Raw genomic sequence first — 57671 nt, forward strand, 5'->3', positions numbered from 1 at the left:
TGAGCAACAGAATCGTGAAAGCCTGCTTGACGAGTATGCAAAGGCTGCACTCGCTAGAGGCGAGGTGCTCGCGACACTTGAGAAATCCAAGCTTGAAGTTGCCATGATCGATTTGTATCGCAAGGCGCGTAGCGATCTGGATGAGGGTGGCGCGAATACCTTGTTCCTCGCTTTGGGCTTCCTGAAATGGAAAAAATCGGCAGATGATCAGAAGACCTATTCAGCACCGTTGATTTTGCTGCCGGTAAAGCTTGACCGCAAAAGTGCTTTGTCGGGCGTGACAATGACGTTGTTGGAAGATGAGCCGCGTTTCAACTTAACGTTACTAGAGTTGCTTCGGCATGATTTCGAGTTGGTCATTCCTGGGTTGGACGGCGAGCTTCCAACAGATGACAGCGGCATCGATGTGGCTGGCATCTGGAACATCGTGAGACGCGCTGTTAGAGATGTGCCCGGGTTCGAGGTAACTACAGAACTGGTGCTCGGGACGTTTTCATTTGCCAAGTACCTTATGTGGCAAGATTTGGCTGCTCGTTCAGACCAGTTGCTGAAAAGTGCGATGGTCAAGCATTTGCTGGAGCGAAGCATTGGTGGTGAAGGCTACGGAATCTCCGGTGAGTTTCCGCAACCTCACGAGTTGGACCGCAAGGTCAATCAAGCCAATCTGTTCACGCCGTTGCCAGCGGACTCGTCTCAACTGGCTGCTGTGGTCGCGTCGTCCAGTGGTTGCGACTTTGTGCTTGACGGTCCGCCGGGCACCGGTAAATCCCAAACCATTGCCAACATGATTGCGCACAATCTCGCGCTTGGGCGCAGAGTGTTGTTCGTTGCTGAAAAGATGGCCGCGCTGGACGTTGTGTATCGACGGCTTGAAGAGAAGGGGTTGGGCGAGTTTTGTCTCGAGCTTCATTCCAGCAAAACGTCCAAGGTTGAAGTGCTCAAGCAGCTTGAACGTGCATGGGACGTTCGTGACGCACTGAGCGCGGAAGAATGGAACGCTGAGGCGGCGAAACTACATAAACTACGAAATCGGTTAAACCAAGTTGTCGAGTTACTTCATCAGCGCTCACCCAGCGGTTTGTCGGTACACCAAGCTATTGGACGAGTAGTGCGGGATTGGAGCGAATCGTTGCCGCGTCTGGTTTGGCCGGTCGGAACAGTTCACGACGCCCAAACGTACCTGGTGATGAAAGACCTTGCGCGACGTCTTGATTTGAACAGTCAGGCCGCACGTGAGCTTTCAAACGATTTTGCATTGATGGCGCCCACCGACTGGTCGAACGGATGGCAAGAGGCGATTGTCGCTGCAGCAAGGGAGCTGCCAGGAAAAATTGAGCGATTAAAGGACGCCGGTGCCAATCTTCTCAAATCAACGAGCCTGCCGCTTGCTGTAGAGAGTAGTGAGGATTTCGAGCAGCTTGCACAGTTCGTCACCTTATTGGCTGATGCCCATGGTATTGACCTCTCATTTGTCTTTACGCTGAATGTCAGCGCCAAGATCAATTCGGCTAAAAAAGCGGCACAAGTTCTGGCTGATTATCGAACGATCGAAAGTTCGCTTTCTGTTCGTTATACGGAAGGCGCGTGCCGCACACTCGACCTTGTTGCGCTCAAGGACGAATGGCGTCTGGCCAAGGAAAAGTTCTGGTTCCTCGCTACTCTAGGCAAGAAGAGGGTAGCCAAACATCTAGCCAGTGCAGGTGGTGCGGTTGGGGTGCCTGATGTTGAGTCAGACTTGCTCAAACTCAGCGAAATGCAGACCTTGCTCACCACATTGGATGGAGCGTCTTCAGATTTGACGGCAGTTCCTGGGTGGAGTGGTTTAGCCAGTGATGGTGCGGCCATGATCGTCGCCTGCGAGCTGGGTGAACGCCTAAGGGCAACCATTAGTGCGAACGCACAATCGCCAGAACATCTGATTTCCCTGCGCGAGGCTACTGAGAAACTAGTTGTAAAAGCTAATGAGCTGTTGGGGGCGGGTGGTTTCATTTCCGCGGCGCTGCATGCGCTGAAAGATGCTCTTGCGGACTATAGTCAGGCTACCCAGCGGTTCTATGAGCTTTGTAATCGACCCTACGAGGCAGGGCTGTCAATTGAAGCATTGTTTGACGCTTCTAATGCGATCACTCGCCAATCCTCGAAGCTCAAGGCTTGGTGTGACTGGTGTCGCGTCAGAGATGAAGCGCTGGCCATGGGATTACAACCCCTGAGCGATGCGCTGGCTGAAAATGCCTTACCTGAAGGTGGCACCTTGGCTGCGTTCGAAACTGCCTATGCGCGCTGGTTTGCAACTGGGGCCATCGACGCAGAGCCGGTGTTGCGCAACTTCGTACCGGCGGAGCATGCCAGCGATATCGAGGCGTTTGTTCGCTTGGATGAAGATTTATCCAAGCTCACTGTGCGTTACATTCGCGCGAAACTCTGTGGCCTGATTCCATCGAAAAATGAAATCGGCAAACAAGGTGGTTTTGGCGTTTTGAAGCATGAGCTACAGAAGTCTCGGCGCCACAAACCAGTGCGTCAACTGGCTGTTGAGATGGGTGATGCATTACCTAAACTTGCGCCTTGCATGTTGATGAGTCCGTTGTCGATTGCTCAGTACCTGCCAGCGGACCTCCAGCTTTTTGATCTCGTGATCTTCGATGAAGCGTCACAGATAGCACCGTGGGATGCTATTGGCTCGATTGCCAGAGGCAAGCAGGTGGTGATTGCGGGCGACCCTCGGCAAATGCCGCCGACCAATTTCTTCAATCGTGCAGCATCTGCTTCTGAAGATGACACGGCGGAAGATATGGAAAGCATTCTCGACGAATGTCTGGGGGCCGGTATTCCAAGTCACAGTCTCAGTTGGCACTACCGTAGCCGTCACGAGAGTTTGATCGCGTTTTCCAATCATCGTTATTACGACAGCAACTTGATCACCTTTCCTGCTGCGCAAACACGTACGAGCACCGTTGAGTGGCGGCGTGTTGACGGGATTTATGCGAAGGGCAAGGGCCGTCATAATCAAGTAGAGGCGGAGGCAATAGTCACCGAAACGGTCAAGCGCTTGATGGACCCGGCCTTTATCGCAGTGGGTCATACGATTGGAATCATCACACTGAACACTGACCAGCAAAGGTTGATCACCGATCTGCTGGATAAAGCGCGACAACAGTTCCCGCAAATCGAGCCGTTTTTCCAAGATAATCTGCCTGAGCCGGTGGTTGTTAAAAACCTGGAAACCGTACAGGGTGACGAGCGTGATTTGATCATTCTAGGTATTGGATACGGGCCGACGGAGCCAGGCGCCCAAGTTATGTCGATGAATTTTGGTCCGCTGAACAAAGAGGGGGGCTGGCGTCGATTGAACGTCGCGATCACGCGTGCCCGCCGGGAAATGCTGGTGTTTTCGTCTTTCGACGCGTCGATGATCGACTTGAATCGTACCAATGCAAGAGCCGTGCGTGATCTCAAGCACTTCATTGAGTTTGCTCAGCGAGGGCCGAGAGCCTTGGCCGAGGCTATTCAGGGCTCGGTAGGCGGATACGATTCACCATTTGAAGAGGCCGTTGCTCAGGGTTTGAGGCGCAAGGGCTGGCAAGTGGTTCCGCAGATTGGTGTATCCCGTTTCCGGCTAGATCTAGGTATCGTGCATCCGGACCGGCCCGGTGACTACTTGGCTGGTGTCGAATGTGATGGTGCGACTTACCATAGTGCAGCGACGGCACGAGATCGAGACAAGGTCCGAGGCGCAATTTTGAAAGGTTTGGGCTGGAATCTAGTTCGTTTGTGGTCCACGGACTGGTGGATAGATAAGTCTGGAGCGCTGGACCGGCTACATGCTGCTCTCGAAGCGTTGTTGACTGAGTCTCGAGCTAAACCCGAGCCTGTTGCCTCTGATGAGCAGCAGTCACTTGTTCGCCCAGTTGTGGTGGTTGCGGACGACCAATCGCCGCGCGCCCAAGATCAAGAGGAGGGTGTTGTGGAAGTCGTTGAAAATGAAGTAACGGCTGCTGAGTTGCCGGAACTAAAATTCGCGAGAGCAACTTCGGCTCCATCCACTCCTGTGGTAAAGGGTGAATATCGTGTCACGGACTTCACTAGCGTAAACGACAAAATTCGTGCGGACGCTTTTTACACCGAAGAGTACGACCCGATTTTAATTGAACTGATCTCCCATGTATTGTCGCATGAGGCACCGATACTGGATTCGTTGCTTGTGCAACGGATCGCTAGGGCACACGGATTCCAACGGTCAGGTCGTTTGATTCGAGAGCGCGTTCTTGAGTTGACCGAACGATATCACCATCTGAAAAGTGATCCGGTGGATGGGCAATTCGTCTGGCACTCTGCAAACGATGTTTTGAATTGGAACCTCTACCGTACGCCGGGCGGGCTCGACGATGCTCGTTCTGTCGAAGAAATCGCAGCTGAGGAGTTGTTGCTCGTGGCCTCGTTGATTTCAGGGGGCGACCAACCGTTGGAGATTGCCAAGACCTTTGGTGTGAAGCGTTTGACGAGTGCAGGGCGTGAGCGAATCGAATCGGTAGTCAAGTCTGCATCGAGTTTCTAGGACTGTCATGTCGGCGGCCAAAAGCTGCCGACGTTGACCATCCCCCGCGCACTGCGTAGCCTTGCACCTTCGAGGTTCTTCGGCCCAGGCCGGAGCTAAGAAGGGAACGCGGTTCAAGCCGCGGCTGCCCCCGCAACTGTGAAGGGTTCAACTGACTGCCACGCCACTGCCGATAACGCGGGAAGGCGCAGCCGGCGCCGGTCGCAAGACCCGCAAGCCCCAAGCCAGGAGACCTGCCTCGCAACCGATTTTCCAATTCAACCGGGCGGGGTGATCCGGTGACGAAATCCGCTGCTGCGCGCCGCCGCAGGGCCTGTCGTCCCGTCTGCCCGCCCCAAAAGGGCATCCGATGAAAACACTGGCCAAACTCCCCGTCACCATCGTTACCGGCTTTCTCGGCTCGGGCAAAACCACCTTGCTGCGGCATATGCTCGACAACGCCCAGGGCCGTCGTATCGCGGTGATCGTCAACGAGTTCGGTGAACTGGGGATCGACGGTGAAATCCTCAAGCAGTGCTCCATCGGTTGCACCGAGGAAGAAGCCAATGGCCGCGTCTACGAGCTGGCCAACGGCTGTCTGTGCTGCACGGTGCAGGAAGAGTTCTTCCCGGTGATGCGCGAATTGGTGGCGCGGCGCGGCGACCTAGACCATATCCTGATCGAAACCTCCGGCCTGGCCCTGCCCAAGCCGTTGGTGCAAGCCTTCCAGTGGCCGGAAATCCGCAGTGCCTGCACGGTTGACGCGGTGATCACCGTGGTCGACAGCCCTGCCGTGGCCGCCGGCACCTTCGCCGCCTTCCCGGACCAAGTGGACGCTCAGCGCAAACTGGACCCGAACCTGGACCACGAATCGCCGCTGCACGAGCTGTTCGCCGATCAACTGGCCAGCGCCGACCTGGTGATCCTCAACAAGACCGACCTGATCAACCCCGAAGACCTGGCCCGTGTGCGTCTGGAAGTGGCCGAGGAGTTGCCGCCGGCGGTGAAGATCATCGAAGCCAGCAGCGGCCGCTTGCCGCTGGACGTGCTGATCGGCCTGGGTGCCGGCTCCGAAGAACACATTGACGGTCGGCATAGCCATCACGATCACCACCACGACGGCGAAGAGGATCACGACCATGATCACGACGCCTTCGACTCCATCTCCATCGACCTGCCGCAAACCGACGAAGCGCTGTTGCTCGACGCCCTGACTCAGTTGGTAGTGCAACACGGCATCCTGCGCGTCAAAGGCTTCGCCGCGATTGCGAACAAACCGATGCGCCTGCTGATCCAGGGGGTGGGCACGCGCTTTGACAAACACTTCGACCGTGCCTGGGGCGCCGATGAAGCGCGGACCACGCGCCTGGTACTGATCGGCCAGGAGCTGGATGCGGCGGGTCTCGAAGCGCAACTGCGCGCCGCCCTCAGCGTCTGACCCATGCACCTGCTCAGGACCCAGCCCGGTGGTTTCGTCTCGGACGACAATATCGCCGACCTTGGACAAACCCCCGCCGAACTGGTGATCCTGTGCAGCGGCGATTCCAGCCTGGCGCTGTTGGCCGAAGCGGCGCAGCAGTTACCCGACGATTACCCCAGCTTGCGCCTGGCCAACCCGATGCAGGTGCAGAATCACGCTTCGGTCGACCTGTATGTCGATGAGGTGCTGCGCCACGCCAAAGTCATCCTGATTTCGTTGCACGGCGGCATCGGTTATTGGCGCTATGGCATTGAGCGGTTAGTGGAGTTGGCCGAGCGTGGTGTGCAACTGATCCTGGTACCCGGCGATGATCGCCCGGACCCGGAACTCAGTGGGTTGAGCACCGTCGGCATGGAAGAGCGCGACCGCCTCTGGCACTTCCTGCGCCAAGGCGGTTTGAGCAATGCCCTGGATTTCTATCGCTGCCTGGCCAGTACGTACGTGGGCCGCGATTACGCCTGGGCCGAGCCGCAGCTGTTGCCGCGCACGGCGATTTATCATCCCCAGCACGCCAACGCCTGCCTCAATGACTGGCAGCAGCAGTGGAGCCCTGAGTTGCCGGTGGCGGCGGTGCTGTTTTACCGCTCCCATTTGCAGGCGGCCAATACTGGTTTTATCGACGTGTTCTGCCAGCGCCTGCAGGCGGCGGGGCTTAATCCGTTGCCGATGGCGGTGGCCAGCCTGAAAGAGCCCGGCTGCCTGGCGGCGGTCGAAGACTGGCTGGACGAAGTCAGCGCAGCGGTGATCCTGAACACCACCGGCTTTGCCCAGTCCAGCCCCGAAGCCCCGCATTTATACCCGTTTCGCCGCAATATCCCGGTGATCCAGGCGATCTGCGCGCAAGACAACCAGCCGGGCTGGGAGGCCAGCGAACAGGGGCTCGGCCCACGCGACCTGGCGATGCACATTGCCTTGCCGGAGCTGGACGGGCGCATCATCAGCCGGCCGATCAGTTTCAAGGACCTGGCGTGGCGCAGCGAGCGTAGCCAGTCGGACGTGGTGTGCTACCGCGCAGCCCCTGAGCGCATGGACTTTGTCGCCGAACTGGCACGCCGTTGGGTTGAGCTGGCGCAGGTGCCGAATGCACAGAAACGTATTGCACTGGTGCTCGCCAACTACCCGACCCGTGACGGGCGCATTGGCAACGGTGTGGGCCTGGACACCCCAGCAGCGGCGCTGAATATCCTGCGTGCGCTGCAAGCGCAAGGCTACCCGCTGCCGCACGCGTTGCCGGACAGCGGCACCGCGCTGATCCACCAATTGCTGGGCGGCGTCACCAACGATCTGGACAGCCTCGACCTGCGCCCTTGCCACCAGAGCCTGGGCCTGGACGATTACCAGGCGATGTTCGACCGCTTGCCCGAAGCCAACCGCCAGGCCGTGCAGGAGCGTTGGGGACCACCTCATAACGACCCGATGTGCCGTGATGGCCGCATGATGATCGCCGGCCTGCGCCTGGGCCTGACCTTTGTCGGGATCCAGCCTGCGCGGGGCTATCAGGTAGACCCCAGCGCGGTGTACCACGACCCTGACCTGGTGCCGCCTCACGGCTATCTCGCGTTCTATTTCTGGCTGCGCCATACCTATGGCGCCCACGGCGTGATCCATGTGGGCAAGCACGGCAACCTCGAATGGCTGCCGGGCAAGGGCGTGGGCCTGTCGCAAACCTGCTGGCCTGATGCATTGTTGGGACCGCTGCCGAATATCTATCCGTTTATTGTCAATGACCCGGGCGAGGGCGCCCAAGCCAAGCGGCGCACCCAGGCGGTGATCATCGATCACTTGATGCCGCCGCTGACCCGCGCCGAAACCTATGGCCCGTTGCGTGACCTTGAGTTGTTGGCGGATGAGTATTACGAGGCGCAGTTGCTTGACCCGCGCCGCGCACTGGAACTGCAGAAAGACATCCTCAAGTTGGTGCGCGAAACCCGTATCGACCAGGAACTGGCGTTGGGCAGCGACGTGGACGCGGCCGTCTGGCTGCCGCGCCTGGACACCTATCTGTGCGACTTGAAGGAGTCGCAGATCCGTGACGGCCTGCATGTCTTCGGCGAATCTCCTGCAGGTCGCCTGCGTATCGACACCTTGCTGGCGTTGTTGCGTATCCCGCGTGGCGACGGCCGTGGTCCGCAATCGAGCCTGTTGCGCGTATTGGCCAAGGCTTTCGAATTGGGCTTTGACCCCCTCGACTGTGCCTTGGCCGAGCCCTGGACCGGGCGTCGGCCCGAGGTCTTGCAGGCGCTCGACGCGCAGCTGTGGCGCACCGCCGGCGATACGCGTGAACGCCTGGAATTGTATGCGGCGCGGTTGATCGAGCAGGCGCTGGAAGGTCCGCTGGAACAGTTGGAAGAACCGGGCTGGGAGGACGTGAAGGCGGTTATCGAGAGCCTGCGCTGGGTGGTGGCGCCGCGCTTGGATAGCTGCGGCCCGGCCGAGATGCGGGGCTTGCTCGATGCCCTGGGCGGTCGCTTCGTACCGGCCGGCCCCAGCGGTGCGCCGAGTCACGGGCGCCTGGATGTGCTGCCCACTGGGCGCAATTTCTTCGCGGTGGATGTGCGCAACCTGCCGACCACCACGGCCTGGCGCATTGGCTTTCAGTCGGCCAACCTGATTCTGGAGCGACACCTGCAAGATCACGGCGACCATCTGCGTCAGCTCGGCCTGTCGGTATGGGGCACGGCGACCATGCGCACCGGCGGCGACGATATCGCCCAGGCCATGGCGCTGATGGGTGTGCGCCCGGTGTGGGCCACCGGTAGCCAACGGGTGGATGACTTTGAAATCCTGCCGATCAGCCTGTTGGATCGCCCACGGGTCGACGTGACGTTGCGGGTGTCCGGGTTCTTCCGTGATGCCTTCGCCAACCTGATCCGCCTGTTCGACGCGGCGGTGCAGGCGGTGGCCGCCCTGGATGAACCGGACGATATGAACCCGCTGGCGGCCAAGGTGCGCAGCGAGCGCGAGGCGCTGCTCAGCTCCGGCCTGGACGCAGAGGCCGCAGCCAAACAGGCCGGCTGGCGTATCTTCGGCGCCAAGCCTGGCGCTTATGGCGCAGGCGTGCAGGGCGCCATTGACGGTCGCCTCTGGCAAAGCCGCGAGGACTTGGCCGAGGTTTACCTCAATTGGGGGGCGTACGCCTATGGTGGCTCGGATGAAGGCAGCGCCGCCCGCGAACAGTTCGCTCGGCGCTTGAGCCAGGTGCAGGCGGTGTTGCAGAACCAGGACAACCGCGAGCATGACCTGCTCGACTCGAACGATTACTACCAGTTCCAGGGCGGCATGCTCGCCGCCGTGGAAACACTCAGTGGCGCCAAAGCCGCGAGTTACCATGGCGACCACAGCCAGCCGGACTTGCCGAAGATCCGTACCTTGAAGGAAGAGTTGAACCGGGTGATCCGTTCCCGTGCCGCCAACCCGAAGTGGATCGACGGGGTCAAACGCCACGGTTATAAAGGTGCCTTCGAAATGGCGGCGACGGTGGACAATCTGTTCGCCTTCGACGCCACGACGGCGCTGATCGATGATCATCAATACGCCTTGCTCGCCGACGCCTACCTGCTCGACCCCGACACCCGGGCCTTTGTGCAACAGCACAACCCGGCCGCGCTGCGCGACATGACCGAACGCATGCTTGAAGCCCAGCAGCGCGGCCTGTGGCAGGAGCCGGGTGCGTATCGCGAGGCGTTGGAAAACCTGTTGCTGGATATAGAAGAAGACAGCTGATGACTGATACGCCACATTTCCCACTGGCCGCCGTGGTCGGCGCCGATGCATTGAAACTGGCGCTGTGCCTGGCGGCCATCGACCCGAAGATCGGCGGCGTGCTGATCGAAGGCCCGCGCGGCATGGCCAAGTCCACCTTGGCCCGTGGCCTGGCGGATTTGCTGGCCAGCGGTCAGTTCGTCACCTTGCCGTTGGGCGCCACTGAAGAGCGGCTGGTCGGCACCCTGGACCTGGACGCCGCGCTGGGCGAAGGTCGTGCGCAGTTTTCCCCCGGCGTGTTGGCCAAGGCCGATGGCGGCGTGTTGTATGTCGATGAAGTCAACTTGCTGCCGGATCATCTGGTGGACGTGCTGCTGGATGTGGCTGCCAGCGGCACCAACCTGATCGAGCGAGACGGCATCTCCCATCGGCATTCGGCGCGCTTTGTGCTGATCGGCACGATGAACCCGGAGGAAGGTGAGCTGCGCCCGCAGTTGCTCGATCGATTCGGCTTCAATGTGGCGTTGAGCGGCCAAACCTTGCCCGCCGAACGCGGGCAGATCATTCGGCGTCGGCTGGACTTTGACCGCGATCCTCACGCTTTCTGTGCGCAATGGGCCGGGCAACAGGCCGAGTTGCGTGAACGTTGCACCCAGGCCCGGGCGCGTCTAGACGGTATCGCGCTGGATGACCAGGCCCTGGCAACGATTACCGAGCGCTGTTTTACGGCGGGTGTCGATGGCTTGCGTGCCGACCTTGTCTGGCTGCGCGGCGCCAGGGCGCATGCCGCTTGGCGAGGGGCTGATGCCATCGCCGACGAAGATATCGACGCCGTGGCCGAATTTGCCTTGCGCCATCGCCGTCAGGAGCAATCACCGCCTGCCGGTCCTCCCCATCAGGGCCAGTCGCCCAAGCAGTCCGATCCTTCTCCTGGCCAAGGCCAGTGGGGCGATATGCCTGCACCAGCACTGCCCACGGGTGCGCGCCGTGATGTGGCGGCCTGGCCAAAAAAGCCCTAGGCATTCGCCCTCGACTGGACGCGGGGGTGGATGCCCGGCCCAAAGCGGGGCGAGTGGACAAAGGCGCGCAGGGCAGGGCGCGCAGCGCTCAGCAGGGCTCGGTCAATTGGCCGGGCACCTTGCTCGGTGGTCGCCCGCACGCGCGCGAGGACTTGCTGTTTCATCTGCGTAGCCGGTCGGCGCATGAGTTGTGGTTGGTGATTGTCGATGCCTCGGCGTCCACGCGGCGTCATCGCGCATTAAGCGACGCCAAGGGCTTGCTGGCCCAACTGTTCGAAGACGCCTACCGACAGCGCGCGCGCATGGCGTTGCTGACGGCCAGCGGGCAGTCGCCGAAGTGGCAGGTGCAGGGGCTGAAAGCGGCCAAGAGCCTCGCAGGTTGGCTGGAGCAGCTGGGCGCCGGTGGCGGTACGCCGTTGCTGGCGGCACTGATCGAGGCCGGGAATTGGTTGGCGCAGCGGCGCAAGCGCTATCCTGCCGAGCAGCAGCGCTTGTTGGTGATTACCGATGGGCGACTCAAGAAGGTTGCCGGTTTGCCGTCGCTTGAGTGTCCGGGGTGGCTGGTGGATATCGAGCGTGGGCCGATCAGGTTGGGTCGGGCCCAGGAGCTGGCGACGGGCTTGCAGTTGGAGTATCGCCACATCGATCACTTGTAGTGAGCGGGGCAAGCCCTAATGCCAGTCAGTTAAGGCTTAACGCGGTCACTGTGGGAGGGGGCTTGCTCCCGATGGACTGCGTAGCAGGCCCATTTTTGAGGCCGCTGCGCGGCCTATCGGGAGCAAGTCGAATCGTCGCACCGCCCCTCCCACAATTTATTCATCGCCCGCTTTATCGCTTAACTGACTGGCATTAGGGCAAGCCCGCTCACTACAGACTCCCTGGCACGTTGGGCCAGAGATCCGCTACCAGGAACAGGCGCTCGGCTTCCTCCCAGTCTTCGCCGGTTTGCACCAGCCGCACCAACAACTGTGCCGGCGCCATCGGGTCCAGGTCGGCCAGCCAGTGGTGCATCTGTTCCACGCTCCACACTTCACTCGCGGGGTAATGTGCCGGCGCCAGCCATGCGTGGCGTGGCAGGGGTTGCCAGCGACCGGCTGGGCTTGCGCTGGAAAAATCCCGCCAGTCACGCTGATGCAGCCAGCGCCCGCGCAGATGCTGCGGATGGGCGCCGTGGGGCGGCGCGGCCTGGGCGGGCCAGGGGTACAGCAAGTAACCCCCCAGCCACAGATGCGCCTCCAGGCATTGGATGTCCAGCGTGGCGAGGGCTTCGCGGCTCTCGGCTTTGGCCGATATCGGCAATTGATGTTGAGCCAGGTGCGCCAGTTTGCGGTCCAGCCGGTCGTGGCACCCTGGGCCCAGCCATTGCGCGGTGTCCTGGCCATTGCCGTGCTGGGGGCCGAGGTAAAGTTTGATCGCCAGTTCCAGGTGGTGCACGCCATCGCGGTCGCGCAGCAGCATATCCAGCTCGCCCAGGGTGTGCCCGGCGCGGCGGATCGGCAGGTTGGCCGCCAACAGCTCCACGCCCGGCGCGTGTTGCACAGCGAATTGCCACAAACGTTCGTAGTAGAGGCCCAGGCGCCGGGTGCGTGACAGGCTCAACCAGTGCTGCAAGGCGCTGCTGTCTTGATCGAGAGTGCGCAACCAGTGTTCCAGCCGATCGGGTGCCTGCACCCAGTCGCTGCCGGCCAATGGGTGACGCTGCGACCAAGGCGTTTGCGCAAGCATCGGCGGGGCCAGGATCACCCACGCCAGGTCGCGCACCTCGGGGTGGCGCAGTTGGCGGGGTAAATGATGCAAGTCAGGGAATACCGTCATGGTCCGAGCATAGCCTTTTACGCACCGGGCAGGTGGCTGAGAACCGTTGTCATCATGGTCGGGCAGCGACAAAGGGTTTTGCCTGGCGCGGCCTTTCGCCCATAATCGTTGTTTTTCGCCATACCCTACATCCCGCAGGAGCCCCATGGAGCAATTTCGCAATATCGGCATTATCGGTCGTCTGGGCAGTACCCAGGTGCTGGACACCGTCCGCCGGCTGAAAAAGTTCCTGCTGGAACGCCACCTGCATGTGATCCTCGAAGACACTATCGCTGAAATCCTGCCGGGCCATGGCCTGCAAACCTCGTCGCGCAAGATGCTCGGCGAAGTGTGCGACATGGTGATCGTGGTCGGCGGCGACGGCAGCCTGCTCGGCGCGGCCCGGGCGCTGGCGCGGCATAACGTGCCGGTGCTGGGGATCAACCGGGGCAGCCTGGGCTTCCTGACCGATATCCGCCCGGATGAGCTGGAAGTCGAAGTGGCCAAGGTGCTCGACGGCCATTACCTGGTGGAAAACCGCTTCCTGCTGCAAGCCGAAGTGCGCCGCCACGGCGAAGCCATCGGCCAGGGCGATGCCCTGAACGACGTGGTGCTGCACCCGGGCAAATCCACGCGCATGATCGAGTTCGAGTTGTATATCGACGGCCAGTTCGTGTGCAGCCAGAAGGCCGACGGACTGATCGTCGCCACGCCCACCGGCTCCACGGCATATGCGCTTTCGGCCGGTGGCCCGATCATGCACCCCAAGCTCGATGCCATTGTGATCGTGCCGATGTACCCCCATATGTTGTCCAGTCGGCCGATTGTGGTCGATGGCAACAGTGAGCTGAAGATCGTGGTATCCAAAGACATGCAGATCTACCCGCAAGTCTCCTGCGACGGGCAGAACCATTTTACCTGCGCTCCCGGTGACACCATCACGGTGAGCAAGAAGGCACAGAAGTTGCGCTTGATCCACCCGCTGGATCACAACTACTACGAAGTGTGCCGTACCAAGTTGGGCTGGGGCAGCCGCTTGGGGGGTGGAGGCGACTGATGCTCGATCCCGCGCGTAGCTACGACCTGATTGGTGACGTGCACGGTTGCGCCCATACCCTCGAGCACTTGCTCGACCGGCTGGGTTACCACAAGCAGGGCGGCACCTGGCGCCATCCCACGCGTATGGCGGTGTTCCTCGGCGATATCATCGACCGCGGCCCCCGCATTCGCGAGGCGTTGCATATCGTCCACGACATGGCCGAAGCCGGCCAGGCGTTGTGCGTCATGGGCAACCACGAGTTCAACGCACTGGGTTGGACCACCCCGGCACCGCCAGGCAGTGGCAAGCAGTTCGTGCGTGAGCACAACCCACGGCATGCACGCTTGATCCATGAGACCCTGACCCAGTTCGAGCATCACCCGGCCGACTGGCATGACTTCCTTGGCTGGTTCTATGACATGCCGCTGTTTGTCGATGCCGGGCGTTTTCGCGTGGTGCATGCGTGCTGGGACGACAGTTTTATCCAACCGCTGCGGGCGACCTTCCCGGACGGCTGCATCGACCAGCACTTCCTGCAGGCCGCCGCCGTGCCCGGCAGTTTTGCCTGCAACGCCTTCGACCGCCTGCTGCGTGGCACCGATATGCGCCTGCCCGATGGGCTGACGCTGACCGGTGGCGACGGCCTGACGCGCTCGTTCTTTCGCACCAAGTTCTGGGAGGACGACCCCAAGACCTACGGCGACATTGTGTTCCAGCCCGACGCCTTGCCGGAGCCGGTGGCACGCACGCCGTTGTCGTCCACTGAAAAAAACTCCCTGCTGCGCTATGGCGTCGACGAGCCGTTGTTGTTCGTCGGCCATTACTGGCGCAGCGGCAAACCGGCGCCGATCCGCCCGAACCTGGCCTGCCTGGACTACAGTGCGGTGCTGTACGGCAAGCTGGTGGCGTATCGACTGGACCAGGAAACCCGGCTGGACCCCCGTAAATTTGTATGGGTCGACGTTGAGCGGCCTGAGGTTATTGCATGAGCACCGTTGCTGTATTGCGCTTGCCCTTGAGCGCCGACCTGGGTGGTTTCGTCAAACTGCTGCAACGCATGCAGGTGCCTCATCGCGTCAGCGAGGAGGGCGGTGAGCAGGTGTTGTGGGTGCCCGAGAGCATCAGCGACGACGTGCGCGTGTTGTATCAGCGCTTTCCCGCCGGTGATCCGGACCAGCAACTGGACATTCCCGAGCAGGCGCCCGTCACCCGCCCAGGCTTTGTCCAGCAACTGCGCATGAGCCCGGTGACCGCGCTGGTGCTGTTGGCTAGCATGATCGTGGGCGCGGTGACCCTGCTCGGTGAAAACCTGCAAGCCATGGCCTGGCTGACCTTCCTGCCGTTCCGGGTCATGGGCGAATACATCCAGTTCACGCCGCTGGCCGACAGCCTGGCCGCAGGGCAGTGGTGGCGGCTGGTCACGCCGATGCTGATCCACTTCGGCATCCTGCATCTGGCCATGAATGGCATGTGGTATTGGGAGCTGGGGCGCCGTATCGAGGTGCGCCAGGGCAGTATCAACCTGCTGGGCCTGACCCTGTTGTTCAGCCTGGTCTCCAATTACGCGCAATATGCCTATGGCGGCCCGGGCCTGTTCGGCGGGCTGTCCGGTGTGTTGTATGGCCTGCTCGGGCACTGCTGGATCTTCCAGTTATTGTCGCCCAACCCGGCCTATCGCCTGCCCCGTGGGGTGCTGGCAATGATGCTGATATGGCTGGTGCTCTGCATGTCGGGGCTGGTCTCGATGATCGGCTTCGGCGAAATCGCCAACGCGGCCCACGTGGGCGGCTTGGCCATCGGTTGCCTGACAGGTTTGCTGGGCGGGCTGTACAGCCGTCGCAAAGCGTCTATTTGATAAGGAAGAGCCTTATGTCCTCTTTTGCTGAAATGATCGAAAACATCACCCCGGATATCTACGAGAGCCTCAAGCTCGCCGTGGAAATCGGCAAATGGTCCGATGGCCGCAAGCTCACCGACGAGCAGCGCGAACTGTCCCTGCAGGCGGTGATCGCCTGGGAAATCCAGAACCTGCCGGAAGACCAGCGCACCGGCTATATGGGCCCGCAGGAATGCGCGTCCAAATCGGCGCCGGTGCCGAACATCCTGTTCAAGTCGGATGCGATCCATTGATTGAAATTGGTCGCGGTGCAGTCAGCAAAATGTCGGCGCAACTTGGTGAGCCGACTGTTCAGTATGCGTTTCGCCTGGGTGATACCGAGGTGCCGGTCAACCCGTTGATCGGTACTCACGTGCGCCTGGAGTACCTCGGCGCCATCCATTGCAGCCATTGCGGCCGCAAGACCAAGACCAGTTTCAGCCAGGGTTACTGCTACCCGTGCATGACCAAACTGGCCCAGTGCGACCTGTGCATCATGAGCCCCGAGCGTTGCCATTACGACGCCGGCACCTGCCGTGATCCAGGCTGGGGCGAAAAATTCTGCATGACCGACCATGTGGTCTACCTGGCCAATTCGTCGGGGATCAAGGTCGGCATCACCCGTGCCACTCAACTGCCAACCCGTTGGCTTGACCAGGGCGCTAGCCAGGCGCTGCCGATCATGCGCGTCGCCACCCGCCAGCAATCGGGTTTCGTCGAGGACCTGTTTCGCAGCCAAGTGGCCGACAAGACCAACTGGCGCGCGCTGCTCAAGGGTGACGCCCAGTCGGTCGACCTCAAGCAGGTGCGCGAAGAACTGTTCAGCGCCTGCGCCGACGGCTTGCTCGGTTTGCAGGAACGCTTCGGCCTGCAGGCCATCCAACCGGTGACCGACATCGAGCCCATCGAAATCCGCTACCCGGTGGAGCAATATCCCGCCAAGATCGTCAGTTTCAACCTGGACAAGAACCCGATTGCCGAAGGCACGCTGCTGGGGATCAAGGGCCAATACCTGATCTTCGATACCGGCGTTATCAATATTCGCAAATACACGGCCTACCAGCTCGCCGTGCATCAGTAGAAGGATGCCACCCATGCGCACCGAACAACCGAAGATGATTTACCTGAAGGATTATCAGGCGCCGGATTACCTGATCGACGAAACACACCTGACCTTCGAGTTGTTCGAGGACCACAGCCTGGTCCACGCGCAACTGGTGATGCGCCGCAACCCTGAGCGCGGCGCCGGCTTGCCGCCGTTGGTATTGGATGGCCAGCAGCTGGAGCTGCTGAGCGTGAACCTGGCCGACCAGGAATTGACTGACGCCGACTACCAGTTGACCGACAGCCACCTGACCGTGCACCCCAAGAGCGCCACCTTTACCCTGGACACCACGGTCAAGATCCACCCGGAAAGCAACACCGCGCTGGAAGGCCTGTACAAATCCAGCGGTATGTTCTGCACCCAGTGCGAGGCCGAGGGCTTTCGCAAGATCACCTATTACCTCGACCGCCCGGACGTGATGAGCACCTTCACCACCACGGTGATCGCCGAGCAACACCGCTACCCCGTGCTGTTGAGCAACGGTAACCCGATCGCCAGCGGCCCCGGTGAAGACGGCCGTCATTGGGCAACCTGGGAAGACCCGTTCAAGAAACCGGCCTACCTGTTCGCGCTGGTGGCCGGTGATCTGTGGTGCGTGGAAGACAGCTTCACCACCATGACCCAGCGTGAAGTGGCGCTGCGCATCTACGTCGAGCCGGAAAATATCGACAAGTGCCAGCACGCCATGACCAGCCTGAAAAAATCCATGCGCTGGGATGAAGAAACCTACGGGCGCGAGTACGACCTCGATATTTTCATGATCGTGGCCGTGAACGACTTCAACATGGGCGCCATGGAAAACAAGGGCCTGAACATCTTCAACTCCAGTGCCGTGCTGGCCCGTGCCGAAACCGCCACCGACGCCGCGCACCAGCGTGTGGAGGCGATTGTCGCCCACGAATACTTCCACAACTGGTCGGGTAACCGCGTGACCTGCCGCGACTGGTTCCAGCTGTCGCTCAAGGAAGGCTTCACCGTATTCCGTGATTCGGGCTTCTCCGCCGACATGAACTCGGCCACGGTCAAGCGCATTCAGGATGTGGCGTACCTGCGCACTCACCAGTTCGCCGAAGACGCAGGCCCGATGGCTCACGCCGTGCGCCCGGAAAGCTTTATCGAGATCTCCAACTTCTACACCCTGACCGTGTACGAAAAAGGTTCGGAAGTGGTCGGCATGATCCACACCCTGCTGGGGGCCGAAGGCTTCCGCAAAGGCAGCGACCTGTACTTCGAACGCCACGATGGCCAGGCGGTGACGTGCGACGACTTCGTCAAGGCCATGGAAGATGCCAATGGCGCCGACCTGAGCCAGTTCAAGCGCTGGTACAGCCAGGCCGGTACGCCGCGCCTGGCGGTCAGCGAGTCCTATGACGCCGCGGCCAAGACCTACAGCCTGACGTTCCGCCAAAGCTGCCCGCAGACGCCGGACAAGGTGGAAAAACTGCCGTTCGTGATCCCGGTCGAGTTGGGCCTGTTGGACGGCAAGGGCGCCGGCATTGCCTTGCGCCTGGCCGGAGAGTCGAGCGCTGCCGGCACCTCGCGGGTGATTTCGGTGACTGAAGCCGAGCAGACCTTTACCTTCGTCGATATCGCCGAACAGCCGTTGCCTTCGCTGCTGCGCGGTTTCTCGGCCCCGGTGAAACTGAGCTTCCCGTATAGCCGCGATCAGCTGATGTTCCTGATGCAGCACGACAGCGACGGCTTCAACCGTTGGGATGCCGGCCAGCAACTGGCGGTGCAGGTGTTGCAGGAACTGATCAGCCAGCATCAGGCGGGTCAGCCGCTGAAGCTGGATCAACGCCTGATCGAGGCCTTGCGCACCGTGCTGAGCGATGAGCGCCTGGATCAGGCGATGGTCGCCGAGATGCTGTCATTGCCGAGTGAAGCCTACCTGACGGAAATCAGCGAAGTGGCGGATGTCGATGCCATCCACGCGGCGCGTGAGTTTGCCCGCCAGCAGCTCGCCGAGCACCTGTTCGAAGCGCTTTGGCTGCGCTATCAGGCCAACCGTGCGCTGTCCCGACAGACCCCGTATGTGGCGGCCGCCGAGCACTTTGCACGGCGTGCCTTGCAGAACATCGCGCTGTCGTACCTGATGCTCAGCGGCAAGCCCGAAGTGCTGGCGGCCACCCTGGAACAGTTCGACGCCTGCGACAACATGACCGAACGCCTGACGGCGTTGGCGGTACTGGTCAATTCGCCGTTCGAAGCGCAGAAGGCCCAGGCACTGGCGGTTTTCGCGGAAAACTTCAAGGACAACCCGCTGGTCATGGACCAATGGTTCAGCGTGCAGGCCGGCAGCACCTTGCCGGGCGGTCTGGATCGGGTCAAGGCGTTGATGGAGCACCCTGCGTTCAACATCAAGAACCCGAACAAGGTGCGGGCGCTGATTGGCGCGTTCGCCGGGCAGAACCTGATCAACTTCCATGCGGCCGACGGTTCGGGTTATCGCTTCCTGGCGGACTTGGTGATCCAGCTGAACAGTCTCAACCCGCAGATCGCTTCGCGCCAACTGGCGCCGCTGACACGCTGGCGCAAATATGACGACACCCGCCAGGCGCTGATGAAGGCGCAGCTGGAGCGCATTCTTGCGTCCGGCGAGTTGTCGAGTGACGTATTCGAGGTGGTCAGCAAGAGCCTCGCATAACGCAGCTAACCCTTGTAGTGAGCGGGCTTGCCCCGCGCTGGGCGGCGCAGCCGCCCCAACAAGGACGCCGCAGTGTTTCAGAAAAACCGAGGTGTCTGGTTATAGGGCGGCTGCGCCACCCAGCGCGGGACAAGCCCTAATGGCTGTCAGTTTAGGCTTAACGCGGTCATTGTGGGAGGGGCGGTGCGACGATTCGACTTGCTCCCGATGGACTGCGTAGCAGGCCCATTTTTGAGGCCGCTGCGCGGCCTATCGGGAGCAAGCCCCCTCCCACAGGTTATCCATCGTCCGCTCTATCTCTTAACTGACAGGCATTAGGGCAAGCCCGCTCACTACAGGCGGGGTGGGGGTGGATGAAGTAAGCCATCGGCTGCTGCCATTTTCTGACAGGGGCCTCTGCTAAGCTGCTGCACTTTTCGCTTTGCCGGGGTCGATATGTCGCGTACCACTCGTCTACTGACGCTGCTCCAAGCCCTGCGGGGCAAGAAACGGCCGGTGACTGCTGCTGTGCTGGCTGCGCAATTGGAGGTTTCGGAGCGCACGCTGTACCGCGATATCGCCGAATTGACGGCATTGGGCGCGCCGATTTTTGGCGAGGCGGGGGTAGGGTATGTACTGCGCGCCGGTCTGTTTCTACCGCCCTTGATGCTCAATGCCGAGGAAACCGAAGCCATCGTGCTGGGCCTGCGTTATGTCGACCAGCGCGGCGATGACGTGCTGAGCCGCGCTGCCGCCAACGCCCTGGCGAAAATTGCGGATGTGCTCGACCCCGCCGCCCAGGAAGCGTTGCGCAACCCGACGCTCTTGCCCGGGCCGCCGGGTTTCGGCTACCCGGAAAACCGCGTGCCGCTCAACGTGTTTCGCGAAGCCATCAACCATCAAGCCAAGTTGCACATCGACTACGCCGATGCCAGCCAGACCCAGAGCCAGCGCCTGATCTGGCCGCTGGCGCTGGGTTTTCTCAATGAGGTGCGGGTCATTGTGGCGTGGTGCGAGTTGCGCGGGGCCTATCGGACCTTTCGTACCGACCGTGTGGCTGCTGCGGCGAACCAGGGCGAGCGCTACCCAGGGCGACGCAGTGACCTGCTGCGAGGTTGGCGCAAGCTGATGGAACAACAGGCATCCGCGCCCTTTACTCCTGACAAAAGCTGACACAAACCTGGCTTAGCATGGCGCCATAAATCACCAAAAAAGGAGCTGTGCCATGTCCCTTCCTGAGTTGGCCCCGGCCATCGCGGCCTATATCGAGGCGGCCAATACCTACGACACTTCGGCGGTTGCCCAGTGCTTTGCCGACGACGCCAACGTATTCGATGAAGGCGAGCATCAGGTCGGCACCGCCGCCATTGCACGATGGATGGAGGACACCGGGCGTCGCTACCAGCCTCGGGTCGAGGTACTCAAGGTTCAACACCGCACCGGCAAGGTGCTGGTCAGCAATGTGGTGCATGGCAATTTCCCCGGTAGCCCGCTGGAGCTGCGCTACACCTTTCGCCTCAACGAGCAGGGCAAGATTTCACGGTTGGATATCTCGCTGTAAGTCATACTGGCGGCCATGACATTCGACTCGCCGCTCGCCGCTTACCAACACGCCATCAACCAGCAAGGTTTCGTGCCCGACGACGCCCAGTGTCGGGCGGTGGACGCCTTGCAGGCTTGCCACGCAGCCTTGCACCAAGGCCGCTCGCCCATCACCGGGTTTTACCTGTGGGGCCCGGTGGGGCGTGGCAAGACCTGGTTGATGGACCAGTTCTACCAGAGCCTGAAAGTACCTGCCCGGCGCCAGCATTTTCATCACTTCATGGGGTGGGTGCATCAACGCCTGTTCCAGCTCACCGGTATTCAAGATCCCTTGCAGGCATTGGCTCGCGAGTTGAGCCGCGAAGTGCGTGTGCTGTGTTTTGATGAACTGTTCGTCAATGACATCGGTGACGCGATCATCCTCGGTCGTCTGTTCCAGGTGATGTTCGAGGAAGGGGTAGTGATGGTCTGCACGTCCAACCAGCCGCCGGAGCAACTGTACGCCGATGGTTTCAATCGCGAACGCTTCCTGCCGGGTATCGAGGCCATCAAGCGGCATATGCAGGTGGTGGCAGTGGACGGCGCTGAAGACCACCGTTTGCATCCGGGAGCCGGCCTGCAGCGTTATTGGGTTAATCAGCCGGAGGCGCTTGCCACGCTGTTCAAGCAATTGAGCGAAGGGCAGGTGGTATCCGACGGGCCGCTCAGCGTGGGCCACCGAAGTCTTGCGGCCGTGCGCTTCAGCGACAGCGTAGTGTGGTGCCGCTATGCCGATCTGTGCGAGCAACCACTGTCGGCAATGGACTTCATGCTGTTGTGCGATCGGTTCAAGGCCATTCTGCTCGGTGAGGTTCCCTGCCTGAGTGCGCAGACCCGGCCGGGCCGCATCGCCCGTGGCACCGAAGATGGTGCGCAGCGTGTCGAAGCCGGAGATCGCGAATTACCGGCCCTGTCGGTGCACGATGACAGCGTGCGGCGCTTCATCGCGCTGGTGGATGAGTGCTACGACCGCAAGGTGCCGCTGTTTATCGAGGCGCAGGTGCCGCTGCAGCAGCTCTACACCGAGGGCTACCTGGAATTTGCGTTCCGGCGCACCTTGAGCCGCTTGCAAGAGATGCAGTTGCAGCGTTTCGGCGCCGGGGAAAAATCCACTTAAAACGTAGTTGGTGCTTTTTGGAAACGCACAACCTTCGTGCTTTCTGTCGGGCATTTGTAGTTAATCTCCTTCATCTGCGTCCGGCTCCACGCTTACAATCCTCGTTCTCAAAGGGAACCGGTTCCCTTGTTGTCGCGATCGAGGAAGGCAATGGACACCCCAGATATCCTGGTGCTGCAAGCCAGCTACACAAACCCTGTGCACGCCGAGGCCATTGGCCAAGTGCTTAATCACTACGCGCAGGACCCGATGGGCGGAGGCCATGCCTTGCCGGCCGACCTGTTGGAGCAACTGCCTGCCGAATTGGCCAAGCGCCCCCACGCATTCAGCGTACTGGCGTTTGTCGGTGGCGAGCCGGCGGGGTTGGTCAATTGCTTTGAAGGTTTCTCGACCTTCGCCTGTCGCCCGTTGGTCAATGTCCACGACGTCGTGGTGATGCAGGCGTTCCGTGGCTTGGGGCTGAGCCAGAAAATGCTGCAGAAGGTTGAAGAGATCGCGCGTCAACGCGGTTGCTGCAAGATCACTCTGGAAGTGCTGGAGGGTAACGCCGTCGCGCAATCGGCGTATCGCAAGTTTGGCTTTGAAGATTCGGTCTTTGATCCGGCCCACGGTCGCATGTTGTTCTGGAAGAAGTCGCTTTAATAAACGCAGGCATAAAAAAGGCGCCATCAAGTGGCGCCAAGTTAACCTTTGCCACAGGAGCGAAGTGGCACAGGGGTATACGGATTAAGTCAGCGTTAAATCAACTTTTCGGAAGCGACTCTGAACTATTCTGTTCAACGCTGGAGGCTTTTACCGACTTGCCATCGGCGGACGCAGTCTGTTCATTCGTGCCGTGGGTTTGCTGCTGGACCAGGTTGAAGTTGTTGTAGAACTCTTTCGAACGCTCTGAACCGCCTTCGGCAAAGGCAGCGGCGGAAGTCAGGGTCATCAGGCTGGCAAGCATTAAAGTCGAAAGTTTCATGGCAGTATTCCCGTTAAGAGTGAAAGGTATCCAGTCGTTCCGTGATTAGATTCATGGAGCGACTATGGACCTATCTTATTAACTGGGGGTTAACGCGGTGATGACCCGAAGTTAACGTTTTTGTTAACTTCGGGAGTATCGGAATAATCAGTCGATGATTACTTGAGAACGACGTCTGAAGCGTCCGCGGCTTTTGGCTTGAGCAAGCTGAAATCAATCAAGCTCTTCTGCTGGCGTGCATAGGGGTCGCCAATCAAGCGGGGGCGTGGCTTGAAGCTGTCGTTGACCAGGCTCTTGCTGCGGTCCCACTCATCGAAACTCAGCCCGGCCAGGTCGGCCCAGGTGTGGATCAGCTGTGCGCTGCTGTACGGGCGCTGCAAGTCTGCGGCGAAGCTCCAGTCGTGGGTTTCACGCCACTTGGGCGAGGCGTAGGCCATGAATGGAATCGTGTACATCGGCGCTGTCGGTTTGCCCTCGTTACGGCCCAGCGTGCTGTGTCCGGCCGAGTCGTAGACATCTTCACCGTGGTCCGACAGGTACAGCAGGAAACCGTTCGGATCGGTCTTGGCGTAGTCCTTGATCAGGCTCGAGACCACGAAGTCGTTGTACAGCACAGCGTTGTCGTAGCTGTTGTAGATCGGCAACTGTTCATCGCTGATGCCCTCGGGCACGCCCTGGCGATCGGTGAATTTCTCGAAGGTTTCCGGGTAGCGGTACTGGTAGCTCATGTGCGTGCCCAGCAGGTGCACCACGATGAACTTGCGCTCGGCGGTATCGGCCAGGGCCTTGGAGAAGGGTGCCAGCACGTCACCGTCGTATTGGCGAGCATTCTGGTTGCGGTTGTTGTTCAGGTACACCTGCTCGTCGGCCTGCTCGGAGAAGGTCGTGAGCATGGTGTTGCGCTTGGTCATGGTCTGCTGGTTGGTGATCCAGAAGGTCTTGTAGCCGGCCTGTTTCATCACGCTGACGATCGACGGCGTCTTGAGGTAAAGATCCGGGTTCTCTTCGTCGGCGAAGGTCAGCACCTGTTGCAGCGCTTCGATGGTGTAGGGGCGCGGGGTGATGACGTTATCGAACACGGCCAGTTGGTCGCGCAGCTTGTCCAGCTCCGGCGTAGTGTTGCGCGGGTAACCGTAGAGGCTCATGCGCTGGCGGTTGGTGGACTCACCGATGACCAGTACCAGGGTCGACGGTTGGCCGGCCATGGTGTCCTTGAGGTTTTTCAACGGGGGAATCTGGCTGGCACTGGTCAGCATGCCTTGCATGTTGTTCAGTTGCTCGGTGTAGCGGCGATAGGCAACGATCATCTGCCACGGCACCGCCGGCTCGATGCGGCTTTCGAAGCGCTCAATCGCTTGTTCCCGGGTGTCGCTGGTGGCGAACTGCTTGACCAGTGGGTAACCGACCACGGCTACGACGATCGCGACGGCGGCCAGTATCGACTGGCCACGAGGCAGGTAGACCGGGCGCAGGCGCGTCCACAGGAAAACCGCCATGGCGGTATGGGCGATGAACGCCAATATGATCCACCAGGCAAAGTATTGGGTGGCATATTCGCCGGCTTCAGAGATGTTCGACTCGAACATGATGAAGATGACGCTCTGGGAAAATTCCTGCTGGTAGATGAAGAAATAACCCAGGCTGGCCATGGAACATGCCCACAGCACGACACCGATCAAGGCGGCGAGCAGGCGCGTGCGGCGCGGGAACAGCAACATGGGTGCCAGCCACAGCGCGCTCAGGAAGAAGGCTTGCCGGAACCCACTGAAGCCGGACGTGCCGGTCAGTTGGATGAGTAGTTGGGTAATACCCGAGAAATACCAGAAAAACAGAAACAGCCAGCCCAGGCCGGCCCAATCAAAGCCTTTCGCAGTCGTCGTGCTGCGTTTGAACATCGCCATCCAGCGCCCCATCAGTCAATGATTGCCGCGCACACGCGCACGGCATCAGGCCGCTCGGTAAGTGAGCGGCATCGCGGGTCGGAAGTATCGGGACAGGTATGTGAAAACTTTGTGAGTTTTCTGTAGGCATTGCCTTGCAACGCTCTGGCGTGCGGCGCTTAGCAGAGTGCAGGCTTGGTGCCCGACGGCTGTTCCAGCTGGGCTTGCAGTTGCGAGCGTAGGCGCAGAACCTCTTGCTGCAACTGATCGCGTTCGTCTTTGAGCTGGCGCAGTTCATCTCGACGAACGGTGACGTAGAGGGTTTGCGGCGGTTTGGTCATTTGTACTGCGCTCATTGCTTACCTCGCAAATAGCCGGTAGATCGCGGTGCCGGAGTGCTCGGTTCGAGGTTCTCGGCATCAGTCGAGAGCAAGTCTGAATTCTTTTTTGGATCAAGGGAACTTTTTTATTTTTGGTGGTCGTGTGACTTTTGGTGGGGTGATGTTGAAACGATGGCGACTTTTTTGTCATGAAACTACACGGATCTGCTCTGGACTAATCCTCATTAGCCTCATTGCGCTATAAACTATGTCACACATTTTTTAGTAGTTAGGAGCATCAGCACATGCAACTGGGGATTATCGGACTAGGCCGCATGGGCGGTAACATTGCGCGGCGCCTGATGCTCAATGGGCATACCACCGTTGTATACGACCGTAACGAAGCATTCGTCAAAGGCTTGAGCGAGGAGGGCGCCACCGGCGTTGCCGACCTCAAGGCCCTGGTTGCCGGGCTGCAGAAGCCGCGTACCGTCTGGGTCATGTTGCCGGCAGGCGCGCCCACCGAAGACACCATCAACGAATTGAGCACACTGCTTGAAGACGGTGATGCCATCATCGATGGCGGCAACACCAACTATAAAGACGATGTGCGTCGCGCCAAGGCCTTGGCCGAAAAGGGCCTGCACTACGTCGACGTGGGCACTTCCGGCGGCGTCTGGGGCCTGGAGCGCGGTTATTGCATGATGATCGGTGGCGACGCGCAGACCGTGCAGCGCCTGGACCCGATCTTCAAGAGCCTGGCGCCGGGTCTGGGCAGCATCCCTCGCACCAAGGACCGCGCCGCCGATGCCGACCCACGTGCCGAACAGGGCTACATCCACGCCGGCCCTGCGGGCTCCGGCCACTTCGTCAAGATGATTCACAACGGCATCGAGTACGGGATGATGCAGGCGTTCGCCGAAGGTTTTGACATTCTCAAGACCAAGAACTCGGAAAACCTGCCGGAAGACCAACGCTTTGATCTCAACGTCGCCGACATCGCCGAAGTGTGGCGCCGTGGCAGCGTGGTCTCGTCGTGGTTGCTGGACCTGACCGCCGACGCCCTGGCCACCGACCCGAAACTCGACGGTTACTCCGGTTCCGTCGCCGACAGTGGCGAAGGTCGCTGGACCATCGAGGCCGCCATGGAGCAAGCGGTGCCGGTGCCGGTGCTGTCCACTTCGTTGTTTGCACGTTTCCGTTCGCGCCAGCAGAGCACCTACGGTGACAAAATGCTGTCTGCCATGCGCTTCGGCTTTGGCGGTCACGTGGAGACTTCCAAAAAATGACCGCCAACGGCAAGAAACCCAAGGCCGAACCCGCCCCGCCCACCACACTGTTTCTGTTTGGTGCCCATGGTGATCTGGTCAAGCGCCTGCTCATGCCGGCGCTGTATAACCTCAATCGGGATGGGTTGCTGGGCGATGGCCTGCGTATTGTTGGCGTTGATCACAATGCTATCAGTGACGCCGACTTCGCCAAGAAGCTTGAAGATTTCATTCGCACCGAGGCGGCAAGCAAGGTCAGGGGCAGTGCTGGAAACGCATTGGACCCTGAGCTGTGGGCGCAGCTGGCCAAAGGTATCAGCTACGTCGAGGGCGACTTCCTCGACGACGCGACCTACGCCGATATCGGCAAGAAGATCGCCGAAAGCGGCACCGGTAACGCGGTGTTTTACCTGGCCACCGCACCGCGTTTCTTCAGTGACGTGGTGCAGCGCCTGGGCAGCGCCGGGCTGCTCAACGAAACGGACGAGGCCTTTCGCCGTGTGGTCATCGAAAAACCTTTCGGTTCCGACCTGGCCACTGCCGAAGCGCTCAACGCGTGCCTGCTCAAGGTGATGAGCGAGAAGCAGATTTATCGCATCGACCATTACCTGGGCAAGGAAACGGTGCAGAACATCCTGATCAGCCGTTTCTCCAACGTGCTGTTCGAGGCTTTCTGGAACAACCATTACATCGACCACGTACAGATCACCGCCGCCGAAACCGTCGGCGTGGAAACCCGGGGTAATTTCTTCGAGAAAACCGGTACCCTGCGCGACATGGTGCCCAACCACCTGTTCCAGTTGCTGGCGATGGTGGCGATGGAACCTCCGGCAGCGTTCGGTGCCGATGCGGTGCGCGGCGAGAAGGCCAAGGTCGTCGGTGCCATCCGACCGTGGTCCCTGGAGGAAGCCCGGGCCAACTCGGTACGTGGCCAGTACACCGCCGGTGAGATCGGCGGCAAGTCGCTGCCCGGTTACCGCGAAGAGGCGAATGTCGCGCCCGACAGCAGTACTGAGACCTTCGTTGCCCTCAAGGTGATGATCGACAACTGGCGTTGGGTCGGCGTGCCGTTCTACCTGCGTACCGGCAAACGCATGAGCATCCGTGACACCGAGATCGTGATCTGCTTCAAGCATGCGCCCTATGCGCAGTTCCGCGACACCGAGGTGGATGAACTCAAGCCGACTTACCTGAAAATCCAGATCCAGCCCAACGAAGGCATGTGGTTCGACCTGTTGGCCAAACAGCCTGGGCCGACCCTGGAAATGGCCAATATCGAATTGGGCTTCGACTACAAGGACTTCTTCGAGATGCAACCGTCGACGGGTTATGAAACCCTGATCTACGACTGCATGACCGGTGATCAGACCTTGTTCCAGCGTGCCGACAACATCGAGAACGGCTGGCGCGCCGTGCAACCGTTCCTCGATGCCTGGAAAGAGGATGACGGCATCCAGGCCTACAAGGCCGGTGAAGACGGCCCGGCAGCCGCCGACGCCTTGCTGGCCCGCGATGGTCGTAGCTGGCACGCTCTGGGATGAATGACGCAGCGATTCATCCCATCCGATTCGTCTTGAGTGATATGGACGGGACGCTCTTGCGTCCCGATCATCAGCCCAGCCAACGCACCCTGGATACGGTACACGCGCTGCGCGATGCCGGCGTGCTCTTCAGCCTGGCCAGCGGGCGGCCGCCCAAGGCCATGTTGCATATGATCGAGGCCTTCGGGATCGATGTGCCGGTTGCGGGCTTCAATGGCGGCACGCTGATCAACCCGGACGGCAGCATCCTGGTCGCCCACCACTTGCCGGCGGAGGCGGCGTTGGTGACGTTGGCGCTGTTCTCCGGCGAGCCGGACGTAGAGGTCTGGGTATTTGCCGATGGCGACTGGTTGCGTCGCGACCCCCCAGGTCCGATGGTACAGCGTGAAGCCGATGGTCTTGGCTACGGTCCGAAAGTGGTCGAGAGCTTCGAGCCGTACCTGGATCGGGTCGACAAGATTGTCGCGGCCAGTCAAAACACCCAGTTGCTGGTGGAGCTGGAAGCACGCTTGCAGCCCAAGGTGCAGGGTTTGGCCCAGGTCTCGCGTTCGCAACCGGTTTATCTGGATGTGACGGCCATGCTGGCCAATAAAGGCGAAGCCTTGAAGACGTTGGCGGCGCACCTTGGCATACCGCTTGAGCAGACAGCCGCCATCGGTGATGGCGGCAATGACCCGGCGATGTTTCATGTGGCGGGTTTTTCGATTGCCATGGGCCAGGCGGAAGAAACCGTCAAGCGCCAAGCCAGTGTCGTCACCGGCAGCAATCTCGAGGATGGCGCGGCGCAAGCGTTTGAGCGCTTTATTCTCGCGGCGCGATAAACCCTTAAGTTCCAATGCCGAACTTGCGCTCGCTGTTCTACAGTGAGCGCAAGTTAGCGCAGCGGCTTACTTGGGCATTGCCCAGGACTGCAACTGGTAGCCATCTTTGTCGAGTTCAGCGCGGGCCTGCAACAACAAGTCTTCCAATTGTGCCGGGTCGGTGTAGGCGCTCGACGAAAGTTGTTTGCTGCCAATACGGGTATTAGTGCGGTCGATGACGCTCAGGCTGAGGGCACCATTGCCATCGTGCCAGGCTACGCACTGAAAGGGCTGGAAAGCACGGTCTGCGATCAAAAGAGCTTCGTTGATGCGGAGCGGGGCGTTCATGTGGGTCGTCTCTCTCAATGCCCATTCAAGTGAAATGCCGTCGGTTGGGCTGACCGTGCGGCGGGTTACTTGTACTGATGCACGATGGCGGGGTACGGGTCACATGTTAAAACAAGAAATTTCGACTTTTCCTGATTAGAGTCATGTAAGCGGCTGTTTTGAAAGCTGAATGAAAGTTTGCGCGCGCCGCAACTTTTTTGTAGATGCGCTGAGAAAGTGGCTTTTTGCCGCCTCCTTATAGCGAATTAGTACAAAGCCTGCGTCAAGATCTTGCTAGGGTTATCAGCAGCTGCCACAAACTATTGTTTCTAAATAACTTTAGTCATTTTGACGTCAGGGAATAGTCATGGTTGTTACACCTGTCCAGCGCCGCCTGCTCGTGGTTGACCCCTGTGACGATTGCCATGGGCTGTTACCCGGTTTACGCAGCGCCGGCTGGGAGGTGGACAGTTGCGACCTGGAAGCCGTGGGCGAGCGATCCTGCGATGTCGGCCTGCTGCGTTTGCACCCCTCGCACCTGGAACGCCCGGAGGCGGTCAAGGAGTTGATCAGCCGCAGCGGTACCGAATGGATCGCCGTACTCAGCCAGGATGTGCTGCGCCTGCAAAACGTCGGCGATTTTGTCTGTGAATGGTTTTTCGACTTTCATACCTTGCCGTTCGACGTCTCCAGGGTGCAGGTCACCCTCGGCCGTGCCTTTGGCATGGCGCGCCTGCGTGGCAAATGCCACGCGCGGGTCGACGAGCCCGAGCATGAGCTGCTCGGCGACAGCCGCCCGATCCGCGAGCTGCGCAAACTGCTGGCAAAACTGGCGCCCACCGAGTCACCGGTGTTGATTCGTGGTGACAGTGGTACCGGCAAGGAACTGGCGGCCAAGACCCTGCATCGCCAGTCACAGCGCCATGGCAAACCCTTTGTCGCCATCAATTGCGGCGCGATTCCCGAACATTTGATCCAGTCCGAGCTGTTTGGCCACGAAAAAGGTGCGTTTACCGGTGCCCATCAACGCAAGGTCGGGCGGATCGAAGCGGCCCACGGCGGCACGCTGTTCCTGGATGAGATCGGTGACTTGCCCCTGGAGTTGCAGGCCAACCTGTTGCGCTTCCTGCAAGAAAAACAGATCGAACGGGTGGGGGGCAGCCGGCCCATCCCGGTGGATGTACGGGTACTGGCCGCGACTCACGTCGACCTCGAAGCCGCCGTGGCAAAGGGCTCGTTTCGTGAAGATCTGTATTACCGGCTCAATGTGCTGCAGGTGGTGACTGCGCCGTTACGCGAGCGTCATGGTGATGTAGGGATGCTGGCCAACCATTTTTCGCATTTTTACAGTCAGGAAACCGGTCGTCGTCCGCGCAGTTTCAGTGAGGATGCGTTGGTTGCCATGGGCGAGCACCTGTGGCCGGGCAATGTGCGCGAGTTGGCCAACCGCGTACGGCGCGGCCTGGTGCTGGCGGAGGGGCGGCAAATCGAAGCCGCCGATCTGGGTTTGCAAAGCCGGCAGGCAATCGCGCCAGTGATGGCTACACTGGAAGATTACAAGCACCGCGCCGAACGCCAGGCGCTGTGCGATGTGCTCAACCGGTACAGCGACAACCTGAGTGTCGCAGCCCGTGTACTGGGCGTATCACGGCCAACGTTCTACCGGTTGCTGCACAAACACCAGATCCGCTAGGGCGGGTAAACCAAAAAGCCCCGCAACGACCCTTATCGTTGCGGGGCTTTTTCCTGTCGGGACTTTCCTTTTGAGTGTTCCAGGCTGCAAAGCAGCCCTTTGCGTCAGAAGTAGTACGGGAACTTCAGGCTGAAACTGAACGAAGGCGCATCCGGCGTGATGCCGATGGCCAGGTTCGGCACGATGGTCAGGTTGTCGGAGGCCGCAATGGTCATGCCCACGTTGAAGTAGCCGGCATTGGCATCGCTGGAGACTACCGACTGCCAGTCGCGGCCGTCCGGCTTGAGCTTGCTCTGGCGCTGCACGAGGTCGGACACCGAGAACGACATGCTCATCTTCTCGTTGAGCGCGAAGGCGACGCCGGCGCCGATCTGGAAGCTGTCGCCCAGGCGCACCTTGCCGCCCACTTTCTGGTTGACGTCGCTGCTGATATCGTCAAACGACTCCTCGAAATTGTGGGTGTAGGACAGCGAGCCAAACAACACCGCCGGGTCGAAGGTCTTGACCAGGGAAATACCAGGGGTGATCGACCAGACACCGTTACCCGTAGGCAGGCTTTCGGGCAGGAAAAGGTTGTCGTTGTCGGGTTGCTTGATCAGCTTGATGCCAAACGGGTCTTTACCCGTAGGTGCCTTGACCCGCAGAGAGACCACTGCATCCGGCAGGCTGGGAGTTTCGTCGAGGAATTTGTACGCCACGCCGAAGTTCACGTCACCCAGGGTTGGATTGCGGGTGACTGAAGCTTCCGATGTCGCGGTGGCATCGTTGCCGGCGCCGCTCGACTGGTAGGTCGACTCGCGGTACACCACCGGCGCGTTCACGTCGAACTGCCAACGGTTATCGACGTTGTAGCGCGCGGTCAGGTCAAGGGTCCAGCTATCGGACTTGATCCGGTCCAGGTTGAGATTGCCCAGGAAGATCGAATCCAGCGCCAGGAAACCGTTGAGGGTCAATTGGCGCGCATCGTAGCGGGCATAGGTAATGCCGGTTTCAACGCTGAACTTGCCATTGCCGAAAAAGCCGCTGGCTTCGTTATAAAGGTTGCTCACACTTTGCGCGGGGGCCGAATCATCCTTGAGAGACTGCCCGTAGGAACTGCCGCCGCCTGCCGCGCCTCCGGACGCCGCTGCGGCACCTGTGCCGGCGACAGCCGTGCCGCCTTTCTTGAAGTCGGCGGGCGACTTGACCAGGCGGCGCGGCGCGGGTGTTGCCGGTTGGTCTTCGACCTGGCGTACGCGCTGTTCCAGCACCGCGAGGGCTTTTTGCTGCACTTCGTAACGCTGTTTGAGCTCGAGGAGCTCCTGTTTGAGGGTTTCGACATCGGTATCTGACGCTGCATACAACATGGATGCGGGCAGGAGTGTACTCAAACAGACCACCGCACGTAGCGATAACGATCGTTGCATGAAATAAGCCGTCCTTTTAATGCTTAAGTGTCGAGGGTCAGCGTAGTTCAATAACCGAGATTGCGTAGGCCTTTGAGTTGATCCAAGTTGCAGTTCAACGCGCGATTGTTCAGACCATTGTTCATCACGACATTGAGCTGGGTCATGTTGTTGACGAAGTTGGAGTTGCCGGTCAATACCGTACCTTGCAACACATTCCCGCCGCCGATCTGCTGCAGGCTGTTGCCTTGGTTATGATTGGCCTGGATCGCCATCTGCAGGCCGCCGTTGTTGGCTGACACGCTCACGCGGCCTGCCGCGCTGTCGCCGGTGACGGTACCGCCGGCGACCAGCACTTGCCCCGATTGCACGGCATTGGAGGGGGCGAAGCCGTTCTGGCTGATGTTGATGCCCACATCGTTGTAGGCGGTGTTGCCATCGCCGGCTGTGCGTACGCTCTGGGTCACGCCCTGGCCGCTGCCTAGGCCCGCGCCGCCTACCACGTTGCCGGTACCGGTGTGCTGGTTAGTCCCGCTACCGGTGGCGCCGGTGGTCTGTACGTAGAACTGTGGGGTGATCGTGGTTTTATCGATTTGCATGCTGGCCTTGCCGGTAATGGTGTCGCCCACGGCGTTGGTCCAGGTGCTGCTCATCACAATGCCGAAGCTGATGATTCGCCCCGGCATTACGTAACGGCCACGCAGGTCGGCCATTTCCGAATCCTTGAGTTCGATCGGTTTGAACCCCGATGACGCATAAGCAGGCATTGCGGCTGCCAGACACAAGGCGGTCAGCCAGCGGGAAGTGTTCATCTTCAGCTCCTGGAGCGTCCTGCTCCTTATTGCGCTTCTAGAAGAAGTCGCTTTGGATAAAACCGAAGTCCATCAGCTCGGTATCGGCCAGAGGCTTGAACTTGTTCATCATGTTCCTGGCGGTCAGTGGGGTGGGCGGGTCGAGCAAGACATTGGTCTTGTCGTAACCCTCACCCAGCACGGCGAATACGATGCCGTTCCAGCCCTTGACGAAGTCGTCCTTCGAGTAGCGTTTATGGCCCAGCACCGGGTCGCCGATATACACCCAGTCCTTGTCGGCGCGCTGCATCACCACAAAATGCTTGTAGCCTCGAATTTCCAGCAATACCACTACGGGGATTCTCACCGTCACCAGCGTCTCAGGCGCAATTTTGTAGCCTCGGGCACGCATGCCGATGCTTTCGAGATAGCGCTTCATGTCCAGCATGGAAAAGCCCTGGGTACGCACCAGGTTCTGGTCGGCGGTCACCAGCATGCCTTTGATGACATGATCTTCGTCGACGTCCAGCCAATAGGCTTGGCGCAGGATGGTGGCGAGTGCCGCGGCACCGCAGCTGAAATCGGTTTTCTGTTCCACCAGGTTGGCGAAGCGCCGCTCACGAATACTCTCGACCTTCTTGAAGATGACTGCACCGCCAGGCATGGCGGAAACCGCCATGGTGCCCGCCCACGTAGGGCCGGTGAGCAGCATCAGGAGGGTGAGGGTCGCGAGGCGCATGATCGTATGACCTGTTGGACACTGGAATAAAAAAGGGCCTTGTTGCCAAGGCCCCATTGCATCAGAAGCGCACGCCGCTGGCGCAGACACTGCAACCCTGGCCGATCGACAGGCTGTTGCTGCCTTGGTTACCACCGCCCGATTGCAGGTTCACACCCACGTTACCGGAGTTGTGGTTAACCGAGTTGTCGAGGCTGGAGTTGTTGGACACGTATTGAGCCTTGCTGCCCCAGCCATAGCCATGGCTGGTAGCCGCGGCGTTGAGGTAGGTGTTGTTGAGCGAGTTTTGCTCGGTGTTGGAGGCTGCCGCGATGTTTTTACCATCGGCGGTGGTGATCGCCAGGTTGTTTTTACCCTGGTTGCCTTGCCCGGCCTGACCGTTGTAGCCCACGTTGCCGGAGTTATTGTTCACCGAGTTATCCAGCGACGCATTGTTTTGCGTGCCTTTGTTGGTGAAGGTGTTGTGGGTGCTGGCTTGATCCACGTCGATCACTGCAAATACCGTTGCAAAGTCGCCTTTGGCACTGGAGATAGCACCGGCGTTGTCAGCTTGGTTGCCCGAACCCGCCTGCGCGTTTACCCCAACGTTACCGCTGTTGTTGGTGACCGAGCCATCAGCCGAAGCATTGTTTTCGGTTTTGGTATCGTCGAATTTGTTGTGTGCACTTTTTTGCACGTCCGTCACGACGGAGGCAACAGTACCGGTGGGTTGAGGGGCAGGGTGCCAGCCACCCCCTGCTTGAGCAGCGGCAGCCATGAGTGCGGCGAGAGCGAAAACCAGTGGTTTCAGAGCCATTTGAGGTTTCATGGTGTTTCTCCTTGCTTCTAATTAGTTGGTTAAGTGTTGGTACGGTCTAACGTGTGCTACCAAGCGCTTACTTGATAGTGATGCCCAGGGTGTTAGCCACTCGGTTCCCCACCCCGGCACTCTGGTTCACCTGAATCACTCCTCGGCTGCCGGTGAAGGCCTGGTCGCTTGTCACGACCTGGCGGCTGCCAGTGGTGGGGGTGAGCCCTGAGTCGGTTGCCAGCGTCGTGGTGTTCTGTTGCAACAAGACGCTGTCGTCGATGCTGAGCGGGGCAGGGTTTACGCTGATCCGAACGGCATTGACTGATTGGTTATTGGCCCCGGCCGACTGGTTGAAGCCCAGTACACCGTTGCCGTTGCTGAAAGAGGTGCCCTGGATCGCCGCCTTGGCGTTCAAAGAGGGATCGACGCTGCCATCCATTCGCTGGATGTTGAGAGTGGTGGCCTGGCCGCCCAGGGTGACGGCGCGGTTGTTGGCCATCTGTTGCTGGTTGCCTGCAGCCTGGTTGATCGACAGGTTGCCGCCGTAGTCCTGCCCGCTGTTGTTGATTGTCGCGGTGTTGTCGGCCATGGCCGCAGCACTGCCCAGCAGGGCAAGTAGCACCAGGGAACGGTTCATCATTTGCCCCCCATCATGCTGCCGATGTTGTTCAGGGGGGCCATGCCGCGCTGGATCGAGTCGCTGATCTGCCCACCCACGCTGCTGCCTGCACCGTGACCGGCGGCAGAGCCGGCACCCAAGGTCGACATGCCGTTCTGAGTGGCTTGCAAGTGGGTCAAGTTGCTGCTGGATTGGACCGCTTGCACGATGCTCGAACCGCTGCTGATGCCGCCGATCGCCGCATCACTGAGCTCGCCCGTGGCGCCTATGACTTCCCGGCTTGGGTTGGCGTTGGCGGTGGTGGGGTAGGGGTCTGGCCCGAAAGGGGGGCGCCCATACATGTGACCTTGTACATCGCGGCCTGTCACGATAACGCCGTCACCCGCATAGCTCGGAACGCTGAGGCCGAAACTGAGTGCACAGCTGATCAGCAGCATGTTCATCGAAACTTGAGTGAGTGTGGCCACGGCGGCATTCCTTATTCTTCGCGCTGACCCTAAACAGCGCTGTAAGGAATAGAGCAGAAGCTGTGCCGCTTTTTATTTATCGTTGTTATTCAAAGGGTTGAGTTTTTTATAGGGCGAAGTGATGGCCAGGGTGTTTCATTGATGAAACAACAGCCCTCTGATGGGATATGCCCAGTCTTGTCTGAAGGTGTCTCAGCAATGAAACACTACGCATGACAAAACGATGAATTCGCCTAGAGTGGGCGATCCAGAGGCGCAAGGTGTTTCAAAAATGGACACTGCGGGCACGAACGAAGCGGCCTTGGCAGGTAGAAGGCTCAACCTTTGGGGGCTTTACGCGGGATGGAATTGAGGACGGGGTTGCCTTCCAGGTTCTGGGTCAGGTAGACCGGCAGCACTTTAGGCAGGGACGGGATGAGGTTGTTGACCTCGTTGATGTTGTAGATGCCACCGATGCGAATCGCCCCGGTACTGGCGTCCGCCAGCATCACCGGTTTGTCCAGGTAGCGGTTGATCAAAGGCAATGCGTCGGAAAGCGCCAGGTTGTCGAGGATCAGCTTGCCTTGGCGCCAGGCCAGCGCGGTATCGTCGGGGGCGGTTGCCTGCACGCGCGGTGTCGCGTCGCCGGGTTGATAGCTGGCCTGCATGCCAGGGTTCAGCGGTACGCTGGCGTGCAGGTTGTCGCTGGCGACCTGTACCGAGCCCTCCAACAGCGTCACCCGCACCTGGTCTTCATATTTCCAGACATTGAACTGGGTGCCGGTGACCCGCACCTGGCCTTCGCCGGCCTGCACGATAAACGGGTGGGCACGGTCGTGGCTGACGTTGAAGAAGGCTTCGCCTTTTTTCAGCGTGACCCGACGCTGGTCCTTATAGTTGCTGTAGACCAACTCTGTGCCCAGGTTGAGTTCCACCTGGCTGCCATCGCCCAAGGTGACCTGGCGCAACCCGTGCGTGGCGTCATAGCGTTCATAAGCGCTGGGCACCCAGCCCGCTTCCCAGCCGGTGAAGGCCGCCAGGGGCAATGCCACCAGGCTGATCGCCGCTGCGACCGCATAAGTGCGCCAACGGCTGCGTGGCTTGAACGGCAGCGGTACTGCCCCAGCGCTGGGCGCATGGCGTGGCAGGTGGTCGGCGACGTCCCAGATCTCCAGCATCGCGGCGTATTCAAAAGCGTGCAGGGGGTGGGCGTCGTGCCATTGGGCAAAAGCCTGACGTTCAGCGTGCGTGCAATCGCTGGCGTGCATGCGCATGCACCAATGCGCGGCCGCATCGGTGATGGCGTCATATTCGGCTTCTGAAAGGGACTTTTCGGTCATCAACTCATCCTGATTTCGCACATTCTAACCTCCGTAGCAGGATGACGAGAACTGCCATCATGGTGATTGCATTTCAATTGGGAGTGGTTCTCGTTTGTTGCCTTCCTGAGGCCTGGGTATCTCCATAACTCTGGTGCCAAGCTGGAACCTTGTGGCGAGGGAGCTTGCTCCCGTGGCAGTTTGTCAGCCGACCGGGATGTTAGGTAGATCGCGTACATATCCATTGCTGCGGTAACGGCGGCTTAGGGTTCCGCTCTTACAGCGGGTCACTTTTGGAAGGACCCAAAAGTAACCAAAAGGTCCTTGCCCCACCACTCGGCACCTCGCTCAGGCTCGGTGTGCCCGAACACAGGCTTGAATCCGTGGGCCACCGCCACGCGCCATCCATGGCGCGGGGCGGCTAACCCGGCGTCCTGCCGGGTTACCCACGGATTCAAGCCTGCGTTCGGCCAGCGTGGTTTAACGGGGCGCCTGAGATCAAGATCACAAGCAAGATCAAAAACACAGCAAACAGCGCGTCAGGGTCATCATTTGTGTAGATACCTATGCTTCTGAATGCACCGAAAAACGCAGGTTGACAGTGGGCTTGCCCCCCGGTGTTTAATCGTCGGCCTGGCTACCCAGTCTTGTTGCCCCTTCCAATCATAAAATCGGAGCTTCAGATGTCACAGGTCCATGAGCGGGCGTTGGTCCGCATCGGTTTTGCCGAGCTGGTGGCGTTGCTGCATCGGGTCTTCGTACTGCACGGTACCTCGCCGCAGGTGGCCGCGACCTTGGCCCGCAACTGTGCCGGCGCCGAGCGCGATGGCGCGCATAGCCACGGGATTTTCCGTATACCCGGTTATGTCAGCACCCTGGCCAGCGGCTGGGTAAATGGCAAGGCCGAACCGGTGGTTACCGATGTCGCCTCAGGTTTTGTTCGGGTGGATGCCGGCAATGGTTTCGCCCAGCCGGCGCTTGAGGCTGCGCGCCCGCTGCTGGTGGAAAAAGCCCGCAGTGCCGGAATTGCACTGTTGGCCATTCATAACTCCCATCACTTTGCCGCGTTGTGGCCGGACGTCGAGCCGTTCGCCGAAGAGGGCCTGGTGGCGTTGAGCGTGGTCAACAGCATGACCTGCGTGGTGCCCCATGGCGCCGACCGCCCGTTGTTCGGTACCAACCCGATTGCTTTCGCCGCCCCGCGTGCCGATGGCGCGCCGATTGTGTTTGACCTGGCGACCAGCGCCATCGCCCATGGCGATGTGCAGATCGCGGCACGCAAGGGCGAGCGCCTGCCGCCAGGCATGGGCGTGGACAGCTTGGGCCAGCCGACCCAGGATCCAAAGGCCATATTGGAAGGGGGCGCGTTGCTGCCCTTTGGCGGGCACAAGGGCTCGGCCTTGTCGATGATGGTGGAGTTGCTGGCGGCGGCCTTGACCGGCGGCAATTTTTCTTTCGAATTCAATTGGGCCGACCATCCGGGGGCACGTACGCCCTGGACGGGGCAGTTACTGATTGTGATCGACCCGAGCAAGACCGCCGGGCAAAGCTTTGCCGAGCGTAGCCAGGAATTGGTGCGCCAGATGCATGCGGCAGGGTTGCGGCGGTTGCCGGGGGATCGGCGTCATCGCACACGGGAGCGGTCGGACGCGCAGGGTATCGAGGTGGATGCCGAGGAGTTGGCGCGGCTGCGAGAGCTGGCCGGCGAATAAAACAGGCTGCGCCAGCGCTGGCGCAGCCCGATTCGATCAGTTGCGGCGACCCAGCAACAGGCCGACGACCAGGCCGAAGCCTGCGGAAATCGCCACGGTCTGCCATGGGTGGCCACCGATGTAGGTTTCGGTGGCATCGACCACCGGCTTGCTGCGTTCACGTACGTTGGACACCGAGTCCAGCGCTTGCTTGAGTTTGATGGCAACCTGCTCGCGCAGGGTTTCTCCTTCTTCACCCACCAGGGATGCGCTGCTTTTGAGCAGCTTGTCCGACTCTTCGATCAGCGCGGTCAATTCGCTGAAGGCTTGATCCTTGATTTGGTCTTCGACGGCTTGGGCAGCGGTTTTGCGGGCCATTGGGTGACTCCTTGCAAGTGGATGTGACAGTGAACAATGGAGTATCGGGCCTCGGCAAAAGTTGCAGTTTTTTTGCGCCGGGGCCGTCGAAGGCTAAATCCGGATCAGGAAGTTTCGACCTACAGTGTAAGATGTCGCCTATTTGTGCAGCAGGTAATTCAACATGAGCTTCAATCTCGCCAACAAGACCCTCGCCGAACGCGCCGAGCTGGAAGATGAAAAGTCCCGACTTTACGAGCTGTGGCAAACCAACCTGGGCAAGGCCAAGGGGGAGGCCGCGCGGCTGTTCGGCGAGCGTGCCAAGCGCAAGGGCAAGTGGGCCGAATGGGTCCGCGCGGAACTCGACGGAATGTCGCCGCCGGAGTTTTCCAATATGGTGCGCAGTGAAGTCAACAAGCTGATGGCGGCGGCTAAATAAAGCACGCCACGATCGCCTCGCGTACCTTCAGCAACAGGGGGTCGAGCTGGGCCTGGGTGCGCCAGCCCAACTCCACCGGATAGCGCGGCAGCGCCAGCGGGCAGGGCAGTACGCGCAAGCCGGTCATGCGCGCAATCGCCTCGGCGGCGTGCCCCGGAATGGTGGCGACCGCCTGGCTGCCCTTGAGCAAGTACGGCAGCGCCGCAAAGTGGCTGGTGGATGCACACACCTGGCGGCTCAACCCCTGCGCCGCCAGCCCCTCATCGGTAATCCCGATAAACCCGCCTGACGACACCAGCACATGTTCGCGTGTGACGAACTCGTCCAGGCTGATGCTGGCCTGGTCCGAGTCCACCAGGCAGCGGTAATCACCTTCTCCCAATACTTGGCGACTCAGCCGGCCTTGGGCGAAACCACCGGCGGTGATCGCCAGGTCGAGGGTGCGATCAAGCAGGGCGGCTGCGACAATCTGGCTGTGGGTCTGACGGAAAATCACCCGCAGTTTCGGTGCGCGTTGTGCGATTGCCTCCATCAGCCGACGGCCATAGGCAATCTCGAAATCATCGGACAAACCCACCACCACCGAGCGTCCCTGATACTGCTGGTTACCCGGGTCGACCATTGCCAGGCTTTGGCGACAGCGGTCCAGCGCTTCGCTGATGACCGGTTTCAATTGATTGGCGCGCAACGTCGGCGCCAGGCCACGTCCGGTACGCACGAACAATTGGTCGCCATACACCTCGCGCAGGCGTCGCAAACCCGCACTGATGGCCGATTGCGTGACACCCAGGCGCAGGGCCGCCCGGCTGGCACTCGACTCGTCGTGCAGGGCTTCGAAGGTTTTCAGCAGGTTCAGGTCGACCTGGGTAATATTCATTTGGCTCATATCATTTAGCACTGAAGTGGGCTTTATTCATGATCCAGGCTGGCGGGAAAATGGGCAACCCCCCTCATTCGGAGTGAACCTGATGCCTGTTTCGATAGTGGCAGCCCTGCAAATCGGTGCCTTGCCTGGTGGCAAGGCCGAAACCCTTGAGCAAATCCTGGCGTATGAGCAAGAAATCAAACGCAGCGGCGCACAACTGGTGGTGATGCCGGAAGCCCTGCTGGGCGGTTATCCCAAAGGTGAAGGGTTTGGCACGCAATTGGGTTACCGCCTGCCCGAAGGCCGTGAAGCCTTCGCCCGCTATTTTGCCAATGCCATTGATGTGCCGGGCGCGGAGACGCAGGCGCTGGCCCAATTGTCGGCGCGTACGGGGGCGAACCTGGTGCTCGGTGTGATCGAACGCAGTGGCAGCACCTTGTATTGCACCATGCTGTATTTCGAACCGACGGGCGGCCTGGTGGCCAAGCACCGCAAGCTGATGCCCACCGGCACCGAACGATTGATTTGGGGCAAGGGCGACGGCTCGACCCTGCCGGTGATCGACAGCGCCATAGGGCGCATCGGCGGCGCCGTATGCTGGGAAAACATGATGCCGTTGCTGCGCACGGCAATGTACGCCAAGGGCGTCGAAGTGTGGTGCGCGCCGACCGTGGATGAACGCGAGATGTGGCAAGTCAGCATGCGCCATGTGGCCCACGAAGGTCGCTGTTTTGTGGTCAGCGCCTGCCAGGTGCAGCCATCGCCCGAGGCGCTGGGTGTGGAAGTGGCCAACTGGCCGGCGCAGCGCCCGTTGATCGCGGGCGGCAGTGTGATTGTCGGGCCGATGGGCGATGTGCTCGCCGGGCCATTGCGCGGTGAGGCAGGCTTGTTGACGGCGCAGATCGATACGGACGAGCTGGTGCGTGCGCGCTATGACTACGACGTGGTGGGGCATTACGCCCGGCCGGATGTGTTTGAGTTGACGGTCGATGAGCGGGCCAAGCCGGGCGTACGCTTCATCGCTGACTGAACACCGCTCAACTGTGTGGGAGGGCCGGCTCCCACATTTGCGGCCTCATTGGCTCAGGCGTGGGTATTCCAGCCATTGCTCGCGAGTCATTTCCCAGAGGTCCCGCGGGAAGGTGCCTTCAACGAACTCGCCTTGATCCGTGCGCACCCGGCGCATCCCTTCACGCTCGGAAATCCGGCGCGACGCCAGGTTCGGCGCCGCCTTGGGCACCCTCAACAGTGGCCGCTCCAGTACGCCAAACCAGTAGTCGTTCACCGCCGCACAGGCTTCGCGCATCAAGCCTTGCCCTTGCCATTGTGGGCCGAGCCAAAAACCACGGTTGTTATCGTGTTCGTCCATCAGGCTGATATTGCCGATTAACTTGTCCGGCGCGCTTTTCAGGCGGATCGACCAATGCCATTCCTTACCACGGGCCATGGCGGGCAGGGCGATTTGTTCCAGATAGGTGCGTGCGCCATCGGCCGGATAGGGCCAGGGCACCAGGGCGTTGAGGTAGCGCACGACTTCCCAGTGCGGGAATTGCTGTTGGATGCCCTCGGCGTCGTCCAGGGTCAGTGGTTGCAGGATCAGTCGTTCGGTGAGCAAGGTCGGTTGCATGGTCGTTACCAGGTAGCCGTGTTCGGCAGGTCCAACGTGCCACGCTCCACAAAGCGCATGGTGCCGAACAACCCGCCCGCCAGCTTGCCGCGCAGCACGTAGGGCAGGTTGTTCAGGCTTTGAGTCTGGCTCAGGCCCAGGGTTTGGCGCAGTACGGAAAATGCCGACACACTCACCGGCACCATCAGCACGGTCTCGGAAAAGCGCGGCACCGAGCCTGCCTGGTCACTCACGCCTGATGCCAGCGGTCGGCCATTGACGTCCAGGTCCAGGGCGATGCCGCTGTAGTCGATGGCCGTTTCATTGGGGTTCTGTACCCGCAGCTTCACGGCGAAACGCACTTCCAGGTCCTGGCTTTGCAGGGGCTCGATCCCCACCACCGTAATGTTGACCGGGTCGCGGTGGGGGAACAGCGCGCAGGCGCTCAAGGTCAGCAGCAGTAACGATAGAACCATGAGCTTGCGCATCTGAAAGTTGCTCCTATTGCGTAACGTCCGGGTCTTGCATGACTTTGAGGGTAGAAGACTCCGGGTCGAATTCGTCTTCTTCCAGCTCTATGAACTCTTCGGGCAGGAAAATGTTCAGCAAGATCGCACAAAATGCGCCCACGGTGATCGGCGATTCAAAGATGTTGTGCAGGGCCTTGGGCAGGTCGCGCAACACTTCCGGTACGGCGGCGACGCCCAGGCCCATGCCCAGGGAGATCGCCACGATCAGCACGTTGCGTCGGTGCAGCCCGGCTTCGGCGAGGATCTTGATCCCGGCCACGGCCACGGTGCCGAACATGATCAGCGTCGCGCCACCGAGCACCGGCTTGGGCATCAGTTGCAGTACCGCGCCGATCATCGGGAACAACCCCAGTAACACCAACAGGCCGGCGATAAAGTACGCCACGTAGCGGCTGGCCACGCCGGTCAGCTGGATCACGCCGTTGTTCTGGGCGAAGGTCACCATCGGCAGGCTGTTGAAGGTGGCGGCCATGGCCGAATTGAGGCCGTCGGCCAGCAGGCCGGACTTGATGCGCTTGATATACAGCGGGCCCTTGACCGGCTGTTGCGAAATCATCGAGTTGGCGGTCAGGTCACCGGCCGCTTCAAGCGGCGAAATCAGGAAGATCACGGCAACCGGGATAAACGCGACCCAGTCGAACGAGAACCCGTACTTGAACGGCACCGGTACGCTGATCAGCGGCACCTGGGGCAGGGCGGCCATGTCCACGCGGCCCATCCACCAAGCCACGACAAAGCCCAGGGTCAGGCCGATCACGATCGAACCCAGGCGCAGGAACGGGTTGCTGAAGCGGTTGAGGACCACGATGGTCAGCAGCACCAGTGCCGCCAGCCCCATGTTGCCCGCCGCGCCCAGGTCGCTGGAGCCAAAGCCGCCGGCCATGTCGGTGACCGCCACCTTGATCAGTGACAAACCCATCAGGGTAATGATGGTGCCGGTGACCACCGGGGTGATCAGTTTGCGCAGTTTGCCGATGAACTGGCTGAGCACCACTTCGATAAAGGCTGCAAAAAAACAGATACCGAAGATCGTCGAGAGAATTTCATCGGTCCCGCCGCCCCGGGCCTTGACCATGAAGCCGGCGCTGAGGATCACACTGATAAACGAAAAACTGGTGCCCTGCAGGCACAGCAGGCCGGAACCCACCGGGCCGAACTTGCGCGCCTGCACAAAAGTCCCCAGCCCCGAGACGAACAGCGCCATGCTCACCAGGTACGGCACTTCACTACCCAGTCCCAGAACACCGCCTACAATCAGGGTGGGCGTGATGATCCCGACGAAACTGGCGAGCACGTGTTGTAACGCGGCAAAGATCGCCGCGGTGAAGTGCGGACGGTCTTCCAGGCCGTAGATCAGGTCGGATTTATAGCGCGGTTGGGGGGCATGAGCGTCAGACAAAATGAGGGCTCGGGTCAGAAAATGGAGACGCAGGATGCCAGAAACTGCTAATCGTCAGAAGTGTAAAAAAATATTTATAAAGACCCTGCATAAACCGCCGGTGCTTGCCGATAGCCTGGGCAGGTCACCTATCAATTACAACAATGGTGACCAAGGTCTGAGCCGCGCGTTGACGCCGACGGATCGTTCGCGGCAGGGACGCATGCAAACACATCTTATGAGAGCGCATCTATGTCCCTTCGCCATCTGAATATTGCCCCTCGAGCTTCTCTCGGTTTTGCATTGATTGCCTTATTGGTCGTGGTATTGGGAATGTTTGCGGTTAATCGCATGACGTTGATGCGTCAGGCGTCGGCGGACATGGCCACCAACCAACTGCCCAGCGTCACTTATCTGGGGGTTATCACGGAGAACGTACTGCGCTTGCGTATCCTGTCATTTCGGGTGCTGGTCAACCGTGAGGCGGCGGGCCTGCAGGAGGCCGAAACCCGTATCGGTGTATTGCTTGATAAAGTGAAAACCGCTCAGGCCGGTTATGCGGTGATGCCAGCCGGCCCGGAGGAGGCGGCCTTGTACAAGACGTTTATCGTCACCCTGGACAACTACATCAAGGCCCAGGCCGAGATGCTGGCTTTGTCCAAGCAAGGCAAGCTCGATGACATGCGTACCCTGATCAACACCCGCATCAAGGACGGCACCGATCAGATGGGTGAACAGTTGAACAAGCTGATCGCGATCAATGTGGCCGATGCCCGGCAGGCCAATGATGATGCCGAGCAGAGTTATCAAAGTGCCATCATCGGTGTCATCGTGGTCTCGGTAGTAGCCGCTTTGCTGACAGTGTGTCTGGCCTGGGCGCTGACCAGGAGCATCGTCACGCCATTGCGCAAAGCCGTGGAAGTGGCCGAGACCATCGCCGGTGGCAACCTCAGCAAAGTGATCGAGGACGATGGCAAGGACGAACCGGCGCGTTTGCTCAGTGCCTTGTCCGCCATGCAAGCCAACCTGCGCCAGACCATCCAGCATATCGCCGGCTCCGCCACACAGTTGTCCTCCGCCGCCGAAGAGCTGAGTGCGGTCACCGAGGAAGCGTCCCGGGGCCTGCAACAACAGAACAATGAAATCGACCAGGCCGCCACGGCCGTCAACGAAATGACCGCTGCCGTGGAAGAGGTGGCGCGTAACGCGGTGTCGACCTCCGAAGCGTCCGGCCAGTCCAACCAGGCCGCCCGTGCGGGACGCGACCGCGTGGTCGAAACCGTCGAGGCCATCCAGACGATGACCCAGGATGTGCAAAGCACTTCGGTGCTGATCGAGGGCCTGGCGTCCCAGGGACGTGATATCGGCAAAGTGCTGGACGTGATCCGCGCGATTGCCGAACAGACCAACCTGCTGGCGCTCAACGCCGCGATTGAAGCGGCCCGCGCCGGTGAAGCCGGGCGCGGTTTCGCGGTGGTGGCCGACGAAGTGCGGGCGCTGGCCCATCGCACCGCACAGTCGACTCAAGAGATCGAAAAAATGGTCGCCGGCATCCAGAGCGGAACCGGCGAAGCTGTGCAGTCGATGCAGCAGAGCAACCAGCGTACCCATGCCACCCTGGAAATGGCTCGCGCCGCCGGTGTGGCCCTGGAGCAGATCACTCAATCGATCAGCCTGATCAACGAGCGCAACCTGGTGATTGCCAGTGCCTCGGAAGAGCAGGCGCAGGTGTCTCGCGAGGTGGACCGCAACTTGGTCAACATCCGCGACCTGGCGACCCAGTCGGCGGCGGGTGCCAACCAGACCAGCGCGGCCAGCCATGAGCTGTCGCGCCTGGCGGTGGACCTGAATGGGATGGTGGCGCGCTTCGTTATCTGACCTGCAATAAGGCCAAAAATGTAGGAGTGTGGGAGTGTGGGAGGGGGCTTGCTCCCGATAGCGGTGGGTCATTCAGTAAATCAGTGACTGGCCCACCGCTATCGGGAGCAAGCCCCCTCCCACAATTGCTCTCTTTTTTTTTCAGAGGCTATGGCTTCCAGGCCCCCGGGTTCACCAGGTTAGTCGGCTTTTGCCCAGCCAGCGCCTGCAACAGATTATCCACCGCACACTTGGCCATCGCCTCGCGCGTCTCTTGGGTTGCCGAGCCGATATGCGGCGTGGCGACCACGTTGTTCAACCGCAGCAACGGCGACTCGTGATTGAGCGGCTCACGCTCGAACACATCCAGCCCCGCCGCCCGGATGGTGCGCTGCTGCAAGGCTTCGACCAACGCCGCTTCGTCCACCACCTTGCCCCGCGAGATGTTGATGAAGATCGTCTCCGGCCCCATCCGCCTGAATGCCTCGGCGCCAATCAGCTTCTCGGTTTCGGCGGTCAGCGGCAAGGTCAGGCAGACAAAGTCAGCCTCTTGCAGCAACTCGTTCAGGCTGCGGTACCGCGCGCCGAAACGCTGTTCCACCTGCGGCTTGGGCGAGTGGCTGTGGTAGATCACCGGCATGCCGAAGCCGAAATGCCCGCGCTGCGCCAGGGCTTCACCAATGCGCCCCATGCCGATGATGCCCAGGGTTTTGCCGTGCACGTCGGTACCGAAGTGCGCCGGGCCGATGTTCTTGTTCCATTGGCCGGCGCGCACCATGTCGGCCAGCTCGACCACCCGGCGTGCGGTGGCCAGGATCAACGCAAAACCGGTGTCGGCAGTGGTTTCGGTGAGCACGTCCGGGGTGTTGCTGAGCAGGATGCCGCGCCGGGTCAGGTAGTCGATGTCGTAGTTGTCGACCCCCACCGAGACGCTGGCCACCGCTTCCAGGTGGGGCGCCAGGTCCAGCAGTCTGGCATCCAGGCGCAGGCTGGCGCCGAGCAGGCCATGGGCGCTGGGCAACGCGTCGCGCAGTTTGGCCAGGCCCGTGTCGTCCAGCGCGTCGATCAGCGTGACATCGGCCTGTTCATGCAGGCGAGCCATCAGCGGCGCGGAGAGTTTTTTGTACAGCACAACAGACTTTTTCATGAGGTTTTGACCTTCAACTCCAGGGTTGGCGCCCGTACGCGATCGCTGGCGCCGGGCTTGAGGAAAATCGTCAGCACCACCGACAGCAGCAACGCGCCGCTCATCAGCAGGTACGAGGCGCCGGGCGAGCCGGTGCTGCTATTGAGGTAACCCACCAGGTACGAACCACCGAATGAACCCAGCGCGCCCATGCTGTTGATCAGCGCCATGGCGCCACCGGCGACGTTGGCCGGCAGGATTTCCGGGACGATGGCGAAGAACGGACCGTAGGGCGCGTACATGCAGGCACCGGCGATCACCAGCAAGGTGTAGGACCACCAGAAATGTTCGGCGCCAAGCGTGTAGGAGCCGTAGAACGCGATGGAGGCAATCAGCAACGGTGGCCACACAAAGCGTTTACGCTTTTGCAGTTTGTCCGAGCCCCACGACACCACCAGCATGCCGATCACCGCCGCGAGATAAGGCAGGGCCGACAACCAGCCGGCCTCGACCATATCCATTTTCAAACCCGCCTTGAGGATCGACGGCAGCCACAACACAAAGCCGTACACGCCGATGCTCCAGCAGAAAAACTGCAGGGCCAGCACGATCACCTTGGGCGAGCGGAAGGCTTCGGCGTAGTTCTTCACCGCCTTGATGCCCACCTGCTCGGCGGCCAGGGCGGTTTCCAGATCCTGTTTCTCGCTGTCGCTGAGCCATTTGGCATCCTTGGGCCGCTCATCGGCCAGGCGCCACCAGATAAAGGCCCAGATCACCGCCGGCAAACCTTCGATGATGAACATCCAGCGCCAGCTGAAGTGCTGCACCAGGTAGCCCGAGACCACCGACATCCACAGCATGGTCACCGGGTTGCCGAGGATCAGGAACGTATTGGCGCGGGAGCGCTCGGCACGGGTGAACCAGTGGCACAGGTACACCAGCATCGCCGGCATCACGGCCGCTTCGACCACCCCGAGCATGAAGCGGATGGCGATCAGCATATAGGCGTTGGACACCACGCCCGTCAGCGTCGCCAGGCCGCCCCACAGGATCAGGCTGACAAAGATCAGCTTTTTAACGCTGCGCTTCTGGGCATACATCGCCCCCGGCACCTGGAAGAAAAAGTAGCCCAGGAAAAACAGCGCGCCGAGCAGCGACGACATTCCGGGGGTGATCATCAGGTCTTCGGCCATCCCGGAGGCGGCGGCGAAGCCATAGTTGGCGCGGTCCAGATAGGCCAGGCTGTAGGTGATAAAAACGATCGGCATGATGTACCACCAGCGGCGGGTGGCGAGTTTCACGGTATCCATGGTGTTGCTCCTGAGCTTGTTGTAGTTGTTGCAACAGGTTGTGGTGTGCGGGCTTGCCCCGCGCCGGGCGGCGGCGCCTTTGCTCAGCTCGCCTTCTGTGCCAGCGGCAGGTCTGCCCTGAACGGCAAGCCTTCCATATCGCCACGGCTCTGCACGGCACGGCTGCCGATCCAGTTACCGCGCTGCACGGCCTCGGGGAAACTGAGGTTTTCCAGCAGGGCACTGACCATGCCGACGGCGAAACCATCGCCGGCACCGACGGTATCCACCACGGTTTCCACCGGCACGGCGGCGATGAAGCCTTGGTCCATGCGGGTCCGGTAGTAAGCCCCGTCAGGCCCCAGCTTGATGGCCACGGCCTCGGCGCCCTGGTCCAGGTAGAAGGCGGCAATATCGGCCGGGTCATCAAAGCCGGTGAGCAGACGGCCTTCGCTCAAGCCCGGTAATACCCAGTCGGCCAGGGCGGCGAGGGCATTGATCTCGCGGATCATCTGCTGCTCGTCGGGCCATAGCGATGGGCGCAGGTTCGGGTCGAACGACACGCTGCGCCCGGCTTTGCGCATTTGCATCATCAACTCGCGGGACAGTGCTCGCGTGGCGTCGGACAAGGCCGCTGGAATGCCGGTGGCGTGCAGGTGGCGCGCTTGCAGCAATGCCGGTTGGATGGCCTCGATAGACAAGTGGCTGGCCGCCGAGCCTTTGCGAAAGTATTCGACCTGGGGATCGGCGCCGCCGTCTTCACGGGACTTGAGTTGAAACCCCGTGGGGTGCAGCGGGTCGACCGCTACGTGGCGGCAGTCCAGCCCTTCTTTTTTCAGGCTGTCGAGCACAAAACGGCCCAGGGAATCATTGCCTACCCGGCTCAGCCAGGCCACGTTGAACCCCAGGCGCGAAAGGCCGATGGCGACATTGCTGTCGGCCCCGGCAATGCGCTTGTGAAACTGCGCCACCTGCGCCAGGTCGCCGGTCTGTTCGGCGACGAACATCGCCATGGTTTCACCAAACGACAGGATATCGAGCTTAGACATGGGCATTCTCCAGACGGGGCTGGCCAAGGGTGGCGAGGGCGGCGACCTGCTGGGCGGTGACCTGGACCAGGTCATCGCCTTGCAACGGAAATTCCACGGCTCGCGTAATACCTTGGGTCATGTGCTTGAGCAGTTGTTCCCACAAATGCAGGTCGGTGGGGCCGGGCGGCAGGGCGACGAGCTTGCCGTCCTGGCGACGGGCCACGGCTTTGCAGTGCAGGTAGTCCACATGCCGGCCGAGCAGGCGGGCGGCGGTGAGGGCGGATTGGTCCTGCCACTGCCAGTTGCCGATGTCGAAGGTCATCTTGACCGGCAGGCCGAGGCGCTCCACTTCACTGAAAAAGCGTTGCATCGGCTCGATACGCCCACCGTGCAAGGTCTGGTCGTTTTCCACCAGGAGCCGGACCGGGTGACGGCTGAGCAGGGCGTGCAGGCTTTGCAGGTCGTTGGTGTCGGTGAAGTAACCCAGGGACACCTTCAACCAGCGCGAACCGAAAGCCAGGGCGCGATCCAGAGTCGCGGCCAGTTCAGCATTGGGCTGGGCGCGACCGGCGACCCAGAGTTCCAGGGGCGATGAGAACACTGATTCCAAATGCTGCTGCGCCGCTGCTTGCGCCAGTTCGCCCGGTTGCTCGTCGGTCAACAGTTCTTCACGCCATTCGATGCGTTGGGCACCGGCAGCGCTGAGCACCTGGACAAAACTCAATTGGCCCTGCTGGCGTACCAGGTCGGCGCCGTAGCTGGAAAGGCTGATGGAGACGGGGTATTTATGCATTGTTGTGTACCTCTGAAACCGGTTTCATTTTTTGTGCAAGGAAGGTGCAAAGAAAGGTGCAAGACATTTAAAGGCGCCGAGTAGAGCCGCGCACGATCAACTCGGGCAGGAAGTCCAGGGTACGGGTGGGGTCGCTGTCGCCGCGCAAGCGCTTGAGCAGACAGTCAAACGCACTGGCGCCGATCGCCTCGGTCGGCTGGGCGAGGGCGGTGATGCCGCTGCCCACCAGCGGATACCAGTCCAGGTCATCCAGGGCGAGCAGGCCGACGTCGTCGAACAGGTGGCAGCCCAACGTCTTGAGCGCGCGGGTGCAGGCCAGCGCGGCGATGCCGTTGGCGCAGAACAGCGCCTTGGCGCCGGGCTTGGCGAGAAAGGTGTGCAGGTTGTTTTCCAGCGCCGCATCGAGCTCCAGCACCCTGCCGGTCAACCCTGGGCGGCGGTCGATCTCGGCGATGAAACTGGCCTGGCGCTCCAGGCGCGAGCTGGTGCCGTCGGCCGCTTCACTGACCATCAACACATCGCGGTAGCCCTGCTGCTGCAGATGCTCCAGCGCCATGCGCACGGCGGCCGGGTTATCCAGGCCCACCAGGTCGCTGTGCAACGGTTCGACCTTGCGGTCGACCAGCACCAGGGGCATTTCCCGTTGCAGCTCCAGCAGTTGGTCGAGGTGATGGCCGAGGGTGTTCACGATCAGCCCTTCGATGTTGTACGAACGCAGCGCCGCCAGGTGCTGGCGCTCCTGCTCGTCATCGCGGTCGGTGTTGCACACCACCAGGCTGTAGCCGTGCCGGCGGCAGGCGGTTTCGACGCCATGCATCACCGCAATGGAGTAGGGGTTGCGGATATCCGCCACCAACATGCCGATCAGGCGTGTGCGGCCACGTTTCAGGCCGCGGGCCATCTGGTTGGGGCGGTAGCCGAGGGCTTCGATGGCTTGTTCGATGCGCAGGGCAATGGCATCGGAGAGCAGCGCGCGGTCATCGCCGATAAAGCGCGACACGCTGGCCTTGGACACCCCGGCGCGCTCGGCGACGTCGAGCATGGTCACGCGGCTGCGCTGGGCGGCGGAAAAGTGATTCACGGTCTTTGACCTGCTATTTTTATGGGTAGGGCTGAAACCGGTTTCAGGAAACCATCAAACCAGGAGAATCGTCAAGGATTTGCTTAGCCGAACAGCCCGGCGGCAATGTTGATCGAGAAACCGAGAATCGCCGTATTGAACAGAAACCCGATCAACGATTGCCCCAGCACCACCTTGCGCAGGCTGCGCGTGGCCACGCCCACATCGGACGTCTGCACCGCCACGCCGATGGTGAAGGAGAAATACAGGAAGTCCCAATAGTTCGGCGTGAGCAGCCCTTCGGCAAAGCGCAGTGCCGGCTCCTTGCCCTCCCAGGTGTAATAGAGGCGAGCGTAGTGCACGCTGAAAATCACCCCGATCAACAACCACGAGCCGATGACCGTCAACCCGGTGAAGCCGTAATGCAACAGACGCTCGGTGGGGGCCAGGTCTTTACTGCCGATCAGCTCGAACGTGATGGCGGCGAGGCTGGCGATGGCCGCGATGCAGACCATGAACAGCACCAGGCCGGCGTTTTCATCCTCGATTTCCGCGATGCGTTTTACATCCGGGGCCTTGGCGCGGATGGTCAGCCACAGCATCAGGACCAGATAGGTCCACACGCCGGCGTTCCAGCCGATGAGGATTTTGCCCAGAAGGGTGTCGGACGGTGCCAGGATGCCCACCGCAATGCCCATTACAGCGGCGGTGGAGAGGCGAGGGTGGGTGCGGGCTAGAAAGGGCATAGGTGCTCACAACTCAGGGGTTGTGAGCACCATAGCATCACTCGGTCTTATGGCGCTTGCGCACCCACTTCATGACCACCACAAAGAACACCGGCACAAACACCACCGCCAATGTCGCTGTGATCATTCCGCCGATCACCCCCGTACCAATCGCCTGCTGGCTCGCCGAACTGGCACCGGTGGCAATCGCCAGCGGCACCACGCCGAGAATGAACGCCAGCGACGTCATGATGATCGGCCGCAGGCGCAACCGCGCAGCCTTCAAGGTGGCGTCGATCAGATCGTCGCCCTGCTGGTACAGGTCCTTGGCGAACTCGATGATCAAGATCGCGTTCTTCGCCGACAGGCCGATGATGGTGATCAGGCCCACCTTGAAGAACACATCGTTGGGCATGCCGCGCAAGGCCACGGCCACGACCGCACCAAGCACACCCAGCGGCACCACCAGCAATACCGAGGTCGGGATCGACCAGCTTTCATACAGCGCCGCCAGGCACAGGAACACGATCAGCAGCGACAGGCCAAGCAGCAGCGGCGCCTGGGAGCCGGACAAGCGCTCCTGCAACGACAGCCCCGTCCATTCCTGGCCCAGGCCCGCCGGCAGTTGGTTGACCAGGCGCTGGATCTCTTGCATGGCCTCGCCGGTACTGTGACCCGGCGCCGGTTCACCACTGATGGCGATGGCCGGGTAGCCGTTGTAGCGCGTCAACTGCGTCGGGCCCTGAGTCCATTTGGCTTCGACAAACGCCGACAGGGGCACCATCTTCCCGGCGTTGTTGCGTACGTTGATCTTCATCAAGTCCGCCACCTGGCTGCGCTGGTCGCCTTCGGCCTGCACTACCACCCGCTGCATGCGGCCCTGGTTGGGGAAGTCGTTGATATAGGCCGAGCCGACGGCCGAGGACAACACATTACCCACATCGGCGAACGCAACGCCCAAGGCGTTGGCTCGCTTGCGGTCTACCTGCAACTGCACTTGAGGCGCTTCGGCCAGGGCGCTTTCGCGTACGTTGGCCAGGACCGGGCTTTTTTCCGCCGCCGCCAGCAGCTCGGTGCGGGCTGCCATCAAGCCGGCATGGCCGACGCCACCGCGGTCCTGCAAACGGAACTCGAAACCGCTGGAGGTGCCCAGGCCATCGACCGGCGGGGGCAGGATCGCGTAGGCAACGGCGTCCTTGAGTTCGGTGAAGGCCATGTTGGCGCGCTCGGCAATCGATGCGGCAGCGTCATCGCTGCCACGTTCCGACCAATCCTTGAGCGTGGTAAACGCCAACGCCGCGTTCTGCCCGGAACCGGAGAAACTGAAACCCATGATCATGGTGGTATCACCCACCCCAGGTTCTTCGGCGTTGTGTGCTTCGATCTGCTCGGCCACCTGCACCGTGCGGTTCTTGCTCGCACCCGGCGGCAGTTGGATATCGGTGATGGTGTAGCCCTGGTCTTCCACCGGCAGGAACGAGGAGGGCAGGCGGCTGAACATCCACCCCAGGCCCACCAGCAATACCACGTAGATCAGCAAATAGCGGCCGCTGCGCTTGAGCGCGTAGGCCACCCAGCCTTCGTAGCGGTCGGTGAGGTTTTCAAAGCGCCGGTTGAACCAGCCGAAAAAACCGCCCTTGGTGTGGTGTTCGCCCTTGGCAATCGGCTTGAGCAGGGTCGCGCACAAGGCGGGCGTCAAGGTCAGGGCCAGAAACGCCGAGAACAGGATCGAGGTGGCCATCGACAGCGAGAATTGCTGGTAGATCACCCCCACCGAACCCGGCATGAACGCCATCGGCAGGAACACCGCGACCAGCACCAGAGTGATGCCGACAATCGCGCCGGTGATCTGGCCCATGGCCTTGCGCGTTGCCTCCTTGGGCGACAGGCCCTCGGTGGCCATGATGCGCTCGACGTTCTCGACCACCACAATCGCATCGTCCACCAGGATGCCGATGGCCAGTACCATGCCGAACATGGTCAGCACGTTGATCGAGAACCCCAGCAACAGCATGGTCGCAAAAGTACCCATCAAGGCAATCGGCACCACCAGGGTCGGGATCAAGGTGTAGCGCACGTTCTGCAGGAACAGGAACATCACCGCAAACACCAGCGCCATGGCTTCCAGCAGGGTGTAGACCACCTTGGTGATCGAGACCTTGACGAACGGCGAGGTGTCGTACGGGATCTTGTATTCCACGTTGGCCGGGAAGTAACGCGACAGCTCATCCATCTTCGCCCGCACCAGGGTCGCGGTGTTCAGGGCGTTGGCGCCGGGTGACAGCTGCACGCTGACCGCAGTGGACGGCTTGCCGTTCAGGCGGGTGGAAAACTGGTATTCCTGGCTGCCGATTTCCACCCGCGCCACATCTCCGATGCGCACGGTGGAGCCGTCCGGGTTGGCTTTAAGCACGATGTCGGCGAATTCCGCCGGCGTCGACAGCTGGCCCTTGACCAGAATCGCTGCGGTGATTTCCTGGGTCCTGGTCCCCGGCAAATCGCCCAGGCTGCCCGCCGAAACCTGCGCGTTCTGCGCGCTGATCGCGGCGTTGACGTCGGCCGGCGTGAGGTTGAAGCCGATCAGCTTCTGCGGGTCGATCCAGATCCGCATGGCGCGCTCGGCACCATACAGTTGGGCCTTGCCCACACCGTCCAGGCGCTTGAGTTCGTTCATTACGTTGCGCGCCAGGTAATCGCTGAGTGCCACGTCGTCGAGCTTGCCGTCGTTGGACGTCAGGGTCACCAGCAGCAGGAAGCCTGCAGAGACTTTTTCCACCTGCAAGCCTTGCTGGGTCACCGCCTGCGGCAGGCGCGATTCCACCGCCTTGAGACGGTTCTGCACGTCTACCTGGGCCATTTCCGGGTTGGTGCCCGGCTGGAAGGTCGCGGTGATCGTCGCCGAGCCGAGGCTGCTCTGGGATTCGAAGTACAGCAGGTGGTCGGCGCCGTTGAGCTCCTGCTCAATCAGGCTGACCACGCTTTCGTCCAGGGTCTGGGCCGAGGCGCCCGGGTACACCGCGTAGATTTCCACCTTCGGCGGTGCGACGTTGGGGTACTGCGCCACCGGCAACTGCGGGATGGCGATTGCGCCGGCCAGCAGGATGAACAGGGCGACCACCCAGGCGAAGATCGGGCGGTCAATAAAGAACTGCGGCATGGCGGGTTATTCCTTTACGAGACGGCCCGAGGCAGGGCTGTCATCCACTTCGACTTTTTCACCGGGGCGCGCATGTTGCAGCCCTTCGACGACGATGCGGTCGCCGGGCTTGAGGCCACTGCTGACGACCCAGCGGTCCTCGATCACGGCGCCCAACTCCACGGGTTGCTGGCTGACGGTCTGTTCGGCATCCAACAGCAGCACCATCGGTATGCCGGCGCTGTCTCGGGTAATGGCGCGTTGCGGCACGCTGATGCCTTGCTTGTCGACGGCCTGTTCCAGGCGCACCCGCACAAAGCTGCCGGGCAGCAGGTCGAGGTTCGGGTTGGGGAACTCACTGCGCAGGGTGATCTGCCCGGTGCCCGGGTCGACGCTGATGTCGGTAAACAGCAATTTGCCCGGCAGCGGGTACGGGCTGCCGTCATCCTGGATCAGCGTGGCCTTGGCCTGGTCCTGGCCGACCTGCTTCAGACTGCCGGCGCGGAAGGCGCGGCGCAGGTCATTCAGCTCACGGGTGGACTGCGTCAGGTCGGCGTGGATCGGGTCCAGTTGCTGGATGATCGCCAGTGGCGTGGCTTCGTTCTGGCCGACCAGTGCGCCTTCGGTCACCAATGCGCGGCCAATACGCCCGGAAATCGGCGCGGTCACGGTGGCGTAGCCCAGGTTCAGCCGGGCGCGCTCGACGGCCGCCTTGTTAGCGGCGACTTCGGCATTGGTCTGGCGCAGGTTGGCGCGGGCATTGTCGTAGTCCTGGGCGCTGATGGCGTTGCCGTCGACCAACTGGCTGTAGCGCTGTTCCTGCAAGCGAGCCTGGAAGGCATTGGCCTCGGCTTTGCTCAGGTTGGCCTGGGCACTGTCCAGGTCAGCCTTGAACGGTGCCGGATCGATGCGAAACAGCACGTCGCCCTGTTTGACGTCATGACCCTCCTTGAACACCCGTTGCATCACCACGCCGGCCACTCGCGCACGCACCTCGGCAATTCGCGGGGCGGCGATGCGCCCGCTCAACTCGCTGGTAATGGAGAGGGGCTTGGCCTGCAGGGTTTCAATGCGGACTTTGGCCAGGGGCATTTCCGGCGCTTCGTCCGCCGAGTTGCCGCAAGCGCTGAGGGCCAGCGTCAGGGCCAGCAGGCAAAACGGCGCAAACAGATTCTTCGACATGCTCTTATCCCAATAATGACGGCTGCATCCTAAGGTCACCTGCGCCGTGGTGCTGTGAAGCTGTGTAGCGTGTCTGTGAAGAAATGTAAGGTGCGGCGCGCTCGGCGCCGCGGGCGTATATCCTTGCACAACCTTGCCGGCACGGGAGATCCGATGTGGAAGGGGGCTTGCTCCCACATGGGATTTTTGTTCGACCAATACTGTATTTTCTGGAAACACCTTTATGCCCAACATCCTTCTGGTGGAAGACGACGTCGCGCTCTCGGAACTGATTGCCAGCTACCTGGAACGCAACGGCTACCACGTCAGCGTGCTCAGCCGTGGCGACCATGTACGTGAACGTGCACGTCTCAACCCGCCGGACCTGGTGATTCTCGACCTGATGCTGCCCGGTCTCGACGGCCTGCAAGTGTGCCGTCTGCTGCGCGCCGACTCGGCGGGCCTGCCGATCCTGATGCTGACCGCCCGCGACGACAGCCACGACCAGGTCCTGGGCCTGGAAATGGGCGCCGACGACTACGTCACCAAACCCTGCGAGCCGCGTGTACTGCTTGCCCGTGTGCGCACCTTGCTGCGCCGCAGCAGCCTGTCCGAACCGCAGATGGCCAATGACCAGATCATCATGGGCAACCTGTGTATCGACCTGTCCGAACGCACGGTGACCTGGCGCGAGCAGCCGGTGGAGCTGTCCAGCGGTGAATACAACCTGCTGGTGGTACTGGCCCGGCATGCCGGCGAAGTGCTCAGCCGCGACCAGATCCTGCAACGCCTGCGCGGTATCGAATTCAATGGCACCGACCGCTCGGTGGACGTGGCCATCTCCAAACTGCGTCGCAAGTTCGACGACCATGCCGGTGAGGCGCGCAAGATCAAGACGGTGTGGGGCAAGGGTTACCTGTTCAGCCGTTCCGAGTGGGAATGCTGATTCATGTTCCGTGTGCTGATTCGTCTCTACCTGATCACCATCGTCACCTACAGCGCGGCGATCTTCCTGATTCCCAAGCTGGTCATCCAGTTGTTCGAACATCGCTACATGGACTACAACGTCGAACAGACCCGTGGCCAGCAAGCACTTATCGTCAAGCAATACCTGCGAGCGCCGGTGGAGCGCTGGTCGCAGGTCACCGAGCAGCTCGGCCGCGACTTTGCCCCGCTCAAGGTGCAATTGCTGTTGCGCCAGGACGCCAGCTACACGCCCGAGGAGGAGAAGCTGTTCGAGCAAGGCAAGCCGGTGATTCGCCTGGGGGAGTGGGGGTGGGTCGAGGACATCAGTTCACCGATCAACCAGCAGTTCGTGGTCAAGCTGACCGTTCCGCCCGACCCGATGGACATGAACCTGCTGTACTGGTCGATGAATGTGTTGATCGGCGCTGCGCTGCTGGCCTGCCTGCTGGTCTGGCTGCGCCCGCACTGGCGTGACCTGGAGCGCCTGAAAACCACAGCTGCGCACCTGGGCAGGGGGAACCTCAGTGAGCGAACGCACATTCCGCCCAGCTCCAACATCGGCAGCCTGGCGTCGGTGTTCGATACCATGGCCGATGACATCGAACACTTGCTCAACCAGCAACGCGACCTGCTCAATGCGGTCTCCCACGAGCTGCGCACGCCGCTGACGCGCCTGGATTTCGGCTTGGCGCTGGCCTTGTCCGAAGACTTGCCCCAGGCCAGCCGCGAACGCTTGCAAAGCCTGGTGGCGCATATTCGCGAACTGGATGAACTGGTGCTGGAATTGCTCTCCTACAGCCGCCTGCAAAACCCGGCGCACTTGCCGGAGCAGGTGGACGTGATGCTCGACGAGTTTATCGACAGCGTACTGGGCAGCGTCGATGACGAGATGGAAAACCCCGAGAT

At 60.9% G+C, this 57671-nt stretch carries 50 protein-coding genes and 1 riboswitch (2 of these 51 only partly in view); of the genes, 25 read left to right on the forward strand and 25 right to left on the reverse strand.

What is annotated here, in order from left to right; genetic code table 11:
* The 5 genes from JBE38_RS04310 to JBE38_RS04330 form a co-directional block, all read left to right on the forward strand.
* A protein-coding gene (locus tag JBE38_RS04310; protein WP_205343662.1) for a DUF3320 domain-containing protein crosses the window boundary here: on the forward strand, window positions 1-4555 show its 3' portion. It extends 1301 nt beyond the left edge of the window; only the last 4555 of its 5856 coding nucleotides appear in the window; the start codon falls outside the window, past its left edge; the stop codon is at window positions 4553-4555.
* Between the two features lie 55 nt (window positions 4556-4610).
* Window positions 4611-4810: riboswitch (cobalamin riboswitch) on the forward strand.
* Between the two features lie 94 nt (window positions 4811-4904).
* Complete coding sequence (gene cobW, locus JBE38_RS04315; RefSeq protein ID WP_090371491.1) at window positions 4905-5972, forward strand: cobalamin biosynthesis protein CobW; 1068 nt, start codon at window positions 4905-4907, stop codon at window positions 5970-5972.
* 3 nt (window positions 5973-5975) lie between these two features.
* The gene (gene cobN, locus JBE38_RS04320) at window positions 5976-9737 is read left to right on the forward strand and encodes a cobaltochelatase subunit CobN (RefSeq protein WP_205343663.1); all 3762 of its coding nucleotides are present in this window, start codon (window positions 5976-5978) and stop codon (window positions 9735-9737) included.
* Window positions 9737-10735: an ATP-binding protein gene (locus JBE38_RS04325; protein ID WP_205343664.1), complete on the forward strand. Its 999-nt coding sequence runs from the start codon at window positions 9737-9739 to the stop codon at window positions 10733-10735. The genes cobN and JBE38_RS04325 overlap by 1 nt, the downstream gene beginning before the upstream one ends.
* A gap of 53 nt (window positions 10736-10788) precedes the next feature.
* On the forward strand, window positions 10789-11391 hold the full coding sequence (locus tag JBE38_RS04330) for a VWA domain-containing protein (RefSeq protein WP_205344002.1): 603 nt from the start codon (window positions 10789-10791) through the stop codon (window positions 11389-11391).
* A gap of 211 nt (window positions 11392-11602) precedes the next feature.
* Here JBE38_RS04330 and JBE38_RS04335 read toward each other — a convergent pair whose 3' ends face one another.
* On the reverse strand, window positions 11603-12550 hold the full coding sequence (locus JBE38_RS04335; protein WP_205343665.1) for a DUF1853 family protein: 948 nt from the start codon (window positions 12548-12550) through the stop codon (window positions 11603-11605).
* Between the two features lie 145 nt (window positions 12551-12695).
* Here JBE38_RS04335 and JBE38_RS04340 point away from each other — a divergent pair, with 145 nt between their 5' ends.
* The 10 genes from JBE38_RS04340 (at window position 12696) to JBE38_RS04385 (ending at window position 22515) form a co-directional block, all read left to right on the forward strand.
* Window positions 12696-13586, forward strand: coding sequence for an NAD(+) kinase (locus JBE38_RS04340; protein ID WP_003217892.1), 891 nt, complete (start codon window positions 12696-12698; stop codon window positions 13584-13586).
* The gene (locus JBE38_RS04345; RefSeq protein WP_412458323.1) at window positions 13583-14557 is read left to right on the forward strand and encodes a metallophosphoesterase; all 975 of its coding nucleotides are present in this window, start codon (window positions 13583-13585) and stop codon (window positions 14555-14557) included. The genes JBE38_RS04340 and JBE38_RS04345 overlap by 4 nt, the downstream gene beginning before the upstream one ends.
* On the forward strand, window positions 14554-15423 hold the full coding sequence (locus tag JBE38_RS04350) for a rhomboid family intramembrane serine protease (RefSeq protein ID WP_205343666.1): 870 nt from the start codon (window positions 14554-14556) through the stop codon (window positions 15421-15423). The genes JBE38_RS04345 and JBE38_RS04350 overlap by 4 nt, the downstream gene beginning before the upstream one ends.
* 14 nt (window positions 15424-15437) lie before the next feature.
* Window positions 15438-15698, forward strand: a complete 261-nt coding sequence (locus tag JBE38_RS04355; RefSeq protein WP_060757109.1) for a YeaC family protein — start codon at window positions 15438-15440, stop codon at window positions 15696-15698.
* On the forward strand, window positions 15695-16525 hold the full coding sequence (locus JBE38_RS04360; RefSeq protein ID WP_090371477.1) for a DUF2797 domain-containing protein: 831 nt from the start codon (window positions 15695-15697) through the stop codon (window positions 16523-16525). The genes JBE38_RS04355 and JBE38_RS04360 overlap by 4 nt, the downstream gene beginning before the upstream one ends.
* Window positions 16526-16538: 13 nt before the next feature.
* Window positions 16539-19196 carry an aminopeptidase N gene (gene pepN / locus JBE38_RS04365; protein ID WP_205343667.1) on the forward strand — a complete coding sequence of 886 codons (2658 nt, stop codon included), beginning with the start codon at window positions 16539-16541 and terminating at the stop codon, window positions 19194-19196.
* Between the two features lie 435 nt (window positions 19197-19631).
* Window positions 19632-20348, forward strand: coding sequence for a helix-turn-helix transcriptional regulator (locus JBE38_RS04370; protein WP_060757106.1), 717 nt, complete (start codon window positions 19632-19634; stop codon window positions 20346-20348).
* Window positions 20349-20400: 52 nt separating this feature from the next.
* Window positions 20401-20736 carry a nuclear transport factor 2 family protein gene (locus JBE38_RS04375; protein WP_060757105.1) on the forward strand — a complete coding sequence of 112 codons (336 nt, stop codon included), beginning with the start codon at window positions 20401-20403 and terminating at the stop codon, window positions 20734-20736.
* 15 nt (window positions 20737-20751) lie between these two features.
* Entirely contained in the window at window positions 20752-21873 is a 1122-nt protein-coding gene (gene zapE, locus JBE38_RS04380; RefSeq protein ID WP_205343668.1) for a cell division protein ZapE, read from the forward strand.
* A gap of 150 nt (window positions 21874-22023) precedes the next feature.
* The gene (locus JBE38_RS04385; RefSeq protein WP_090371465.1) at window positions 22024-22515 is read left to right on the forward strand and encodes a GNAT family N-acetyltransferase; all 492 of its coding nucleotides are present in this window, start codon (window positions 22024-22026) and stop codon (window positions 22513-22515) included.
* 100 nt (window positions 22516-22615) lie between these two features.
* Here the strand turns inward: JBE38_RS04385 and JBE38_RS04390 are convergent, their stop codons facing one another.
* The 3 genes from JBE38_RS04390 to JBE38_RS04400 form a co-directional block, all read right to left on the reverse strand.
* Window positions 22616-22837, reverse strand: a complete 222-nt coding sequence (locus tag JBE38_RS04390; RefSeq protein ID WP_205343669.1) for a hypothetical protein — start codon at window positions 22835-22837, stop codon at window positions 22616-22618.
* Window positions 22838-22995: 158 nt separating this feature from the next.
* Window positions 22996-24738 (reverse strand): phosphoethanolamine transferase CptA, encoded by a 1743-nt coding sequence (locus JBE38_RS04395; protein ID WP_090371463.1) that lies wholly within the window; start codon window positions 24736-24738, stop codon window positions 22996-22998.
* A 158-nt stretch (window positions 24739-24896) separates the two neighbouring features.
* On the reverse strand, window positions 24897-25073 hold the full coding sequence (locus tag JBE38_RS04400) for a DUF6026 family protein (protein ID WP_158510695.1): 177 nt from the start codon (window positions 25071-25073) through the stop codon (window positions 24897-24899).
* Between the two features lie 269 nt (window positions 25074-25342).
* Between JBE38_RS04400 and gnd the strand changes: the two genes are divergently transcribed.
* From gnd to JBE38_RS04415, 3 genes are read left to right on the forward strand one after another with little or no spacing between them, the layout of a single operon-like run.
* Window positions 25343-26326 (forward strand): phosphogluconate dehydrogenase (NAD(+)-dependent, decarboxylating), encoded by a 984-nt coding sequence (gene gnd / locus JBE38_RS04405; protein ID WP_090371461.1) that lies wholly within the window; start codon window positions 25343-25345, stop codon window positions 26324-26326.
* Window positions 26323-27846 carry a glucose-6-phosphate dehydrogenase gene (gene zwf, locus JBE38_RS04410; protein ID WP_090371459.1) on the forward strand — a complete coding sequence of 508 codons (1524 nt, stop codon included), beginning with the start codon at window positions 26323-26325 and terminating at the stop codon, window positions 27844-27846. The genes gnd and zwf overlap by 4 nt, the downstream gene beginning before the upstream one ends.
* Window positions 27843-28667 carry an HAD family hydrolase gene (locus JBE38_RS04415; protein ID WP_090371457.1) on the forward strand — a complete coding sequence of 275 codons (825 nt, stop codon included), beginning with the start codon at window positions 27843-27845 and terminating at the stop codon, window positions 28665-28667. Before zwf ends, JBE38_RS04415 begins: the two co-directional genes overlap by 4 nt.
* Window positions 28668-28733: 66 nt before the next feature.
* On the opposite strand, the gene JBE38_RS04420 is transcribed toward JBE38_RS04415, so the two are convergent.
* A complete protein-coding gene (locus JBE38_RS04420; protein ID WP_025857279.1) occupies window positions 28734-28994 on the reverse strand; it encodes a hypothetical protein in 261 nt (86 codons plus the stop codon).
* 346 nt (window positions 28995-29340) lie between these two features.
* Between JBE38_RS04420 and JBE38_RS04425 the strand changes: the two genes are divergently transcribed.
* A complete protein-coding gene (locus tag JBE38_RS04425; RefSeq protein WP_090371455.1) occupies window positions 29341-30666 on the forward strand; it encodes a sigma-54 dependent transcriptional regulator in 1326 nt (441 codons plus the stop codon).
* A gap of 104 nt (window positions 30667-30770) precedes the next feature.
* On the opposite strand, the gene JBE38_RS04430 is transcribed toward JBE38_RS04425, so the two are convergent.
* The 7 genes from JBE38_RS04430 to JBE38_RS04460 form a co-directional block, all read right to left on the reverse strand.
* On the reverse strand, window positions 30771-32072 hold the full coding sequence (locus JBE38_RS04430; RefSeq protein WP_090371452.1) for a hypothetical protein: 1302 nt from the start codon (window positions 32070-32072) through the stop codon (window positions 30771-30773).
* A gap of 47 nt (window positions 32073-32119) precedes the next feature.
* Window positions 32120-32863 (reverse strand): hypothetical protein, encoded by a 744-nt coding sequence (locus JBE38_RS04435; RefSeq protein WP_090371450.1) that lies wholly within the window; start codon window positions 32861-32863, stop codon window positions 32120-32122.
* A 37-nt stretch (window positions 32864-32900) separates the two neighbouring features.
* On the reverse strand, window positions 32901-33581 hold the full coding sequence (locus tag JBE38_RS04440) for a C39 family peptidase (RefSeq protein WP_090371448.1): 681 nt from the start codon (window positions 33579-33581) through the stop codon (window positions 32901-32903).
* 61 nt (window positions 33582-33642) lie between these two features.
* The gene (locus JBE38_RS04445; RefSeq protein ID WP_090371446.1) at window positions 33643-34389 is read right to left on the reverse strand and encodes a hypothetical protein; all 747 of its coding nucleotides are present in this window, start codon (window positions 34387-34389) and stop codon (window positions 33643-33645) included.
* A 67-nt stretch (window positions 34390-34456) separates the two neighbouring features.
* Window positions 34457-35008 carry a hypothetical protein gene (locus JBE38_RS04450; protein WP_060757205.1) on the reverse strand — a complete coding sequence of 184 codons (552 nt, stop codon included), beginning with the start codon at window positions 35006-35008 and terminating at the stop codon, window positions 34457-34459.
* Window positions 35008-35457 carry a hypothetical protein gene (locus JBE38_RS04455; protein WP_090371444.1) on the reverse strand — a complete coding sequence of 150 codons (450 nt, stop codon included), beginning with the start codon at window positions 35455-35457 and terminating at the stop codon, window positions 35008-35010. Before JBE38_RS04455 ends, JBE38_RS04450 begins: the two co-directional genes overlap by 1 nt.
* A 317-nt stretch (window positions 35458-35774) precedes the next feature.
* Window positions 35775-36776 (reverse strand): FecR family protein, encoded by a 1002-nt coding sequence (locus JBE38_RS04460; protein ID WP_205343670.1) that lies wholly within the window; start codon window positions 36774-36776, stop codon window positions 35775-35777.
* 662 nt (window positions 36777-37438) lie between these two features.
* On the opposite strand from JBE38_RS04460, the gene JBE38_RS04465 reads away from it, so the two are divergent.
* Window positions 37439-38467, forward strand: a complete 1029-nt coding sequence (locus tag JBE38_RS04465) for an Ldh family oxidoreductase (RefSeq protein ID WP_060757090.1) — start codon at window positions 37439-37441, stop codon at window positions 38465-38467.
* Window positions 38468-38503: 36 nt separating this feature from the next.
* Here the strand turns inward: JBE38_RS04465 and JBE38_RS04470 are convergent, their stop codons facing one another.
* Window positions 38504-38824, reverse strand: coding sequence for a DUF883 family protein (locus JBE38_RS04470; protein ID WP_016979401.1), 321 nt, complete (start codon window positions 38822-38824; stop codon window positions 38504-38506).
* 163 nt (window positions 38825-38987) lie between these two features.
* On the opposite strand from JBE38_RS04470, the gene JBE38_RS04475 reads away from it, so the two are divergent.
* Window positions 38988-39242: a hypothetical protein gene (locus tag JBE38_RS04475; protein ID WP_060757089.1), complete on the forward strand. Its 255-nt coding sequence runs from the start codon at window positions 38988-38990 to the stop codon at window positions 39240-39242.
* Here the strand turns inward: JBE38_RS04475 and JBE38_RS04480 are convergent.
* Window positions 39235-40128, reverse strand: coding sequence for a LysR family transcriptional regulator (locus JBE38_RS04480; protein ID WP_090371440.1), 894 nt, complete (start codon window positions 40126-40128; stop codon window positions 39235-39237). The two genes, JBE38_RS04475 and JBE38_RS04480, sit on opposite strands and share 8 nt — an antisense overlap.
* Before the next feature lie 82 nt (window positions 40129-40210).
* Between JBE38_RS04480 and JBE38_RS04485 the strand changes: the two genes are divergently transcribed.
* Window positions 40211-41137 carry a carbon-nitrogen hydrolase family protein gene (locus JBE38_RS04485; protein ID WP_205343671.1) on the forward strand — a complete coding sequence of 309 codons (927 nt, stop codon included), beginning with the start codon at window positions 40211-40213 and terminating at the stop codon, window positions 41135-41137.
* Window positions 41138-41182: 45 nt separating this feature from the next.
* On the opposite strand, the gene JBE38_RS04490 is transcribed toward JBE38_RS04485, so the two are convergent.
* The 3 genes from JBE38_RS04490 to JBE38_RS04500 are packed head-to-tail and all read right to left on the reverse strand — an operon-like array spanning window position 41183 to window position 43642.
* A complete protein-coding gene (locus tag JBE38_RS04490) occupies window positions 41183-41734 on the reverse strand; it encodes a GNAT family N-acetyltransferase (RefSeq protein WP_104993476.1) in 552 nt (183 codons plus the stop codon).
* Between the two features lie 5 nt (window positions 41735-41739).
* Window positions 41740-42201 (reverse strand): LEA type 2 family protein, encoded by a 462-nt coding sequence (locus JBE38_RS04495; RefSeq protein WP_090371436.1) that lies wholly within the window; start codon window positions 42199-42201, stop codon window positions 41740-41742.
* Window positions 42202-42214: 13 nt separating this feature from the next.
* A complete protein-coding gene (locus JBE38_RS04500; RefSeq protein WP_205343672.1) occupies window positions 42215-43642 on the reverse strand; it encodes a nucleobase:cation symporter-2 family protein in 1428 nt (475 codons plus the stop codon).
* A gap of 231 nt (window positions 43643-43873) precedes the next feature.
* Here JBE38_RS04500 and JBE38_RS04505 point away from each other — a divergent pair, with 231 nt between their 5' ends.
* Entirely contained in the window at window positions 43874-45499 is a 1626-nt protein-coding gene (locus JBE38_RS04505) for a methyl-accepting chemotaxis protein (protein WP_205343673.1), read from the forward strand.
* Window positions 45500-45647: 148 nt separating this feature from the next.
* Here JBE38_RS04505 and JBE38_RS04510 read toward each other — a convergent pair whose 3' ends face one another.
* The 8 genes from JBE38_RS04510 to JBE38_RS04545 all read right to left on the reverse strand — a co-directional run bounded on the left by JBE38_RS04510 (window position 45648) and on the right by JBE38_RS04545 (window position 55820).
* Complete coding sequence (locus tag JBE38_RS04510; RefSeq protein ID WP_090371430.1) at window positions 45648-46625, reverse strand: NAD(P)-dependent oxidoreductase; 978 nt, start codon at window positions 46623-46625, stop codon at window positions 45648-45650.
* Entirely contained in the window at window positions 46622-47914 is a 1293-nt protein-coding gene (locus JBE38_RS04515) for an MFS transporter (protein WP_090371428.1), read from the reverse strand. The genes JBE38_RS04510 and JBE38_RS04515 overlap by 4 nt, the downstream gene beginning before the upstream one ends.
* An 83-nt stretch (window positions 47915-47997) precedes the next feature.
* Window positions 47998-48942 (reverse strand): sugar kinase, encoded by a 945-nt coding sequence (locus tag JBE38_RS04520; protein WP_060757080.1) that lies wholly within the window; start codon window positions 48940-48942, stop codon window positions 47998-48000.
* The gene (locus JBE38_RS04525; protein ID WP_205343674.1) at window positions 48935-49717 is read right to left on the reverse strand and encodes a sugar phosphate isomerase/epimerase family protein; all 783 of its coding nucleotides are present in this window, start codon (window positions 49715-49717) and stop codon (window positions 48935-48937) included. Before JBE38_RS04525 ends, JBE38_RS04520 begins: the two co-directional genes overlap by 8 nt.
* 67 nt (window positions 49718-49784) lie before the next feature.
* On the reverse strand, window positions 49785-50798 hold the full coding sequence (locus JBE38_RS04530) for a LacI family DNA-binding transcriptional regulator (protein WP_090371422.1): 1014 nt from the start codon (window positions 50796-50798) through the stop codon (window positions 49785-49787).
* A gap of 83 nt (window positions 50799-50881) precedes the next feature.
* Window positions 50882-51523 (reverse strand): DUF1345 domain-containing protein, encoded by a 642-nt coding sequence (locus tag JBE38_RS04535; protein ID WP_090371420.1) that lies wholly within the window; start codon window positions 51521-51523, stop codon window positions 50882-50884.
* A gap of 37 nt (window positions 51524-51560) precedes the next feature.
* Window positions 51561-54659, reverse strand: a complete 3099-nt coding sequence (locus JBE38_RS04540; RefSeq protein ID WP_205343675.1) for an efflux RND transporter permease subunit — start codon at window positions 54657-54659, stop codon at window positions 51561-51563.
* Between the two features lie 6 nt (window positions 54660-54665).
* Window positions 54666-55820, reverse strand: a complete 1155-nt coding sequence (locus tag JBE38_RS04545; protein ID WP_090371416.1) for an efflux RND transporter periplasmic adaptor subunit — start codon at window positions 55818-55820, stop codon at window positions 54666-54668.
* A 223-nt stretch (window positions 55821-56043) separates the two neighbouring features.
* Between JBE38_RS04545 and JBE38_RS04550 the strand changes: the two genes are divergently transcribed.
* Complete coding sequence (locus JBE38_RS04550) at window positions 56044-56745, forward strand: response regulator transcription factor (RefSeq protein WP_060757070.1); 702 nt, start codon at window positions 56044-56046, stop codon at window positions 56743-56745.
* A gap of 3 nt (window positions 56746-56748) precedes the next feature.
* A protein-coding gene (locus tag JBE38_RS04555) for an ATP-binding protein (RefSeq protein WP_090371414.1) crosses the window boundary here: on the forward strand, window positions 56749-57671 show its 5' portion. Its footprint extends 382 nt past the window's final position; the window shows 923 of its 1305 coding nt (coding positions 1-923); it begins with the start codon at window positions 56749-56751; its stop codon lies beyond the right edge, outside the window.

The organism is Pseudomonas sp. ICBG1301, from assembly GCF_016918385.1.
Taxonomy (GTDB): Bacteria; Pseudomonadota; Gammaproteobacteria; order Pseudomonadales; family Pseudomonadaceae; genus Aquipseudomonas; species Aquipseudomonas palleroniana.

Excerpts from the sequence above, each read along its gene's own strand:
- cobW (WP_090371491.1), top strand. The coding sequence starts at position 4,905 with ATGAAAACACTGGCCAAACTCCCCGTCACCATCGTTACCGGCTTTCTC.
- cobN (WP_205343663.1), top strand. The coding sequence starts at position 5,976 with ATGCACCTGCTCAGGACCCAGCCCGGTGGTTTCGTCTCGGACGACAAT.
- JBE38_RS04325 (WP_205343664.1), top strand. The coding sequence starts at position 9,737 with ATGACTGATACGCCACATTTCCCACTGGCCGCCGTGGTCGGCGCCGAT.
- JBE38_RS04335 (WP_205343665.1), bottom strand. The coding sequence starts at position 12,550 with ATGACGGTATTCCCTGACTTGCATCATTTACCCCGCCAACTGCGCCAC.
- JBE38_RS04340 (WP_003217892.1), top strand. The coding sequence starts at position 12,696 with ATGGAGCAATTTCGCAATATCGGCATTATCGGTCGTCTGGGCAGTACC.
- JBE38_RS04350 (WP_205343666.1), top strand. The coding sequence starts at position 14,554 with ATGAGCACCGTTGCTGTATTGCGCTTGCCCTTGAGCGCCGACCTGGGT.
- JBE38_RS04355 (WP_060757109.1), top strand. The coding sequence starts at position 15,438 with ATGTCCTCTTTTGCTGAAATGATCGAAAACATCACCCCGGATATCTAC.
- pepN (WP_205343667.1), top strand. The coding sequence starts at position 16,539 with ATGCGCACCGAACAACCGAAGATGATTTACCTGAAGGATTATCAGGCG.
- JBE38_RS04370 (WP_060757106.1), top strand. The coding sequence starts at position 19,632 with ATGTCGCGTACCACTCGTCTACTGACGCTGCTCCAAGCCCTGCGGGGC.
- JBE38_RS04375 (WP_060757105.1), top strand. The coding sequence starts at position 20,401 with ATGTCCCTTCCTGAGTTGGCCCCGGCCATCGCGGCCTATATCGAGGCG.
- zapE (WP_205343668.1), top strand. The coding sequence starts at position 20,752 with ATGACATTCGACTCGCCGCTCGCCGCTTACCAACACGCCATCAACCAG.
- JBE38_RS04385 (WP_090371465.1), top strand. The coding sequence starts at position 22,024 with ATGGACACCCCAGATATCCTGGTGCTGCAAGCCAGCTACACAAACCCT.
- JBE38_RS04390 (WP_205343669.1), bottom strand. The coding sequence starts at position 22,837 with ATGAAACTTTCGACTTTAATGCTTGCCAGCCTGATGACCCTGACTTCC.
- JBE38_RS04395 (WP_090371463.1), bottom strand. The coding sequence starts at position 24,738 with ATGGCGATGTTCAAACGCAGCACGACGACTGCGAAAGGCTTTGATTGG.
- JBE38_RS04400 (WP_158510695.1), bottom strand. The coding sequence starts at position 25,073 with ATGAGCGCAGTACAAATGACCAAACCGCCGCAAACCCTCTACGTCACC.
- gnd (WP_090371461.1), top strand. The coding sequence starts at position 25,343 with ATGCAACTGGGGATTATCGGACTAGGCCGCATGGGCGGTAACATTGCG.
- zwf (WP_090371459.1), top strand. The coding sequence starts at position 26,323 with ATGACCGCCAACGGCAAGAAACCCAAGGCCGAACCCGCCCCGCCCACC.
- JBE38_RS04415 (WP_090371457.1), top strand. The coding sequence starts at position 27,843 with ATGAATGACGCAGCGATTCATCCCATCCGATTCGTCTTGAGTGATATG.
- JBE38_RS04420 (WP_025857279.1), bottom strand. The coding sequence starts at position 28,994 with ATGAACGCCCCGCTCCGCATCAACGAAGCTCTTTTGATCGCAGACCGT.
- JBE38_RS04425 (WP_090371455.1), top strand. The coding sequence starts at position 29,341 with ATGGTTGTTACACCTGTCCAGCGCCGCCTGCTCGTGGTTGACCCCTGT.
- JBE38_RS04430 (WP_090371452.1), bottom strand. The coding sequence starts at position 32,072 with ATGCAACGATCGTTATCGCTACGTGCGGTGGTCTGTTTGAGTACACTC.
- JBE38_RS04435 (WP_090371450.1), bottom strand. The coding sequence starts at position 32,863 with ATGAACACTTCCCGCTGGCTGACCGCCTTGTGTCTGGCAGCCGCAATG.
- JBE38_RS04440 (WP_090371448.1), bottom strand. The coding sequence starts at position 33,581 with ATGCGCCTCGCGACCCTCACCCTCCTGATGCTGCTCACCGGCCCTACG.
- JBE38_RS04445 (WP_090371446.1), bottom strand. The coding sequence starts at position 34,389 with ATGAAACCTCAAATGGCTCTGAAACCACTGGTTTTCGCTCTCGCCGCA.
- JBE38_RS04450 (WP_060757205.1), bottom strand. The coding sequence starts at position 35,008 with ATGAACCGTTCCCTGGTGCTACTTGCCCTGCTGGGCAGTGCTGCGGCC.
- JBE38_RS04460 (WP_205343670.1), bottom strand. The coding sequence starts at position 36,776 with ATGACCGAAAAGTCCCTTTCAGAAGCCGAATATGACGCCATCACCGAT.
- JBE38_RS04465 (WP_060757090.1), top strand. The coding sequence starts at position 37,439 with ATGTCACAGGTCCATGAGCGGGCGTTGGTCCGCATCGGTTTTGCCGAG.
- JBE38_RS04470 (WP_016979401.1), bottom strand. The coding sequence starts at position 38,824 with ATGGCCCGCAAAACCGCTGCCCAAGCCGTCGAAGACCAAATCAAGGAT.
- JBE38_RS04475 (WP_060757089.1), top strand. The coding sequence starts at position 38,988 with ATGAGCTTCAATCTCGCCAACAAGACCCTCGCCGAACGCGCCGAGCTG.
- JBE38_RS04480 (WP_090371440.1), bottom strand. The coding sequence starts at position 40,128 with ATGAGCCAAATGAATATTACCCAGGTCGACCTGAACCTGCTGAAAACC.
- JBE38_RS04485 (WP_205343671.1), top strand. The coding sequence starts at position 40,211 with ATGCCTGTTTCGATAGTGGCAGCCCTGCAAATCGGTGCCTTGCCTGGT.
- JBE38_RS04490 (WP_104993476.1), bottom strand. The coding sequence starts at position 41,734 with ATGCAACCGACCTTGCTCACCGAACGACTGATCCTGCAACCACTGACC.
- JBE38_RS04495 (WP_090371436.1), bottom strand. The coding sequence starts at position 42,201 with ATGCGCAAGCTCATGGTTCTATCGTTACTGCTGCTGACCTTGAGCGCC.
- JBE38_RS04505 (WP_205343673.1), top strand. The coding sequence starts at position 43,874 with ATGTCCCTTCGCCATCTGAATATTGCCCCTCGAGCTTCTCTCGGTTTT.
- JBE38_RS04510 (WP_090371430.1), bottom strand. The coding sequence starts at position 46,625 with ATGAAAAAGTCTGTTGTGCTGTACAAAAAACTCTCCGCGCCGCTGATG.
- JBE38_RS04515 (WP_090371428.1), bottom strand. The coding sequence starts at position 47,914 with ATGGATACCGTGAAACTCGCCACCCGCCGCTGGTGGTACATCATGCCG.
- JBE38_RS04520 (WP_060757080.1), bottom strand. The coding sequence starts at position 48,942 with ATGTCTAAGCTCGATATCCTGTCGTTTGGTGAAACCATGGCGATGTTC.
- JBE38_RS04525 (WP_205343674.1), bottom strand. The coding sequence starts at position 49,717 with ATGCATAAATACCCCGTCTCCATCAGCCTTTCCAGCTACGGCGCCGAC.
- JBE38_RS04535 (WP_090371420.1), bottom strand. The coding sequence starts at position 51,523 with ATGCCCTTTCTAGCCCGCACCCACCCTCGCCTCTCCACCGCCGCTGTA.
- JBE38_RS04540 (WP_205343675.1), bottom strand. The coding sequence starts at position 54,659 with ATGCCGCAGTTCTTTATTGACCGCCCGATCTTCGCCTGGGTGGTCGCC.
- JBE38_RS04545 (WP_090371416.1), bottom strand. The coding sequence starts at position 55,820 with ATGTCGAAGAATCTGTTTGCGCCGTTTTGCCTGCTGGCCCTGACGCTG.
- JBE38_RS04550 (WP_060757070.1), top strand. The coding sequence starts at position 56,044 with ATGCCCAACATCCTTCTGGTGGAAGACGACGTCGCGCTCTCGGAACTG.